Raw genomic sequence first — 57,671 nt, 5'->3', positions numbered from 1 at the left:
ATTGCTCGGCAAGGTTGCCATAATGTATGCGTTTTCGTCAATCGTAACATCAGACAATCCAATTCGTTTCAACTCGTCCACTAACAAATTGGCTAAATCCCATTGTTTCTCTGTGCTTGGTGTTGTTTCTGAAGTTGGATCAGATTCAGTATCAATCGTTACATAACTAATGAATCTATCTATAATATGTTGCATGTGATTTCTTTTTCTTCAAAAATAAGTGTTTCTGAAAAAATAACAGATTCATTCGAAAATCTTTTTCAAAAAAATGATGTAATACGAACTTTTTTTGTTGCTATTCAGCAGAAGTAACTCGGGAATAATTCAATTAGAATATAAAACACAATTCGTTAAAATTACATCGTGAAAATATTTTGACTTCTAAAAATTAGACTATTTTTGCACAAACAATACAACATGTACCAATTCCTCATAAAGCCTATTCTTTTTCAATACGATCCTGAAAAAGTGCATCATTTTACCTTTTCTTTAATTCGAACGCTTTGTAAAATTCCTTTAATGTCAAGTATTTTTAGAGGAATATATGCTGTAAATGATAAACGTTTAGAGCGAACTGTTTTTGGTTTAAAATTCAAAAATCCTGTAGGTTTAGCAGCAGGATTTGATAAAGATGCCAAACTCTACAATGAACTTTCTAACTTTGGTTTTGGCTTTATAGAAATTGGAACCTTAACACCAAAACCACAAGAAGGAAATCCTAAAAAGCGTTTGTTTCGCTTGAAGCAAGACGAAGCGATTATTAACCGAATGGGATTCAATAATGGAGGCGTTCAGGAAGCTGTAGTACGTTTAAAGAAAAATAAAGGCGTACTAATTGGAGGAAATATTGGAAAAAATAAAGTAACGCCAAACGAAAATGCAGTTGAAGATTATAAAATTTGTTTTGAAGCCTTATTTCCATATGTAGATTATTTTGTGGTAAATGTAAGTTCACCAAATACACCAGGTTTGCGAGAACTGCAAGACAAAGAACCGTTGACAAAGTTATTAATGACTTTACAAACGATGAATAATGAAAAGGATGTACCAAAACCAATCTTACTTAAAATAGCGCCCGATTTGACGAATGAGCAATTGGAAGACATCATTCAAATTGTCGCAGATACCAAAATTGCAGGCGTTATTGCGACCAATACCACGATTTCTCGTGAAGGTTTGCAATCGGAAGATAAGGAAGAAATGGGCGGATTGAGTGGAAAACCTTTGACAAACCGTTCAACAGAAGTCATTCGATTTCTAGCAGAAAAAAGTAACAAAGCTTTTCCAATCATTGGAGTAGGAGGAATTCATTCTGCAGAAGATGCTTTAGAAAAACTAAATGCTGGCGCAGATTTGGTTCAATTGTACACTGGATTTATTTATGAAGGTCCAAAACTCATCAAAAACATCAATAAAAAATTACTAAAACAAGCTTAAGGACAATTTGAATATAGAAATACTCATAGGATTTATAGCAGCAACTTTTATGTTGGCAATTACACCTGGACCCGACAATATTTATGTATTAATGCAGAGTATTGTAAATGGCAAAAAGTCTGGAATTGCTACGGTTTTGGGATTAATGTCTGGCTGTTTAATTCATACATCGGTGGTGGCATTTGGAGCTTCAACGGTATTACAGCAAAATCCGAAACTATTCTTTGCTATCAAACTTTTTGGAGCGTTGTATTTAGTGTATTTAGCGTACAAAGTCTTTAAAAGTTCAGGAACTATTGAACTTGGAAACGACGCAGTTCCACAAAAAACGGTTGCTGAATTATTCAAACAAGGGTTCATCATGAATGTTCTGAATCCGAAAGTAACACTATTCTTTTTAGCCCTGTTTCCAGGATTTCTCTTTAGTGAAACCATGAATAAAGTTCTTCAATTTTACGTTTTAGGTTTGCTATTTATTTTGGTTTCTTTCGTGGTTTTTGGTGCTATTGCAGTTTTAGCAGGAACAATTTCCGAATCTATCAAAAGAAATAAAAATATCGGAATTTACATGAAATGGTTGCAAATCATAGTGTTTATCGGAATTGCAATTTTTATCATGCTTACCTAATCAATCTCAATTTTTTTAATTTTATTTGATTGATTGTTAGTTGGTTACTAAAAAATTATCATTCTTACAATTCATAAATAACGAGCGTCTTTCCTTTTGGGCTCACTTCTTCTTAACTACTTTAGTGTAACTAAACATAACACAGAAATTATGAAAAAAAAGAATTTAAAAAGTTTAAAATTGACTAAAAAAACTATCAGTCACTTTCATGAGTTAGCAGGAGGGAAAGATCAATCGGGAGGATTATCATGTTTGCCACCGCCACCGCCACCGCCAACAAGACCATATCTAGGTTGTATTGATACAAAAAATAACTGGTGCGATTCTCGTTTTGGAGGCTGTGATAGCTATTACTGTCCAAACTAAAAAGTTTTAGACATAGACAAAAAAACATATCTTAAATGAAAAAGCAGCTTATCAACATTTGATAAGCTGCTTTCTTTAGCTGTTTTTTGCAATTACATAAATTGGTAAAATTCCATTAATTGCAGAACTGATTTGCAGGTTATTCCTTGTCACAACCTAGTTTTGTAACGCAGATTAGCACGCATGACAAAGTTGTAAAACAAAAAGGAATAATAGTAGCAGATTCGTGTTCGAAATTTCCACCTTTCATTTGATTCAAATCAGAAATAGACTGCTTGTTGAGTTTGAGATTTTTTAAACTTCTTTTCTTCATAATAATTTGGTTTGTAATTGTTAATGTGATTAAATTATGAATAGATTGTAAGAGATCAAAACAATGCTATTCATCATTTATAAATGCTTCATGTATTTTTAACTAAGTATTTTAATTTAAATATTTGATAATCAGAACCTTATAATTCTTTCTAATATTTCTTGGAGTACTTTTTGAATATTCTTTCCAAGCTTTATGATTTCGGTCATTATTGGGACACAAACGCATGAATTAGGTCATATCGCTGTGGCGGAAAGTCTCGGTTACGAAACAACGCTCAGTTATGGAAGCATGTCTCACAATTACGAAGGTTTCTCTAAAGATGCAGCTGTAATTGAATGGCGAAAAATGTTTAAAGAACTGGGTTCTTATGAAAATTTCACAGAAGAAGAATTTGTCATATTTATGATCGTTCCTTTGCGATACCGATTTGCATTTATTCTTACAGGTTTCTTCGGAAGCATCACAGGATTCATACTTTGGTTTAACTATTTTGGGTCTTGGTTGTTTGCTTAAAATTAAGAACAATTTACAAAGTCAGATAGTTTTTAACATGCTGAAAATAAGCCACTTATGTTTTGATGTAAATGTGTGATGTTTTATAAAAACTCAGTGCAAACAATTTTATTTCTTTATAAGTAATTGTTTGTTTGTGTAAACATTTAACACATATATTATGAAGAAAAAAAGCTTAAAAACGTTAAATCTTACAAGAAGTACTGTAAGTAATTTAAAAGAATTATCACTCAACGGAGGCGCAATTTCGGGCGCGTTATCATGTCAAAAACCTGTAGAACCAGTTACATTAGCAAACCAACTAGGATGCAAAGACACAAAGCGTAATTGGTGCGATTCTCGATTTGGAGGATGCGATTCATATTATTGTCCGTGAGACCAAATGATGTAAAAAGCGAGTAATACTCGCTTTTTTTTATAACATTCTCTATCAAAAAATATTTCCTAAAACGTTTTCGTTGATTATCTTTGACAATCTATGGAAAACATTAAAATAATAGAATGCCCACGAGATGCCATGCAAGGCATCAAGATGTTTATTCCAACAGAAAAAAAAGTACAATACATTCAGTCATTGCTACGTGTCGGTTTTGATACGATTGACTTTGGAAGTTTTGTGTCGCCAAAAGCCATTCCGCAAATGGTTGATACTGCCGAAGTATTGTCAAAATTAGATTTATCAACTACCACAAGCAAACTACTAGCCATTGTTGCCAATGTTCGTGGTGCAAACGATGCAAGTACACATCCTGAAATTCAATACTTAGGATATCCGTTTTCGATCTCAGAAAACTTTCAAATGCGTAATACGCACAAAACCATTGCACAATCTATAGAAACATTACAGGAGATTCTAAATATTGCTGATAAAACCAACAAAGAAGTTGTGGCATATCTTTCTATGGGATTTGGAAATCCGTACGGAGATCCTTGGAATGTTGAAATTGTAGGCGAATGGACAGAGAAACTCTCCAATATGGGTGTAAAAATACTTTCACTTTCAGACACGATTGGTTCTTCTACTCCAGAAGTGATTGACTATTTATATGGAAACTTAATCCCAAAATATCCAGCAATTGAATTTGGCGCACATTTACATACAACACCAAGTTCATGGCACGAAAAAATAGATGCGGCGTACAAAGCAGGTTGCAGACGTTTTGATGGTGCAATTCAAGGATTTGGAGGTTGTCCAATGGCAAAAGATGAACTCACAGGAAACATGCCTACAGAAAAAATGGTATCTTATTTTACAGCGGCTAAAGCCAATGCAAACGTTCAGGCAATGAGTTTTGAATCTTCGTATAATGAAGCTTCAAAAATATTCAATGAATATCATTAAAAATTATTTACTTTTTAATGATTCTAGCTTTATCAGCAAATGTTTCAACAGTTAAATCAGGATTTCCATATACATAAATCTTACTATCTCCTTCAGCGGTAATCTTTAAATTTTTTGTTGCGTGTACATATGCGTCTGTGTTTTTTGTGGCAGAAACACTAATTTCAGAAACTTTCATGTGTTCTGCATCAATTTTAGAAGCATCCATAAGTGTAAACTCACCCAAATCAGCTGATCCATCAAGTTTCAATTCTGCATTTTCTTGTGTGGTTACCATCAATGCATCTGTTTTAATATCGGCATTCATATCTGTTCTGCCATTCATAACCAATTCTGTAGTTTCTGCACGAACTTCAAATTTTCCTGTCGCGTTGTGTTGCATCAAAGCAGTAAATTTTGTCGTTTCAACTTCAATATCAGCTTTACTAGAATTGTAAGCATAAATCGCTAACATTTCGGTTTCCAAACGGTTTCTACTACGAATTTCTGCATCATTTTTCAATACAATCTTTTGAAGATCAGTAACGGTAAGTTCAATATCAATTTTCTTACTTCTTGTAATAGTTTGTGAAGTGTAAATTTTTAAAATATTGTTTTGCACTGTAAATTTAATAACACCAATAAGATTTTCATCAGTTTCAAGCGTATAACGATTTTCTTTTCCTTGTCGGAGTGTAACTTCAAGTTCATCATCAATTTCAACAGTCTGAAAAGTTTCATACAAATCGATTGAAATTTTTTTGAGATTTCTATTTCCTTTAATTTCTGATGTATTCTGTGCCCAAACACCAAAATTTAAAAATAATAGTGTAGAGAAAATATATAAATGTTTCATGTCATGTAAATTAGTATTTTACAAAAGTCTCCATAAAAAGTAACATAGGTTAACGCTTTCAATTTAGTAATTGTCCTAAAAAAAATAGACTTTATGACTGATCTTTATTAATATATCGTTATCTGTATCTCTTTTCACTATAAATTACACAAAAAGTAGTATATTCGCATGCAATTATATCTTAATTGCACAATGACAGCACACAACAACAAAATTCTTGGCGAAGGACTTACGTACGATGATGTATTATTAGTTCCTGCGTTTTCAGAAGTACTTCCAAGAGAAGTCAGCATTCAAACAAAATTTACGAGAAATATCACCATCAATGTTCCGATCATTTCGGCAGCGATGGACACGGTTACCGAATCTGCAATGGCAATAGCAATGGCAAGAGAAGGTGGAATTGGAGTTTTACACAAAAACATGACGATTGAACGTCAGGCACAAAAAGTTAGGAAAGTAAAACGTGCCGAAAGTGGTATGATTATCGATCCTGTGACTTTACCACTTACTGCAATAGTTGCCGATGCCAAAGCAAACATGAAAGAACACAGCATTGGCGGAATTCCTATTGTAGACGAAAATGGGAAGTTGAAAGGAATTGTAACGAATCGTGATTTGCGTTTTGAGCATAACAATCAGCGCCCAATTGTAGAGGTAATGACAAGCGAAAACTTAGTCACTTCATCAGAAGGAACTTCGTTAAAAGATGCAGAGGCAATTCTTCAAAAAAATAAAATAGAAAAACTCTTAATTGTTGATGATAACTATAAACTAAAAGGGCTTATTACCTTTAGAGATATCACAAAAGTAACTCAAAAACCAATTGCTAATAAAGACTCTTACGGACGTTTGCGCGTTGCAGCAGCGTTAGGAGTTACGGCAGATGCAGTTGATAGAGCAGCAGCGTTGGTAAATGCAGGAGTGGATGCAGTTGTAATTGATACCGCGCACGGACATACAAAAGGTGTTGTAGAAGTATTAAAAGCTGTCAAAGCACAATTTCCAGATTTAGATGTTATTGTTGGAAATATCGCCACAGGAGCAGCCGCTAAATACTTAGTTGACGCTGGAGCGGATGCAGTAAAAGTAGGAATTGGTCCAGGATCAATCTGTACCACCAGAGTAGTCGCTGGAGTTGGTTTTCCACAATTTTCGGCAGTATTGGAAGTTGCTGCGGCAATCAAAGGTAGTGGCGTTCCTGTCATTGCTGATGGAGGAATTCGCTATACAGGAGACATTCCAAAAGCCATTGCAGCTGGAGCCGATTCTGTGATGTTAGGTTCGTTACTTGCAGGAACAAAAGAATCGCCAGGGGAAACAATCATCTACGAAGGAAGAAAATTTAAATCGTATCGTGGAATGGGTTCTGTGGAAGCTATGAAACAAGGCTCAAAAGATAGGTATTTCCAAGATGTAGAAGCTGATATCAAAAAATTAGTTCCAGAAGGAATTGTAGGTCGTGTGCCATACAAAGGGAATTTAGACGAAAGCATTCACCAATTCATTGGCGGATTGCGCGCAGGAATGGGATATTGTGGCGCAAAAGACATTGAAACGCTTAAAGAAACAGGACAATTTGTGCGTATTACGGCAAGTGGAATCAACGAAAGTCATCCGCATGACGTTGCTATTACCAAAGAAGCACCAAACTATTCAAGACGTTAATACGACACTATAAACAATCAAAAAGGCTGTCTATTTTTGAATATCTTCAAAAAAAGAACAGCCTTTTCTTTATAACCTAAGTTTTCTTCTAAGGTTCAGTTGTAGTTGGCGCGCACTGAATAGCACAAACTCCTTGATAGCTTGTTTGCACACCAAAACATAGATCAACAAAACGACTCGTATAAATATCTGATAATGTTCCTCCTTTTAAGGATTTTTCAGAAAATGATGAAATCGTAGTTTTCTTAAGTTTTAACGATTGTTGTAAATCTCTTTTTTTCATAATTATATAGTTTTGATTTCGAAAACAAGATATCAAATCATCTGCCTGAAAAGAAAGAAATAACGTTAAGAAACCAAAAGTTGTAACTCAAATTTATGAATTTGAGATCGTGTAAAGACATAAAAAAACCTTGTATTATTATGAATACAAGGCTTTTACATTATTTTAAAAATACTTATTTCTTAGTTTCAATAGTAAGTCCAAGTTTTGCGGCTGTTTTCAAAGTAAGATCATATTGCGGATCTACGTACGCCAACTCATTTCCATCAAGTGTAAAAACTTGTGTGTAACCTTCTGCTTTTGAAACTACGGCTACAGCGTCACTTACCTTTTTGTATAACGGGCGCATTAATTCATCTTGGCGTAACTGAACCAATTGCACAGCATTTTGTCTAAACTTTTGAATATCAGCTTCCAAATCGAAAATTTCTTGTTGTTTCTTCTTTTTATTTTCTTCTGACATCGTTGCAAAAGCTTTATTTGCTTCTTCAACTTCCTTTCCGTAAGCGTCTAACTTTAATTTTAAATCGCCTTGTAACTCTTTCTCGTAAGCTTCCATTCCTTGTTTTACTTGCGTAATTTCAGGCAATTTAGACACAAGGATATTAATGTTTACAGTTCCTACTTTCGTTTGAGCACTAACTGTGTACGAACAAAATACGAAAGCAAATGCGTAAAGTAAATGTTTAATTTTCATCGAATTAAATTTTATATTTTTCAAAGTTGGCTAAAGTAATGAAAACATCATACCAAAAAAACGATATCACATAAAATTAACGTTTTTATCGTTGTTAATTTACGCGTTGTCCTCTATGCGGTTTCAATTTTTCTCGCATAAAAGGCACATCATTTTCATGGATAATCATGGTGGCGCAAACGTGCATTTCTGAAAATTCTTCTACTTTAATCGATTCGCTTTCAATGTTTTCCATTTTTGTAAAATCGTTCAAGTGAATGCAATGATGTTCAGCAGTACGTTTTGCTGCGGGACCTCTAAAATCCCAAATCAATTTTACCTTCGCCATTTTAAATAAATTTTTGCAAAAGTAATTATCTTCTTCAAAAACAACAGCCAAAAGCATAAAAAAAGCGAATGAAATTCATTCGCTCAATAACGATATCTTTCTAAATTACTTCGCAACAATCTTAAATGTTTTTGAAAAATCTGATGAAGATATTTTTACGATATAAATATTATTTCGTGGCAAATCTAAAAACTTATGAAAAGTTCCGCGAATATTCACATTTTTGAGATATACCACTTTTTTTCCTAATAAATTATAGATTTCAATCTGTACGGTTTTTTCCAAACCAACTATTGACAATTTGCCGTTGTGATAACTTGTGGATACTTTTTTTAAATTTTCATTAGAAAAATCTTGTGCAAGCGAATAGTTTACAGCATAAAAATCAACGGATTTCTTGCGTTCTTGTGTATGTGCAAAAAGTGTCAATGTCATCATAAATACAGTGATAAAAAGGTAAATTTTCTTCATAAGAATATGTTTTATACTGTTTGTAATTCATTTTAACCAAAAAAAGAAAACGTTCTTTTTATGTTAAAACTTCAAAAATTAAGCCAAAAAATCAAAAGACAATCAGAATCAACTTCCTTATTAGTTGTGAAATATTGCTGAATTCTTATTTTTGTCTTTCTCAAAAAATATACAGCGAAATACGTCGAGGCAATTTATTATATGTAAATCTTCGACGAAAAGTATCTGAAAGTATAAAAAAAACAAAAATTAATAGATGAAAAATAGCATTCAATTATTTCTTATTCTTTTGGTATCGTTTACCACTTTTGGGCAGTCCAAAAAAGATAAAGTACTATTTACTATTGAAGGTGAGCCAACGTATGTTTCTGAATTTTCAAGAGTTTATAAAAAGAATCTTGACATTATAGACGAGAAAGATCAGAAGGAAATTGAAGAATATTTCGATTTATTCGTAGAATATAAGCTAAAGCTAAAAGAAGCAAAAAACTTAAAACTTGACGAAAAAGACTCTTATGTAAAGGAATTGGCAGGATACCGTAAGCAATTATCTAGAAACTACATGACAGATAATAACGCTACTGAAAAGCTAACTAAAGAAGCCTACGATCGTTTGCAAAAAGAGGTAAAAGCAAGTCACATACTCATCAATGTTTCGCTAGATGCTGCTCCAAAAGACACGTTGGCTGCGTACAACAAAATCATGGACATCAGAAAATCGATTCTTGAAGGTGCAGATTTTGGAGAAATGGCAGTCAAGCATTCTGATGATCCATCTGCGAAAGGAAATCAAAAAGTAGCAGCAAACAAAGGAAATCTTGGGTATTTCTCAGCTTTTAGAATGGTGTATCCGTTTGAATCGGCAGCATTCAACACCCAAAAAGGCGAAGTTTCAATGCCAGTTCGTACACAGTTTGGATATCATATTGTAAAAGTAGAAGATATACGTGACAATGCAGGCGAAATTACGGTTGCACATATTTTATTACTAGATAAAAAGGAAGGTGAAAACAAAGAAGATCCTGAGCAAAAAATAAAAGATATTTATTCACAAATTCAAGATGGTGGCGATTTTGGTGCGTTGGCAAAACGTTTTTCGGAAGACAGAAGTTCTGGTGTCAACAAAGGAATTTTACCAAAATTTGGTCGCGGGCGTTTGCGCTCAAAAATATTTGAAGACGTAGCATTTTCACTAGACAAAGCGAAAGAAATATCAAAACCTTTCAAATCTGAATTCGGCTGGCACATTGTGCAATTGATCTCAAAACATCCGATGAAAAGTTATGAAGAAGAAAAACCACTTTTAGAGCGTAAAATAAAGAACGACAAAAGGGCAAATGTAATTAATACGTCGATTTTAAAAAAGATCAATCAATTATATAAAATTGAAGAAGGAAAAACAGCACGTGCAGACTTTTACAAGCTTGCAGACGCGAGTTTCTTCAGTAAAAACTGGAAAAAACCAACAGATAAAACGTTTTTAGACAAAACATTATTTCAAATAAATGATACTAGAGTTACGTATGATGAGTTTGCAACATATTTGCTAAAAAATCGTTCTCGTAATATGGTTAAAAATCCTGATGCTAAAGGATTCATCAATCGTAACTACAAGGAATTTATGGACAATAAACTGTTGTCTTTTTATGAAAGCGATTTAGAAAATGTAAATGAAGATTTTGCGGCTATTTATGGAGAATACCGTGATGGATTATTGCTTTTTGATTTAATGGAAAACGAAATCTGGAACAAAGCCAAAACGGATACTTTAGGTTTGGAAAAATTCTTTAACGACAATAAAGAAGACTACAAATGGAAAGAACGTGTGGAAGCTGTTATTGCATCCTGTTCTAAAGAAGCTTCTGCAAAAAAAGTACAAGAATTGCTTGAAGCTGGAAAATCATTAGATGAAATCAAAAAAGCAGTTAACAAAGACAGTAAAGTAAATGTCATTTTCTCGCCAGGCGTATTTGAAAAAGGACACAGAAATCTTCCAGAAGATTTCAAATTTACAAAAGGTGTTTCTAAAATATACAATGATGGAAAAACAGATTTTACCATTGTAAAAGTCGATAAGATCATTCCAGAAAGCTACAAAAAACTCTCTGAAATCAAAGGAAAAGTCATCAGCGACTACCAAGTATATCTCGAAAAAGAATGGGTTACGTCCCTAAAAAAGAACTACGAAGTAAAAATAAACAAACGAGTATATCGCAAACTAGAAAAACTGGTAAAATAATCATATTGAGAAAATTAGCTGTAATCATAACTATCTTATTATGTACTTCATGCGAATACTTTCAATCGCAGCATGAAGGCGAACCTGTAGCAAGAGTTGGCGAAAGTTACCTGTACAAAAGTGACTTGCAGCATTTGCTTTCAGACAATATGACGCAGCAAGACAGCGCCATCATTGTCAACAATTACATCAATCGTTGGGCAACGCAAGAACTATTCATTCAACGTTCTAAAGTAAACTTACCACAAGAAAAACAAGATGCTTTTGAAGAATTGGTAGAAGAATATCGTAAAGACTTATACATAGAAGCGTACAAAGAAGCGATTGTAAAACAAAATATTGATACCACTGTTACAGGTTTTGACGAAGCGGCTTACTACAGTAAAAATAAAGAAAACTTTAAGCTGAATGAAGAATTGCTAAAACTGCGATATATAAATATTGGAAAAGACAACTCGAACATCGAAGAAATTGCAGAAAGATTTCAACGTTTTAATGAAGAAGATAAAATCGTATTAGATTCTTTAGCAATTCAGTTCAATAATTACTCTCTAAACGATTCTATTTGGGTAAAACAGACACAAATTTTTAACAAAATTCCTGTCATAACGAACGAAAACAAAGAGAAATACTTAAAAAAATCACAATTTTATCAAATAGAAGATTCATTAGAACTATATTTGGTGCGAATTGAGGATAAAATAGGTAGAAATGACATTGCGCCACTCGCGTATGTACGTCCCACAGTACGACAAATCATTCTCAATAAGCGCAAGCTTGAATTTATCAGAAAATTAGAAAAAGACATCATAAAAGATGCAGTTAAGCAAAAACAGTTTGAAACTTACAATTAACACAATGAAGCAAAGTATATATGTACTTTTGCTGCTTGTAGCATTTGGAATGCAAGCGCAAGAAACGGAAGATGCAAAAGAAGAAGTAACAATGGTTTCTAAAACCATGACAGAAGCAAAAACGCAAATGAATGACTCAACAAAGTCAACAACGAAGCGTGTGAAAATTGATGGTGTAGCCGCAGTAGTTGGTGATTTTATCATCCTTGATTCTGACATTGACAAAACACTTTTGGATTTACGACAACAAGGAGTTTCTTTAGAAGGATTAACGAAATGTAAGCTACTAGGGAAATTAATGGAAGACAAATTATATGCGCATCAAGCAATACAAGATAGTATTGAAGTTTCTCCCGGAGAAATCAGAGATCGTGTAAACCAATCTATTGAATACTTTAGTCAGCAAATTGGTGGAATGGACAAGTTGTTAAAATTCTACGCTATGGAAGACGAAGCTGCTTTGCGTAAGCGTTTAACGGAAATAACAAAAGTTCAGTTCTTAACACAACGTATGCAATCAAAAGTAGTACGTGATGTAGAAATAACACCAGAAGAAGTACGTCAGTTCTTTGAAAAAATTCCAGCAGATCAACGTCCAAGAATTGGAGTTGAATTGGAAGTATCTCAAATTATCATTGAACCAGAACCATCTAAAGAAGCAGTAGACAAAGTCATTCAAAAACTAAAAGACATCAAAGCAGAAGTAGAAGGCGGCTCAAGTTTTGGAACAAAAGCCATTCTATATTCTAAAGATAGAGCGTCTGGGCGTCAAGGTGGATTAATGCCAATCAACAAAAGACAATCGTTAGCCAAAGAATTTAAAGATGTTGCTTTCTCCTTACAGCAAGGTGAAATTTCAGATCCGTTTGAAACCGATTTTGGATGGCACATAGTTATGGTAGAAAAAGTTCGTGGACAAGAAAGAGATGTACGTCACATTCTACTAATTCCAGAAGTAACTGCAGACAGGCTAGAAGAAGCACGTAAGGAGATTGATACATTACGTACACGAATTGTAGCAGGCGAATTAACGTTTGAAGAAGCGGCACGCTCATTCTCTGACGATAAAGAAACTCGTAACAATGGTGGGAAACTCATAAATCCTGCTACATATGATACACACTTCGAATTGACAAAAATGGATCCTGAACAATATGCGCAAATCGAACCTCTAAAAGGTGATGAAATCTCTATTCCTTTAATAGATGAAACGCGTACAGGTCAAAAACGATTCAAACTACTCAAAGTAACTAACCGTTACGACGAACACATTGCAGATTATTCCAAAGACTACATCAAAATAAAAAATTTAGCGCTCAAAGAAAAACAGCTAAAAGAAGTAGAAAAGTGGATCAAGCAAAAAATTGAAGATACCTATATCAATGTAAACAAAGGAAATCGCGATTGTGAATTTCAAAATAACTGGTTAAAAAAATAAACTAATTCTATGTCAGATGTTGCTGCTATTGAAAACCTTGTAAAAAAGCACAAGGAACTCAAGAACGAAATTTCTAAAATAATTGTTGGTCAAGAAAAAGTAATAGATCAAATATTACTATCCATATTTTCTGGAGGACATGCATTACTGATTGGAGTTCCTGGACTAGCAAAAACTTTAATGGTAAACACCATTGCAACGACTTTAGGGTTAGACTTTAAACGTATTCAGTTTACACCAGATTTAATGCCAAGTGATATCTTGGGAAGTGAAATTTTAGATGAATCTAGAAACTTCAAATTCATTAAAGGACCAATCTTTGCCAACATCATCTTAGCAGATGAAATCAACCGTACACCACCTAAAACGCAAGCCGCTTTACTAGAAGCTATGCAAGAACGCGCGGTGACTGTTGCTGGACATCACTACAAACTCGATTTGCCGTACTTTGTATTGGCTACACAAAACCCAATTGAGCAAGAAGGAACGTATCCTTTACCAGAAGCACAATTAGACCGTTTTATGTTTGCCATTCACTTAACATATCCTACGTTTGACGAAGAAGTAAAAGTAGTTAAGGCTACGACTACTGATGTAGAAACTTCTGTAAAAGCACTATTCAACGCGCAAGAAATTATTACAATTCAAAAACTCATTCGTAAAATTCCTGTGGCGGATAATGTCATTGAATATGCAGTTCGTTTGGTATCGAAAACACGTCCAAAAGAAGCAAGTGCTATTGACATAGTAAAACAATATGTAGATTGGGGAGCAGGACCAAGAGCTTCACAAAATCTAATCTTAGCGGCAAAAGCACATGCGGCGATTAATGGGAAATTTTCTCCAGATATTGAAGATGTTCAGGCGGTTGCTATCGGAATCTTATCTCACAGAGTCATTCGAAATTATAAGGCTGAAGCCGAAGGAATCACGATTGAAAAAATTATTGAAAGTCTATTCTAAAAGAAAACATACTCTAAAATCATATAAAATCACAAGCGGAAGTTTGTGATTTTTTTGTTTAAAAAGAAAAATTAAGTTTTTAAAAAGCTATTGTTCATTGTACCTTACAAAAAAAGTCATCAAATGAAGAAATTGATTTTAATAATACTACTAATTTTCATTTCAAATAGTGTGTTTGCACAAACTATTGAAAATCTGAAAACATTCAAAGAAGTCGCTACATTTCTTGAAAAAGAAATAAACAAAGAATACACTTTTGAAGCAATTTTTGAAGGTGAAGATGAAATCGATACTGAAGACTTTAACGAAGTAGTTCAAAAAATAGATTTAGATAACGATGGGGACACCGATTTAGTTATAGATTATATAGGTGATACGATTTTCATTCTAAACAAAGACAATGATACATTTAAGGAAATAAAAATGCTTGATGTTAGCAGAATTTATAAAAATGAAGATTTAGAATCCATCTCTATGGAACGTATCAAAAATCAAACATTCTTTATTCGAAAAATAAAAATATCAAAATTTGATGTTGAGAAATATAAAAACATCATTGTAGAAAAAAATCAAAAGGATTTCCAATACGATCGAGAAAAAAATAAAGTAGTAGCGGTAATTCGTGATTTTTACTTTCGAAAAGATACTTTGGTAATTAAATATGGAGAATTCGTACAACTAAATAGCAAGTGGACAAAACATACAAACGAAATCAAAGAAATTCATTTTGAAGCAACTCCTTGTTACGGAAGCTGTCCTGCTTTTGAAATGAAAATAACTTCAGATGGAAATTTGGAATATCATGGAAAGCGATTTGTTAATTTTAAAGGTCAAAAAAAACTAAAACTGCGTTCTGAAGAAGTTAAAACGTTGTTCAGACTCATTGAATATACGGACGTGAAAAGCTTAAAAGATCGGTATGCTGTAAATGCAACAGACAATCCTTCAGCAATCCTTAAAGTCACTTTTAAAAACGGAGATGTAAAAGAAATCTACGATTATGGACGTTTCGGGACATACAATCTTCGTGTGATCTACAAAAAACTTTTTGAGATAAATAATAATATAAAGTAACATGTAAAAGGTTGTAGTGCGTATGCTTCATAATAAATGCTGAATTTAATCAATTCTATGCGTAAATTTCTCCGACAAATTCATAGTTGTATATTATTTAGAATGAAAAAAAAGAGCTAAAACTCAGGAAGTTTTGAGAATATCGAAATTTAAAACGCCTGTATTGCTAAATTCGTAATTTAAAGTCTCTTTTGAGAGTTATTTTGAGTTTTATTCAACAAAATCGAATATTAGCTAAAAATAATTTCGATAAAATAATGTTCTACTGTCGATTTTTAAAAATCAAGATAATTTCGTAATTTTGCAAGACTTTCAAAACACTAAAAAAACGAATATATGGCCTTTGATATTGACATGATAAAAAAGGTTTACGAAACAATAGTGGAGCGTGTAGACAAAGCACGCGAAATTACTGGTAAACCATTAACACTTTCAGAAAAAATACTGTACTCGCATTTATGGGATGGAATGGCAGACAAAGCGTTTGTAAGAGGAAAAGACTATGTTGACTTTGCTCCAGATCGTATTGCTTGTCAAGATGCAACTGCACAAATGGCATTATTGCAATTTATGCAAGCTGGAAAAAGCAAAGTAGCAGTTCCTACAACCGTTCACTGTGACCACTTAATCCAAGCAAAAGTTGGAGCAAGTACCGATTTACAATCTGCCATGAACAACAGTAGCGAAGTATTCAATTTCTTAGAGTCAGTATCAAACAAATACGGAATCGGATTCTGGAAACCAGGCGCAGGAATTATTCACCAAGTAGTATTAGAAAACTATGCTTTTCCAGGTGGAATGATGATTGGAACGGATTCGCATACGGTAAATGCAGGTGGATTAGGAATGGTTGCCATCGGAGTTGGTGGTGCAGATGCCGTTGATGTTATGGCAGGAATGCCTTGGGAATTAAAATTTCCAAAACTAATCGGTGTAAAACTTACAGGAAAAATTTCAGGTTGGGCAGCACCAAAAGACGTAATATTAAAAGTAGCTGGAATTGTTTCTGCAAAAGGAGGAACAGGCGCTATCGTTGAATATTTTGGACCTGGAGCCATCTCAATGTCTTGTACAGGAAAAGGAACTATCTGTAACATGGGAGCTGAAATTGGAGCAACAACTTCAACATTTGGTTACGATGAATCCATGGAACGTTATTTACGTGCCACAGATAGAAGTGATGTAGCTGACGCAGCAAATGAAGTAAAAGACTATCTTACGGGAGATGCAGAAGTATATGAAAACCCAGAACAATATTTCGATCAAGTGATTGAAATCAACTTGTCTGAACTTGGACCATTACTAAACGGACCATTTACGCCAGACTTATCTACAACGGTTGGAAAAGAAATGACAGAAAGAGCACAGGAAAATGACTGGCCAATGCAAGTAGAATGGGGATTAATTGGTTCTTGTACCAACTCATCTTACGAAGATTTATCAAGAGCAGCTTCTATTGCACAACAAGCGTTAGACAAAGGCTTAAAAACAAAAGCAGAGTTTGGAATCAATCCAGGATCTGAGCAAGTACGCTACACAGCTGAACGTGACGGAATTCTAGATGTTTTTGAAAAGCTAGACGCAAAAATATTTACAAACGCCTGCGGACCATGTATTGGACAATGGGCACGTTACAATGATCCGAAAAATGCACCAAAAAACAGTATTGTTCACTCGTTCAACAGAAACTTTGCAAAACGTGCAGACGGAAACCCAAATACACACGCATTCGTAGCCTCACCAGAAATTACAGCGGCAATCGCAATCGCTGGACGTTTGGATTTTAATCCGATGACAGATACGTTAATCAACGAAAACGGAGAAGAAGTAATGCTAGACGAGCCAACAGGCTGGGAATTACCTCCAAAAGGATTTGACGTAAAAGACAACGGTTACTTAGCTCCAGAAGAAGATGGAAGCAATGTGGTAATCTCAGTAAAAGAAGATTCTGAGCGTTTACAATTATTAACTCCATTTGAACCACTTGGAGATTCTATTACAGGAGCAAAACTATTAATCAAAGCACACGGAAAATGTACAACAGACCATATTTCTATGGCAGGACCATGGTTGCGTTTCCGCGGACATTTAGATAATATTGCAAACAATACCTTAATTGGAGCCGTAAACGCATTCAACATGAAAACCAATTTCGTGAAGAATCAACTAAATGGAGAATATGATGCAGTTCCAAAAACGCAAAGAGCTTACAAGGCAGCTGGAATCAAAACCATTGTAGTTGGAGATCACAACTACGGTGAAGGTTCTTCTCGTGAGCATGCAGCAATGCAACCAAGACATCTTGGAGTTGCAGCAGTATTGGTAAAATCATTTGCACGTATACACGAAACAAACTTGAAAAAACAAGGAATGTTAGGATTAACGTTTGCCAATGAAAATGATTACGATTTAATTCAAGAAGATGATACTTTCAACTTCTTAGACTTAAACGAATTTGCACCAAACAAACCATTAACTATCGAAGTAGTTCATGCAGATGGAAGCAAAGACACAATTGTAGCAAATCATACATACAACCAAAGTCAGATTGACTGGTATAATGAAGGTTCTGCATTAAACTTAATTAAAAAAGAAAACAACGCTTAGTCACTCAAAACTAGCAAGTTTATCATACAAAGACTCTGAATGAAAATTCAGGGTCTTTTTTTGTTAATAATTGAAAGACTAGAAATGTTGAAGAAAAATACAGATGTAATTATAATAAATAACTTACTTTTGACGTTACAATGTCATAGTATTGCTGCTATTCCATTTTAAGAAGCCTTAAGTAAAAATTTAAGGCTTTTTTCTTTTTTAATTGAAGAATTAAAATTTTGAATCATAAATAAATCCACAGAACAAAGACAAACCTATAAACATTTGGCAAAACGCTGATTAATTAAGAAATTTGCAATCTAAACTTGAATTCTTGAGAGTCACGTTACAATTTTCCCTAGAAAACCCTACTGTCGTAAAGCAACAATTGTTGTTGTGGAGTCAGCAATATCATGAAGTAGTTTGGCTCGATTCAAATAATTATCACGCACAAAATAGTGAATTTGACGCAATACTAGCAGTAGATGCGTTGACACTTCTACAAACCGATTACATACAAGCTTTTCAGAAACTAAACGAATATCAACAAACGACAAACGATTGGATTTTTGGCTATTTATCCTACGATTTAAAAAATGATGTAGAGCATTTAATTTCTCAAAACTACGATGGTTTACACTTTCCAGAATTGTATTTTTTTCAACCTAAAAAAGTATTCTTACTCAAAGGAAATATTCTTGAAGTCCAGTATTTAAAAGTGATTGATGATGAATTGGAAGCAGACATTCAGGAGATATTTAATACAAAAATAGACGCTGAATTATTCACGCATAAAGATTCTAACAAAGAATATCGTCCCAAAATAAAACTCCGCATTCACAAAGACGAGTACCACGAAAAAGTCACGAAATTGCTTGAACATATTCATCGTGGCGATATTTACGAAGCAAACTTTTGTCAAGAATTCTATGCTGAAAATGCAGAAATTGATCCGCTTTCAACCTATACGCACTTAAACGCGATTTCAAAACCGCCTTTTGCAACCTATATGCGATTGAGTGACAAATACATTCTTTCGGCTTCACCTGAACGTTACATCAAGAAAAAAGGGACGAAAATCACGTCGCAACCTATCAAAGGAACAGCAAAACGTTCTACGGATATTTTAGAAGATCAACAACTGATAGAAAATCTGCAAAATGACGAAAAAGAACGTGCCGAAAATATTATGATTGTCGATTTAGTCCGTAATGATCTCGCAAAAACAGCCGTCAAAGGAAGCGTGCAAGTTGAAGAACTATGCAAAATTTACACATTTGACCAAGTACATCAAATGATTTCCACAGTCGTTTCAGAAGTAACAGAAAACCAAAATCCTGTAGCAATTCTACAAACAACCTTTCCTATGGGAAGTATGACTGGCGCACCAAAAATTTCTGCGATGCAAATCATAGAAAATTTAGAAGAAACCAAACGCGGAATCTATTCGGGTGCGATTGGTTATTTTACACCAAACAATGATTTTGATTTCAACGTCGTTATTCGTTCCATTCTCTACAATAGCAGTAAAAAATACGTTTCCTATTCGGTTGGTGGCGCTATTACGGCAAAATCCATTCCTGAAAAAGAATACGAAGAATGTTTAATTAAGGCAAAAGCGATGCGAGAAGTGTTGGAAAACTAACATTTCTAAGCCGTTTTTATTGATAATTCGTCTAATTAATTATCTTTGGGAATACTAAGTATAATAAGGGATTTACTCTGTTTAATCTATTCGTTTGCTAGGAAATGTAGAAAAACATATTGCTGAAAATTTACCATTTTTAAAGCAGTCAAAACTATTGATCGCTATCAGTGGCGGATTAGACAGCGTAGTGTTGGCAAATTTGCTATACAAACTAGATTTTTCAATAGCTTTTGCACACTGTAATTTTCAATTGCGAGGCGAAGAAAGTAACGAAGATGAAGTTTTTGTAAAAACATTAGGTAATTCATTAAAAGCGGGAGTTTTTACAAAGAAATTTAATACAGAAACATATGCAAACGAACAAAAGTTGTCCATTCAAATGGCAGCAAGAGCCTTGCGCTACGAGTGGTTTCAAGAGATTGCAGACAAATTTCAATATGATTATATCTTAACAGCGCACCATCAAGATGATATGTTGGAAACGTTCTTAATCAATCTGTCACGCGGCACAGGAATCGATGGTTTAACAGGAATTCCTCAGCAAAACGGAAACATTGTGCGTCCATTATTGCCGTTTACACAAGTAGATATTCTAGCGTATGCGAAAAATAACAATTTGCTATGGCGAGAAGATAGCAGTAATGCTTCTACAAAATATGTTCGGAATAAAATACGACACGATATTGTACCGTTATTAAAGGAATTGCATCCTACGTTTATGAAAAACTTTCAGGCAACACAGCAACACTTGCAAGAAAGTAACAGTATTATAAAAGACGCTATTCAAAAGCTTCAAGCAGAAATTATCACAGAAGTTTCAGATGGGAATTATTCAATTGAAATTGAAGCAATTCAACAACAAAAATTTCCAAAAGCATATTTATTTGAGTTGCTTCGCGATTTTGGTTTCCATGAATGGCAAGATGTAAAAGATTTGCTAAACGCACAAAGTGGAAAACAAGTATTTTCTGCTAAATATCGATTGATTAAAGATAGAACGCAACTATTCATCCAAAAGCGCAATCAAAAAGAAGAAGTTTCTGAGTTTTTAATACAAGATTCAGAATCTATCATAAAAACACCTATTCGGTTGCAAATCGAAGAAGTAACACGCATAACTGACAAAGGGAAAAACGTCTTATATATTGATAAAGACTTGTTAAAATTTCCCTTAACCGTAAGAAAATGGCAAAACGGAGACTACTTTTATCCTGTTGGGATGAAGGGAAAAAAAAAGGTAAGCAAATACTTTAAAGATGAAAAGTACTCATTGATAGACAAAGAAAATCAATGGTTGCTATGCAACGAAAACGACATTATATGGATTATTGGAAAACGTTCCGACAATCGATATAAATTAACTAAACTAACTAAAACTATTATTAAGCTAACATTGCAATGAAATGCGTCATGAAAAATTGTGAAACCCTACAACATTTAGATTGACAAATTCCATCTGACAATTGAAAACAACAACTAACACCAGATGAAAAAATTATTCACGCTCTTACTATTATGCCTGTCCAGTTTTGCTGTACATGCACAAATGGATGATCCTGTACAATGGACGACGGAAATTGAAAAAATTTCAGATACAGAATTCAATCTAATTTACAAAGCTGAAATTAAAACAAAATGGCGCTTATATTCTCAGTATTTGACTGAAAATAGCGGATATCCAACAGAATTCATGTACGATTCTGTACAACAAATCAACGATTTTAAACTTGTTGGAAAAAATAAAGAAAGCAAGGGAATTACAAAATTTGATAAAGTATTTCAGGCGGAACTCACTTATTTTACTGGAACAACAACATTTACGCAAAAAGTAAAAGTCATCAATCCTAATTTGACGACAATTACTTCAGAAGTAACTTATCAAAGCTGTGATGATGAAAAATGTGTGTTGGGCGATGAAAAATTCACTTTTCAACTTCCTGGTCGTGAAGCTGTTGCTGAAAATGCTTTCCAAAACGAACAACCTAAAGTATTTGATCCTGTACAGTGGAAAGGTTCTGTCATACAATATTCAGACGAAGAATACGAATTGGTCATGACAGCTTCCATAGAAGACAAATGGCACTTGTACTCGCAACGCAGTTATGGTGACGACGGACCATTTCCAACAGAATTTACATTTTTGGAAGAAGGAATCGGTTACGAAGCCATCGGAAAAGTAACAGAATCAGACACCAAGGAAGTATTTGATAAAGTATTTCAAAAAAATATCTCCTTTTACGAAAAAGAAGCAGTATTTAGACAGCAAATCATTGTAAAAGATACACTTACAAAGAAAATCACAGCAGAAGTATTATTCATGGTTTGTGATGACGAAAAATGCTTGCCACCAACGGTAAAAACGATCAAATTTGATTTAGAAAAAGCAATAGTAAAAAGTGAAAAGAAAAAGCCAAAAAGAAGTTTGTGGGCAACATTTTTTATAGCTTTCGGACTTGGGTTTGGAGTATTATTGACACCTTGTGTATTTCCAATGATTCCCATGACGGTAAGTTTCTTTACAAAACAAAGTAAAACCAGAGCCGAAGGAATTAGAAATGCCTTATTGTATGGTTTATTCATCATCATCATTTACACAGGATTAGGAACAGCAATGTCTGCCTTATTCGGATCTAATTTTATGTATGATCTTTCTACGGGCGTACCTTTTAACTTAATCATGTTTTTTGTACTGCTCATATTTGCTTTCTCATTTATGGGCGCATTTGAAATCATGCTGCCAAATTCTTGGATGAATAAAGTAGATCAACAATCCAATAGAGGTGGAATTATAGGAATCTTCTTTATGGCATTGGCCTTGGCGGTAGTTTCTTTCTCATGTACATTTCCAATCGCAGGAACGGCATTATTAGAAGCTGCAACCATTGGTGGAATCACGCCAATTATTAGTATGTTAGGATTCTCGTTTGCAATTGCAATTCCATTTGCACTATTTGCCATTTTCCCAGGTTGGATGAATTCACTTCCAAAATCTGGAGGTTGGTTAAATACCGTAAAAGTTGTTCTAGGATTTTTAGAATTAGCCTTTGCATTTAAGTTTTTATCGATGGTAGACATCGTTTTAGACTTGCATATTTTAGACAGAGAAGTTTTCTTAGCCATATGGGTTGCAATCTTCGGAACATTGGCAATGTATCTCTTTGGGAAAATTCAGTTGCCGCATGACAGTCCGTTGCAAAAAATATCTGTTGGTAGAGCATGTTTAGGAATGTTAACCTTAGCATTTACCATATACATGTTGCCAGGATTGTGGGGCGCACCGTTAAAACTAATCAGTGGTTTTCCGCCACCAATGAATGGAAATAGCGAATCGCCTTATGGTGTTGGATATACAAAGAAAACGCAGGCTAGTGTTAACTATTCTGATGTAAGCAAAGATGCGCCAATATTGGAAGAAGAAGTTTCGCATGAAGGACCACATGGTATTATTGCTTTCTTAGATTATGAAAAAGGATTGGAATACGCTAAAAAAGTGAACAAACCAGTTATGATTGATTTTACAGGGAAAACATGCGTCAACTGTCGTAAAATGGAAGAACAAGTTTGGACAGAAGGCAACATTCTCAGCATGATAAAAAATGATGTGGTGTTAATTTCACTATATGCAGACAACAGAAAAAAGCTTCCAAAAGCTGAGCAATACGAATCAAAAATTACAGGAAATAGCATTCGTACCATAGGAGATAAGTGGAAAGAATTCCAGCAAGTAAATTACAACACCAATGCACAACCTTTATATGTAATTCAAGACGTAAACGGTAACGATATTTCAGAAGCTGTTGCGTACACGCCAGATCCGATAGCATACGAAAAGTGGCTTAGCGATGGAATCAAAGCTTTCAAAGAAAAAAGTAACTAACCAATATACCAAATGAAAAAAATAACGAAAAGTTTATTCATACTCTTGCTTGTCGCAGTTTTTATAGCTTGTGAAGGCGATAAAAAAGAAACTGCAAAAAATTATACAGAAGCAGAAGTTGCTGAACATTCAAAACGTTTAAATAATTGGTTTCAAGAACAATTTAAGCAAGACTTAAAAAATTCGCCACAAATGCAAACACGTATTGGCGACAAAACTGATTATGACAAGTGGGATGATATTTCGCCTGCGGCAGAAGAAGAAAGACTTCAGATAGCAAAAGATCGTTTAAAATGGTTAAATGAAAACGTAGATGAAACAGCTTTAGACGCTTCTGCGGCGTTGAGTTACAAATTGTACAAACAACAAATGAGCAATCATATTGAAGATTACAAATACCGATTGTACAATTACCCACTAAATCAAATGCATGGAATGCAAGCAGAAATTCCTGCTTTCCTCATAAACATGCATCAAATCAAAGATAAAAAAGATGCAAAGGCATACATTTCGCGTTTAAATGGTTTAAACAACCTTTTCACACAAGTGGAAGCAAATCTAAAAGAGCGTGAAAAAGCAGGAATCATGCCTCCAAAATTTGTATTCGATCATGTTATTAACGATGCTGCAAACATCATCAAAGGAAAACCATTTGACAACAGTGCTAAAAACAGTACGCTTTGGGAAGATTTCACTACAAAAATTGCCAATCTCGATTTGCTCGATGAAGATCGTAAAAAGCTGGAAAAACTTGCAGAAGAAGCATTATTAAAATCGGTTCGTCCAGCATTTGGTTCACTAATTCTATTACTAGAAGAACAACGAAAACGTGCTACTGACAAAGATGGCGCTTGGAAATTCCCTGATGGCGATGCATTCTATAACAACGCTTTAGCAAGAACGACAACGACGAATATGACTGCTGATGAAATTCACGAACTTGGTTTGCGCGAAGTAGATCGTATTCAATTTGAAATGAAAAAAATCAAAACGCAGGTTGGTTTCAAAGGTTCTTTACAAGAATTCTTCGTCTTCATGAAAAATGACAAACAATTTTACTATCCTGCAACTGATGAAGGGCGCAAAGCGTATATGGACAAAGCAACGGAAATCATCAACACAATGAAATCACGCTTAGATGAACTATTCATCACCAAACCAAAAGCAGACATTCAAGTAAAAGCTGTAGAAGCATTCCGTGAAAAATCTGCTGGAAAAGCATTCTACCAACAACCGGCTTTAGATGGTTCGCGACCAGGAACATACTATGCAAACATGTACCGAATGGAAGCCATGCCAAACTATCAAATGGAAGCGTTGGCGTATCACGAAGGTATTCCAGGGCATCACATGCAAATTGCCATTGCACAAGAACTCAAAGAAGTACCAATGTTTCGAAAATTTGGTCGTTACACGGCATACGTAGAAGGTTGGGGATTGTACTCAGAATTCATTCCAAAAGAAATGGGCTTCTATAGCGATCCGTATTCAGACTTCGGACGCTTGGCAATGGAATTATGGCGTGCCTGCCGATTGGTGGTTGATACGGGAATTCATTCTCGCAAATGGACGCGACAAGAAGGAATCAATTACTATGTGACAAATACGCCGAATGCGGAATCGGATGCCATCAAAATGGTAGAACGTCATATTGTAATGCCAAGTCAGGCAACGGCTTACAAAGTTGGAATGAACAAAATCATTGAACTCCGAAAAAACGCCAAAGAAAAACTAGGAGCGAAGTTTGACATTCGAGAATTTCACGAAGTTGTATTAAGCAACGGAGCTGTTCCGCTAAACGTTTTGAGCGATTTAGTAGACGAGTGGATTGCGAGTAAGCAATAATCAATATCACATAAAAATAATAAAACGAGTACTGAATGGTGCTCGTTTTTTATTTACCCAAAACCTAAAACCTAAAACCCCAACACCTCTTTCATCACTTCCGTGAGATTTGTTCAAGTTTCAATTGAAAATTTGTATCTACTGAAGTGATTTAAACTTTTCGGGTTTAAGCGAAAATTAGAAGTTTTAAGTACTGTTGAAGGCTTTTTTGAGTTTCATAGCAGTGTTACGGAACGAAAAAAAGACGAAAACAGGGCTGAAAAACAGTAATTTTTTAGCAAATCAAAAAAGTTTAAATCACTTCACTATAAAAAATATGAAAACAACAACCATTCTCTTTGTTTTCGTAAGGTTTGAAACTTCTTTGTAGCAGAACTCCTTTAGTATACTTTAGATCGTTCTCTGAGCGCCAAACATTACATTAAACGTATAATTAGAATGAAAACATTAGACATAAAAAAAAACGGATACAATTTGCATCCGCTTTTAAATCATATAATAAAATCAATAATTACTTGATAATTAATTTCTTAGTTGTAGAAGCATCGTCTGATGTTAAGGTAACAAAGTAGATTCCAGTTTTTAAATTTAAGCTTAAATCTTGGCTACTTCTAGATCCACTCATTTCAATAACCTCCAAAGTACGACCATTGATATCAGTAATGGTTATTTCTTGTATAGCAATTCCTCTATTTCTGATAGTAAATTTTCCGTTTGATGGATTCGGGTAAATTGAAAAGTCACTACCTGTAAAATCAAACACATCTGTTGAAAGTGTAGTACAAGACATTTCACCACATGCAGGTTGGTCAAACGGGGTAGTATTGTTAGTATTCCAATTAGCCGGATCATGTATAGTAGCTCTTAAAACAGCTACATCATCATCTTCTAAATCAGTACAGTTATACACAGCATTATCTACTTCAGGAGAAATAGCAACAGATGTTCCAGGGTTTGAAGCAAAAACAGCTGGTTGTGCAGAAGTAGTAGAACTTGAAGCATCTGCATCCCAACCACCATTCATTTGAATAGCTGCAATAAAACCAGATTCGTCAGTAGAACTAGGTGTATTTGCAGGATCATAAGCAAAGATTTGATCTCCGCTGGTTGCTAAACTTAATCCACTACCAGTTAGAGTTCCAGCACTCATTCCATTACCATCTTCAATAGCAGCAAATGGAACTGCCGTAATCGAAACTTGCGTTCCACAGGTTAAAGGCATTGTAAATTCTAGTGTACAAGTATTTTCTCCTGTACGGAATCCGCCAGCAGCTAACCAACCATTTTCAGTAAAACTAATCTGTTCTCCAGCAGTCACATCACGTAGCAATACAAACGTAAATTCGTCTTGTGAACCATCAGGGTTTCCACCATTATCACCTTGATAACCTGTAAAGGCAATATCTCCTAATGACCACTGTCCGTAAGAAATTTGAGTGAAAAAGGCTGTAAATAAAGCTATAATAAGTAATTTTTTTGTCATAATTAATTTGTTTATTTTCGTGCAAATTACAAAAAAAAATCGCATTAAGACACTGTTTACAATATCTTAATGCAATTTAAAGTTAGCTTCTTGAAGGGAAAGTTCCTTGTAAAGCAATGATATAATTAATACCCAAAAATGGATTTCTAATGCTAAAAGATTGTCCGTTTCCTGTTGCTAGTGAGTTAACGCTACCACTTAAGGCAGAACTAGAAGGAGCAAGGCTAGCATCTGCAGAACTTGGAGCTGCATATAAATTTTCAATACCACTTGCTAAAATATTACCTTCGGCTTCATCAGTAGTACCTTCATCGTTAAAGGCAGGTAAACTTACTGCTGCATTTACTGAACTTCCTGTAAAAGATACCGTATGAAAGTGATTTGGTAATTCCATTAGAGTAAGAGTTTTTGTTTCTTGACCGCCTCTTTGACCTAATTTAATATCTGAGAGTCCTGGTCCTCGACCTTGTTGAATAGGACTTCTTCCTCGTAGATCAGGTAAAGCAAATGTAGTTCTTCCGTCACCACCATAAGTTGTCCCTAAAAGAGAAAATAATGCTTGGTTTTGATTTATAGGCAATAATTGTCCTTCGCACAATGCCCAACCTCTTGGAGCAAAGTTTCCTGCAAACATTACGATTTGCGCTAAAAATGGATTCATAATATATTTTTTTAATTAATTAATTAATTTTGATTTATAAGAGCCATTACTTAGCTTCTTGATGGATATACACCAACCATTGCAATAATAAAGTTGATTCCTTCAAAAGGATTTCTAATATAGAAAGATTGGTTTCCTCCTGTAGGTAATGAATTAACACTACCGCTAAGTGCAGCATTAGAAGGTGCTAAATTGGCATCGGCAGAACTTGGAGCCGCGTATAATTTATCAATACCACTTGCCAAGATATTTCCTTCAGCTTCGTCAGTAGTACCTTCATCATTAAAAGCTGGTAAGCTTACTGCCGCATTTACATTATTACCTGTAAAATTAACTGTATGACTGTGGTTTGGCATTTCTAGAACATTAAGTGTGTGGTACTCAGCACCACCTCTTTGCCCAAGTTTAATGTTTGACAAACCTGGACCAGTTCCTGGTTGAATGGCAGTTCTACCTCTTAAATCAGGTAAAGCAAATGTGGTTCTACCATCACCTCCGTAAGTTGTCCCTAAAATAGAAAACAACGCTGAGTGCGATGAGATAGCTAATAATTGTCCTTGGCAAAATGCCCAACCTCTTGGTGCAAAATTTCCTCCGAACATAACAATTTCTCCGATAAATGGATCCATAATAATATAGTTTATAAGGTTAAAAGAATAAAGATAGCATTTTTTGTTTAATACTATCATTTTCAAAAATATAAGTATTCTATCATTATTGTAATGGTCAAATCACTCAAAAATAAAAACAGGTAGAAGTACGTAATTCTATGTGTAAAATATTTTTTTAAGTAAGAATTGTAGAAAATAGAATCAGATATTTTAGTATTTTTAAGCCATACTAACTACAAAACTTAAATTATTATGGCAGTAAACACTATTTGTTTAAAAACAGCTGAAGCTTGGACAAAAGCTTGGAGAGGTCAAGATGGAACTTTTGACGATCACAAAGACTTAAAAGCATTTTTAATTCCACTTGAAGATTTGCAAGAAGTTATAAAAGAACCAAATGTAGCAAATGTAAGAGCTTATATTGGTGTTGATACTACAGATGATAACAAACCGCATCTAATTATTGTAGGTGTGAATGCAGCAGGAGAAGATATTATTTATAAAGCGGCAAAAGAAGGTTGCGACGATAGTGATGGAACTGTAAACACAGGATTGTATGATTTCTCAGATCCTTGTCCTAACACTTGCGATAAAACCAGTCCTTTATATGGACCTCAATAATTAAGACTTTTATTATTTAGTCTTACAAAAACATGGGCATTGCAGACTATCAAATTATAGTTTCAAATATTGGCAAAATTGTATTAGGTATTAATACAATTTTATTTCTTATAGTTTTTTTCAGAAATGAAAAAGCCTATAAGATTTTTACAGGATATCTATTTTTGATGTCTATAGTTCAATTTTTTACATATTACCTATGGAAAGAAGGCGTATATAATTTACATTTAGCACATTATTATTTGACAACTCAATTCATTATTTTGAGTTTGTTTTATTACACTCTTTTTAAAAATAAAACTCAAAAATGGTTAGTTATTTCAGTCTTGATAATTATAGTCATTATATTAATAATACAATCTTATATTTTACCTGAATTATTATATAGATTTAATTTGCTAGAAATTGTTTTAACCTCTTTGCCAATTGTATTTTTTAGTGTAATTCAATTTTATAATTCATTAAGTGAAAAAAGAAAATTCATGTATGTTAATTCAGGTATTTTTATATATATACTAACAAGTACTTTAATTTTTTGCTCAGGAAATATTGTAAACGATATTACTACTGAATTTAGAACATTGCTTTGGTTTATGAATGTTATACTATATTTGGTATATCAACTATTAATCTCGGCTGAATGGTTTCTTAATTTTAGAAAAAAAGACAAAGAAGTTTCTACATAATGACAATTTTATGTCAAAAACTAAAAAACATATATGAACGAACTTTTTTCAGGAGATAATAAAATAATAACCATTGTTATTCTAGGAGCAATATTAATGTTAGTGATGGCGCTGACGTTAATATTGTTTTTCTATTTATCGCGAAAAAAAATCATTCAAAAAGAATTAGAAAAGAAAACGTTAGAGCTCAACCATCAAAAAGAAATGCTCAAAGCTACCATTGTAGCACAAGAAGCAGAACGAAACCGAATTGCGCAAGATTTACACGATGCCATTAGTGCCAAACTAAATGTGGTCTCGCTAAGTGCAAATTTTTTGTTGGAGGAAGAAAATGTTACTCCACAAGAAACAGAAGAAATTATCAATCACATGTTAAAAGTCACTAATAAAACGATTGAAAGTTCTCGAAAAATAGCACATAACTTATTGCCGCCAATTCTTGAAAAATTTGGTTTAGGAGCAGCTTTAGAAGAATTATGTGACGAATTCAGTAACAGCAAAAAAGTGAGTGTTTCTTCAAGAATTGATTACAAAGTAGGCAAATTATCAGAAAATGACGAATTACATGTTTTCAGAATCGTACAAGAATTAATAAACAATTCCATGCGTCACGGAAAAGCCAAAGAAATAGCATTAAATTTTAAACCCGAAAAAGAAAACTTATGCTTATATTACCGAGACGACGGATTAGGGTTTGATACCAACAAAATAGGCGTTCAAAAAGGATTAGGATTACGAAATATTGAAAGTAGAGTATCATTATTAAATGGAGAAATAGTCTTTCGTAGTGAAAAATTAAAAGGAGTTGAAGTAGAAATTACCATATAAATTACACCACCATGGAAACACCAATGATAAAAATAGCTATTGCCGATGACGAAGCGCTTTTTAGAGCAGGAATGTCATTTATACTCACGCGTGTTAAAAATTTTGAAATAGTCTTTGAGGCAGAAAATGGTTCTGATTTACTTGACAAATTAAAAAACTCCAAAGAAAAACCTGATGTAGTACTTATGGACCTAAAAATGCCCTTACTCAATGGTGTAGAAAGTACCAAAATACTTCAAAAAGAATACCCTGAAATCAAAGTTATCGCTGTAACGAGTTACGACGGTAAATCGTTCATTACAAATATGATAGATGTCGGAGCTTCCTCTTATTTGCTCAAAAACACATCGCCAAAAATTGTAGTGCATACCATCAATGAAGTGCATGCAAAAGGTTTCTATTATGACGAACGCGTTTTAAAAATCATTCATGAAAACTTACTGTCTGCCAAAAGCAAACGTATCAAAAGTGATTTAGACAACAATCTTCTCACAAAAAGAGAAAAAGAAATATTAGAACTCATTTGTAACCAATACACTACCAATGAAATAGCCGAAAAACTATTCATAAGTCCACGAACGGTAGAAGGTCACAGAAACAACTTACTTCTAAAAACAGAATCCAAAAATGTTGCCGGTTTGGTCATTTACGGAATCCAGAAAAAACTCATAGAACTCTCTCCAGATTTCTAAAAAAACTTTCGTACACTCTCAATAATTTCTACACTTCCGTAGAATACCTCTGCGTACGCAAAAATCAACTTTTATTATAAATTAAAAAATATTGGGTAACATAATCTTGTTAGCTGAACTCTATCATTGAATCACGTGATTAACGGTGGCATCCGAAAAACCAACTAACAATAGAGTAGGAACCAAAATAATTTTTTAATTATGAAAAAAAAAGTAAACCAAAAATTCGCTTTAAAACTTAACAAAAAAGCAGTAGCAAGCATCAAAGGTGGCGCAGCTAGCGCAGGAGCAAACGGTCATGCAGCAGCAGCATCAGGACAAGCTAAAGATACTTGCCAATGGTCTTCATGTAACAACTGTCACTCATTAAAATGTAAAGTAAGTTAAATTACACTTTCCTAAAAAATTACAAATAACAAAACTTAATAGTATGAAAAAAAATAAAAAACTAAAATTAAATAAAATCAACTTAGTAAAATTTGAAAACATTGAAGAATTAAAAGGTGGAGCAGATTCAGCATATTGCTGGACAAAACCTATAAAATTTTGTATTCTTTCAAAAAAAGATATTGATTGCACACCACCAGAACCAATTGATATTACATTACCATCGCCTATTGGTAACTAAAAAACTATAATTTGTGAGCCTAGAATTAAATTTCTAGGCTTTCTAATTATCAGGAATATTATTTTTACTTTTGACGGCAAGAAGCAACATACATGAAGAAAAATATATTCATTGCCATAGAAGGAATAGACGGAAGTGGAAAAAGTACACAAGCAAAAAACATTGCAAAACGCTTAGAAGCCGAAGGTCACAAAGTATATCTCACTTTTGAGCCAACAGACATGCGTATAGGAAAAATGATTCGTAGCATTCTTGGCGGACAAGAAAAAGCCGATGAAAAAGTAATCGCAGCTTTATTTGTCGCAGACAGATTAGATCATATTCTTCATGAAACCAACGGAATTCTCAAAAAACTTGCAGAAGGTTACACCGTAATCACCGATCGTTACTACTTTTCTTCGTATGCCTATCACGGTGCACATATGGACATGGATTGGGTCATTCAATCCAACAAAATGGCGGCAGATATCCTAAAACCTACCGTAAATATATTTGTAGATGTTTCTCCAGAAGTTGCCATGAAACGTATCAATGCAAATCGTGAAACAGTTGAAATCTACGAAACGCTAGACAATCTCAAAGCAGTACAATCACAATACTTACAAGCATTTAAAAAACTACAACACGAAGAAAATATTGTCAAAGTAAATGGCGATGAAACTCCAGAAAATGTCACAGAAGCACTCTGGAACATTATCCAACAAGAATTATAACTTCCAAACAACACACTACAAATAAAAAAAATATCTTCAACCGAAGATATTTTTTCATTTTACCAAAACCCAAAACCCAAAACCCAAAACCCAAAACCCAAAACCCAAAACCCAAAACCCAAAACCCAAAACCCAAAACCCAAAACCCAAAACCCAAAACCCAAAACCCAAAACCCAAAACCCAAAACCCAAAACCCAATAACCGTGTTTTCCCTAAAAATAAAAGTATTTTCTCCCTAAAAAATAACCGTGTTTTTCCTGTATCAAATTAGAGAATAGACTCTATAAAATCATATTTACTATAGATAGCTTTGTTTCACAATCAAAAGCAGCGCAATCAAGTAAAAAAATATGATTAACAAATTTGTCGATAAACTAAATGCTGATGGACTAGCAACTTACATCAATACCTTACAAGGAATTACGGTTAAGTTGGGAGCTCAAAATGTCGCAGAAATTCAATCTGACGAAAACAATATTGACAGTGACAATCTATTAGTAACCATTGTAAGAATAGAAGAAGAAAGTACGCTAAAAAACTTTCCAAACAAACGACTCATAGAAGACGCTGGAGTGTTTAAAGTAGACAAACGTTTTCCAAAAATTCACCTAAACTATTACTTATTATTCTCTTGTACGCTACAATATGACAAAGCTGTGGCGGTGATATACAAAACGATAAAATACTTTCAAAATCAACGAAAATTTGCCTTTACGGCGGATGAAGACGATATCGAACTCAATATGGAACTATGTTCACCGAGTTTTGAACAACTCAACAACATTTGGGGAATGTTGGGAGGAAAACAAATACCGAGCATACTATACAAAGCTAGAGTTTCTGCATTAGAAAGAGACATTGCCAAACCAACGCCAGTAATTACAACCATAGGATCTGAGTCCAAACACTATGAGTAGATTCAAATACATATATGCACCAATAGCTATTATAAAGCTAACTCATGCAGATGAACTTGCAACAGAAAGTAATGTGAAAATTTACCCTAATGCAACAACTGAAAAGCTCTTTGACAAACACAAGCTTCTTGTAAAAATGACGCCAGAAGGATTTGTAGTACTCTACAAAAAACAAGAAGAATTTGTTGCGGAAACTGTAGACAATGTATTGATAATTGATGGTGAAGAAGTAATAGACAAAAAAATAGTGGGTTACACATCCACAATGCCCGATCCTACTTACGCAAACTGGCTACCAGAAGTAATTGATTTAGATTTAGAATTTTACGCAATAGCCAATCAAAAATACAGAAACGACACCAACTGGAACAACTTACCACTCAATGACTTTGTAGTATACAGTTCCACAGACCTTACAGGAACTATCACATCAAAAACTACGATCAATGAAAAAATTCAGCCAGATGCCATCTTACAACTCAACATAACAGCAGCAAACATAGCTACACCAGCGGAGCTAACTTTTGAAATAAATAAAACATAAAAAAACACTTTAAATCATAAATATTATGCCTAGTACATTAAAAACACCAGGAGTTTATATTGAGGAAATTGTAAAATTTCCACCTTCTGTCGCACAAGTAGAAACAGCGATCCCTGCATTCATAGGTTATACAGAGAAAGCTACGAAAAAAATCAGTGGAGATTTACACATGATTCCAACACGTATTACATCACTGTTGCAATACGAAACATACTTTGGTTCTGCAAAACCAGAAACTTCTATCAATGTAACGGTTACTGACGATATCAATGGCGATCAAACCATAGAAGTAACACAACCAACAAGCAAGCAACCGTTTATCATGTATTATGCAATGCAACTATACTTTGCAAATGGTGGTGGACCATGCTACATAACTTCTGTGGCACAATATGGAGATGGTTCTTTAACAACAATTCTAGATACCAGTGCATTAAAAGCTGGATTAGATGAAGTTGCAAAAGTAGACGAACCAACACTCATCGTATTTCCTGACGTAAGCAGAGCAGACTCTGATGCTAAAGCATTTTATGGTTTATACAACGATGCATTAACACAATGTAACAAACTACAAGATCGTTTTACTATAATTGACACACATGGAAGCGATCCATCTTCTGATCCAGATCCGTATGTAGAAAGCTTACGCGACGAAATCAACGGAAGCAAAGACTTTGCAAAATATGGAGCAGCATACTATCCGTATCTAGAAACAATTCTTGATTACAAAATTGATCCAGATGCAATCATTATCAATCATATTGACAACTTCGGAACTGCAAATGCAGCCGAAAAAATCAAAGGAAACTTAGCAAAAGTAAACACTGATGCGGTAACAGTTTTAGACAATATAATCACAACAATAGGTTCATTTAACACTACAGGATTTGCAGGTAAACTTGCAGATGTAGTTACCTATTTATACAATGATAATGCGCCAGACGAAGGTTTTGATATTAGTGGAACAAAAAACTTTGACAGTCCTAGACCAGCAAATTTACATGTTGATTTAGAAGAATTACTCACAGAAATAGCGGCGTTAATAGCACTCAAAGACAAAGCAAAAGTTGAAACTGATGCAACAGTATTAGCACTAGAAGAAGAACTTCCGCTTGCAAGTATTGATGCGATAAAAGCCAAGCTAAAAGAACTGACAGACTTATTTGATGCAACTGACACCATTGAAAAGCAATATGACGAATTAGTAAAACTGACAAACTCTCTAAAAAAACACATTCTTAAAGCAGATACTGCAAAAATAGAAAGTACAATAGACTCAGGAGCTAAAAACATTGTAGCAGTTATTGGAGCAATGACAACGGCAACTTCGCCAGCTCCAGCAGATGATACAGACACCACACTATTTGATGGAGTTGCAACAAAATTTGACGAACTAAACACGCTAGTTGCTACAGAAATTGACAAAGACACAAACAACGGCGCAATGCACGGAAGAACTCTAAGTACGTTAGAAACTGACGACAATGCAACATACAACAAAATAAAAGCAGCAATCAACAATCTTCCAATGGAATTGCCACCAAGTTCTGCCATTGCTGGAATTTACGCAAGAGTAGACAGTACAAGAGGAGTTTGGAAAGCACCTGCAAATGTAAGTCTAAACTATGTAGTAAAACCTACAGTAAGAGTTACCAATGACATTCAAGATAGACTAAATGTCGATACAAAGGCAGGAAAATCAGTCAATGCCATTCGTTCTTTCACAGGAAAAGGTGTCATGGTTTGGGGCGCAAGAACCTTGGCAGGAAACGACAATGAATGGCGCTACATTTCAGTAAGACGCTTCTTCAATATGGTAGAAGAATCAGTGAAAAAAGCGAGTGACCAATTTGTATTTGAAGCAAACGACGCGAACACTTGGGTACGTATCCGATCGATGATTGAAAACTTCTTAACCAATCAATGGAAAGCTGGAGCATTAGCAGGAGCTACCACAGACGAAGCATATTATGTAAAAGTTGGACTCAACCAAACAATGACCGCAGATGATATTCTTAACGGAATCATGAATGTAGAAATTGGAATGGCAGTAGTACGTCCAGCAGAATTCATCGTACTGAAGTTCTCTCACAAAATGCAAGAATCATAAAAAATTCTCAAAAAAACAAAGCAAAATAAATCATTTAAAAATATAAAATTATGGCAGCATATCCATTACCAAAGTTTCATTTTCAAGTAGATTGGGGAGGAACTAAAATCGGTTTTCAAGAAGTTACAGGACTCGATGTTGAATTCGAAAAACTAGAATACCGAGAAGGATCTAGTCCAGAATACAGCAAAATAAACATGCCTGGAATGATAAAATACACAGATGTCGTTCTAAAAAGAGGTGTATTTAAAGGCGATAACGAATTCTACGATTGGATGAAATCCAACAAACTAAACAAAGCAGAACGTCGCGATATTACCATTAGTCTACTTGATGAAGAACATGCGCCAGTAGTAGTTTGGAAACTACTCAATGCGTGGCCAATGAAAATTCAATCAACTGACCTAAAAGGCGAAGCTAGTGAAGTTGCTGTAGAATCAATCACGGTAGTACACGAAGGTTTACAAATCTTAAATGAAGGATAATCCTTATGGCGCTTTTTGACAGTTTTAAATATCCGGTTTCTGGTTTTCACTTTGTAGTTTACTTCAACGGACTGCTTCCAAATCCTGTAGACATCAGTTTTCAGTCTGTATCAGGCTTAAGCGTTACTGTTGAAACAGAAAGCTACGCAGAAGGCGGAGAAAATAGATTTGTTCATGAAATACCAAAAGGACTAAAATTCAGTACGCTTACGCTAAAAAGAGGACTCAAAAGTGTGCCTTCATCAGTGGCAAAATGGTGCGAAGATGCTTATGAAAACTTTTCTTTCAAACGATTAAATCTCATCATTGTATTACTCAGTGAAAATCATATTCCAATCAAAACATGGAATGTAGTAGGCGCATATCCAATCAAATATGAATTAGGAGAATTCAATGCAGAAACACAAAGTGTACTCATAGAAACCTTAGAACTCAAGTACGATTATTTCAAACTTTTATCAATAGGAGACTTAATTCCAACATAATGGGAATAGAAATCAAAAACTTACGTATCAAAGTCAATATCAATGCTCAAAAGGAAGAAGAAGTTTCATTGGTAAAAGAAATGCGAAGCAATTGGACTTCCAATGAAATAATGACAACTATTTCAAAAATGATGACTAACAAAAAAGAACGCTAATCATGTCTGTACTCGGAGAATTAGAAAAAATGGTCATCCAGAAGCTTGACAAACAGGGAAATCCTTCTGGTGATGCCATAACAGTAGCGGTCAATCCTGAAAATTATAAAGAAACATTCGTCGTTGACTATAATTTAGATCAAGAAGCAAACTCAGCAGGGAAAAAACCAAAATTTGCCAAGGTAAAACCTGGTGACATGACCTTCAAATTGCTATTTGATTCCACAGGAATCTTTAAAACTGTAGGCTTAAATCAGGAAGAAACCATAGCAAGTATCAAAGAAGACATTGCAGGCTTCAATCCGTTTAAAGATGATGAAGAAGATCTAAGTAATATTGTCGAAGAAATTAAAGAACTCAAAAAATTAGTAGAAGTTCAAGGAGATATGCACATGCCATTTGAACTACATATCGTTTGGGGTTCGTTAGATATTAAATGTTTCCTAATAAAACTAGACATTGATTACAAGCTATTCAATTCCAAAGGATATCCGATTCGCGCTGTTGCCACACTTACGTGTAAAGATAGCAAAGCAGACAAATTACGAGCAGCAGAATTAAAACTATCATCACCAGATTTAACACACATACGACAAGTAAAAGAAGGTGATACACTGCCACTAATGGCATACAGAATTTATGGCGATTCAAAATACTATCTCGAAGTAGCAAGAGCAAACAACCTGCTCAACTTTAGAAACTTAGAGCCAGGAACCGAATTAATTTTTCCACCAATAAATAAAACGCAAAGCGCATGAGTTTAGTCGGCGACATATCGACAGAACAGCAAAGTCTAGTAACCTTTACAGTACTCATCGGTGACGCCGAAGACGATGTAAGTGCTACGTATGGTGTAAAAACCATCACGGTAGAACGTACTTGCAATCGAATACCAACGGCAACAGTAGTCATTGTAGATGGTGACAGTGTTGAGCAAGAATTTGAAGCGAGTAATGCACCATCATTTGCGCCAGGAGAAAAAATTCACATCAAAGGTGGTTATGACTTTGAAGAAAAAACACTCTTTAAAGGCATCATCACAAAACACGCCATCAAAGCAAACAATAACACCAACTATCTTATCATTGAATGTAAAGATGAAGCATTTAAAATGACGCAAGCGCGAAAAAATAAAATCTTTTACGAAGTAACAGAAAGTGATGTCGTAGGAGAAATTATAAGTGATAACGGATTATCAGGTTCCATGACAGCGACATCGCACACACATCATGAAATTGTGCAATACCAAGCAACCGATTGGGATTTCATTCAATGCAGAGCGCAAATCAATAACATGTTGTGTTTTGTAGAAGATGGAGAAATAAACATCAAAGCGCCAGAATTTGCACCAAGCGTGCTCACGGCAGAATTTGGAAACAACATATTCTCTTTTGATGCCGAAATTGACACACGAAACCAATACGAAGCCTTTGAAGCTTCTGCTTGGAACTATTCCAATCAGGAACTCATTACCAAAACGGCGGCAAACAAAAACATCAATACCGCTGGAAACTTAGATGAAGCAACTTTAGCAGGCGCGGCAGGAGGAAACAGTGTGACGCTTTCGCATACAGGAGATATTCCTGATGAAATACTAACCACTTGGGCAGAATCTAAAAGTCTGTACCAACAATTGGCTAAAATATGCGGAACAGTAAAAATACAAGGTAGTGAAGTCGTATTGCCAGGCGCTATGATAACACTTTCAGGAATGAGTGATCGTTTCAATGGAGACGTATTTGTAAGTGGCGTGCATCATACCATAACCAACGGAAACTGGCTGACAACCATTCAATTTGGATTAAATCCTGAGTGGTTCGCAGAAACCTACGAGGTCAGTCAATTACCAGCTTCTGGAATGTTACCAGCCATCAGCGGACTGCAAATTGGAGTCGTTTCTGCCTTAGAAGGCGATCCAAAAGAAGAACACAGAATACAAGTAAAATTGCCCATCATTAGTCCTGACGAAGAAGGTGTTTGGGCGCGCGTACTCAGTATGCATGCAGGTGAAGAATTTGGTGTACACTTCTTGCCAGAAATTGGGAATGAAGTATTGGTAGGATTTCTAAATGACGATCCAAACCAAGCCATCGTATTAGGTTCATTATTTAGCAACACAAATGTTTCTCCTGTAGAATATACGGATGACAACTTTGAAAAAGTCATTATGACGAAAAGTGAAATCAAAATCACGATGAATGATGAACTAAAAAGTATCACGCTAGAAACACCCACAGAAAAAATCATCACGATAGACGATGACGAAGGTGTCATTACTCTAAAAGATGAAAACAGCAATATACTGACTTTAAATGCTGATGGAATCACGATAGAATCTGGAAAAGACATCATCATGACAGCAACGGGCGATATTAAAATGGAAGCCATCAATATAGAAGCGATCGCTTCCGCAGAATTTACAGCAGAAGGTGTTTCGGCAACAGTAGAAGGTTCTGCCACAACAACCATAAAAGGAGGAATAGTTCAAATAAATTAAAATACACACACAATGCCAGCAGCAGCAAGAATCACAGACATGCATGTTTGTCCAATGTCAACAGGTCCAGTACCACATGTTGGCGGACCCATATTGCCACCAGGAGCACCAACCGTACTCATTGGCGGATTGCCAGCCGCAAAAGTAGGTGACATGTGTGTATGTACAGGACCGCCAGACAGTATTGTAGCAGGTTCAGGAACAGTGATGATAGAAGGAATGCCAGCCGCAAGAATGGGAGATTCTACAGCACACGGCGGAAGCATTGTATTAGGAGAACCAACAGTAATAATAGGAGGATAACAATGGACTATAAATCAGCAACATACTTAGGAAAAGGTTGGGATTTTCCACCAACATTCCTTGAAAAACGAGGTGAAGTAAAACTCATATCAGACATAGAAGATATTGAAAAAAGTTTGCAAACCATTGTCACAACCAGACAAGGAGAACGGTTAATGCGTCCAAAATTTGGTTGCGATCTCACAGATCAAATATTTGAAAACCTGAGTGCGACGCAAACAACAATTATGAAAAATCGGATCAAAGAAGCTATCGTTTTCTATGAACCGCGAATTGATGTCATCAGAATAGCACTTGACACACAAAATTTCTTAGAAGGAAAATTTTTAATCAAAGTTGAATACCTCATCAGAGCAACAAACACGAGAAGAAACATAGTATTCCCGTATTACATAACTGAAGCAACAGACATATAATCATGCAAAACGATTGTACAGAAAATACATTAATAAAGTTACGCGAAGGCACCACACAGCAAGAGCGTTACCGTGCTTTGCTCGATCCTGAGAATGTAAAACTCATGGGATTTGAAGTAAAGGATTGGATGAACTTTGCAGAAGAATTTTCAAAGCATGTACAATTATTCACCGACAAAAATTACAAATTTACCAATGGAACTTGGGAACCGTTTCACAATGCTTCCGCAGAAATAAAAGAAGTCATTGAAAACTACGCAGAAGGAGACATTACGCCACAATTGGCATTATTTATAGCGTTCTTAAAACTACTAAATCTCAGCAAAGAACGATTTAACAATATCACCAAACGCCATCTTGATTTTTATTACAAAGAAGTATTACAACTCAACAAAAAAGATGAAAAAGCAGATCATGCATACGTAATTTTTGAACTGGCAAAAACAGCAAACGAACAATTTTTAGAAGAAGACACACGTGTAAAAGCTGGAAAAGACAGTGAAGGGAAAGCAATTCACTATCAACTAGAAGAAGAAGTAGTAATCAACAAAGCTAAAGTTTCAGCCTTGCGCAATACGTATGCACAATCAGGCGCTTCAAATTGGTATGCATCTTCCATTGCAAATTCCGCAGACGGAGAAGGAGCTGAAGCCGAAAATGGAGCAACATCATGGTTGCCTTTTGGCAATACTCAACGCAATCTTGCCAAAAAAGGTTTCTCACTCACAGCACCATCACTATTGCTTACAGAAGGACGAAGAATCATCACTATTCATGCTGAATTTGCATTACTAACCAGTGAAGAAGATTTACTATCAATCCTTACCATTGAGCATACAGGTGAAAAAGGATGGGTTTCGCTTCCAACATCAGCGGTCAAAGTAGCAAGTACCGCAGAAAAAACATTAACAATAAAGCTGCAATTGAGCGAAGAAGATGAAAAAATAACAAACTACGATGCTGCAATTCACGAAGGAAAATACAATACTACACATCCTATACTACGCGTTTTATTTACTCCTGAAGACAAATCTGTAGAGACATATAATCTCTATTTAAAAATCGCTACAGCGGAATTAGCTTACGTAAATATTACGACAACGGGAGAATATAAAAATAATCTTACGGTAAAAAATGACCTAGGAAAAGTAAAAACGGAAAATCCATTTTATCCATTCGGTCCGCAAGCCAAAAAACAGGCAAAGTTGAAAATATCTTCGGATGAGTGGATTGGAAAAAATATCAAGGAGGTTCAAGTTTCATTAAACTGGAAAGACTATCCAGAAAATTTCAAAGAACATTACCAGCATTACATCAAGCAATATTTAAACATCAAACCGCCCAATACGTTCAAATCATTATACGAAGGATCGGGAACTAAAACAGCATTAGTAAGCAATGCAAATGGCAGTAATCGTTTTCGTGTAACAGCAAGTTACATTGAAGAAATCAAAAATATTGGCGGCTTAACAGACGATGATGCCGATAGCTACGAAGTAGACGAAGCACAAGCGGAAGAATTAGGTGTAGACCATTCTGCCGCAGGTTTAGACGGTGAAGAAGCTGAAACACTAAGCGAAGAAGATTTACAAGCATTAAAAAGTCAGCAAATGTTTTCTGGAGTGTCAGCAGCAACATTCAAAAACTTTTTGCCGCCAAACGTAACGTACATTCCAAAAGAAACGGACGATCATTTTATTCAATTAGCTTTAGAAAATGATTTCTTGCACAGTGCTTTCGCGAAACTATATACGTACCACGCACTAAACGAATTGGCATTGCCAAACAACGCATACACACCATTTGCTGAAAACTTAAGTGTAAAAGTCACAACGATAGAAACGATACGAAACAGCATTCAGCATGTAGGATTGTATCACGAATTACCTTTTGGAATACAAGAAGTATCTGCATCAAATTTAACACTAATGCCAGCACCACAAAATGGCGGGCAATTATATATCGGATTTGAAAATGCAATTGCCGATCAAAACATACAATTCCTATGTCAAATAGAAGAAGGTTCTGAAAACCCTGATGCAATTGATCCGAACGACAAAGCGGTTGTAACATGGCAATATTTACATAACAACACTTGGATAAACCTAAAACCAACATATTTACTCAAAGACCAAACCGACAACTTTTTAAAAGCAGGATTGGTAGCCTTTACGGTTCCAAAGCAATTTGGAAACAACACAATTTTTGCAGAAGAATATCTATGGATTCGAGCTACAATCTCCAAAACATACGATACGGTTTCTAAGTTCACAAACATTCACGCGCAAGCTGTAGAAGTCAGTTTTTTAAACAATGACAATACCTTAGAACATCTTGAAAAAGGAATGCCCGCAGAAACCATTTCCAAACTCGAAGAACGTTTGGCAACCGTAAAAAAAGTAACGCAACCATATGCTTCTTTTGATGGTTTACCAAAAGAAAGTGACTTGGATTTTTACAGACGAGTTAGCGAACGATTACGTCATAAAAACAGAGCCATAACACTGTGGGATTATGAACATCTCGTGCTTCAGGAGTTTAATTATTTACATAAAATCAAATGTCTAAATCACAGTACAAGCACAAGTTTTAAAGCTCCAGGAGAAGTATTATTGGTTGCTATTCCAAACATTATCGATCAAAATGTATACGACATTTACAAACCAAGACTCAGTCAAAGCAAACTAAACGCCATTGAAAACTACATCAATGAACTCAACACATTACATGTAGAAGCTACAGTAGTTTCGCCTGTGTACGAGCCTGTTGCCATTTCGTTACATGCTAAATTCTATGAAGGACTAGATGCCAACTATTACGAAAAACAATTGCGAAACGATCTTACACAATACTTGTCTCCTTGGGCATTTGACAAACAACAACCCATTCCGTTTGGAAATGCATTATATGCTAGTGAAGTCATCTTCTACATAGAAAATTTAGACTATGTAGATTACATAAAAGACTTCAAAATGTTGCATGATGGAGCCGAAAAAGATGAAATCATTCCAACCGATCAAAAAAGCATATTAACCTCAGTAATACCAGACGCACACACTGTAAACGCCATAACCGAAGCACAATGTTAAACGTAGATGAACATATCACCATACCGAGCAATGTAAGCCATCAAGACGATCTGGATTTTCAATATCTAAGAGACGCAGGACAGCAATACATTGAACAACTCAGTCGAAAAATTTGGACAGATTACAACATCACCGATCCAGGAATTACCATTATGGAATTGTTGTGCTATGCCATTACGGACTTAGGTTTGCGTATGGATCAGCCAATGGAAAACTTGGTAGCATCACCAGAAAAAAACTTCGAAAAGATGCACGAACAGTTCAAATCGGCAAAAAATATACTAACGTGCAGACCTGTAACAGCAATCGATTACAGAAAACTATTCATAGACATTAAAGGTGTCAAAAACTGTTGGTTAGCCATTCACGCACTTCCTTTACATGCAGAGTGTAATATAGAACATCCAAAAGTAAGTTTTCAACCATTTGTAAATTCTCCATACAGAACGGAAACCTTCAACATAAAAGGATTATACACCATTTTAGTTGATTTTGATGACGATGAAGATTACGTTGAAGAAGACATCATAGCAGAAATATTTACCAAATATCACGAAAACAGAAACCTCTGTGAAGACTTGGTTGAGGTTATAAAAATAAAAAAGCAATGCATTCGTGTCTGTGCAGAAGTTCAGCTAGAAAATGGTGCCAACGAAGAAAAAGTACATGCAACTATTCAATGGGCAGTATCGCAATACCTATCGCCAAGTGTACGAGCAAATTCGTTAACTGAAATGTTAGATTTAGGACTTACGTCAGATGAAATATTTGAAGGTCCAATCTTAGAAAACGGATTCTTAACATCAGAAGCATTACAAAAATCAGAGCTTCGCAAGCAAGTACGTCTGTCAGACATTATGAACATTATCATGAAAATTGAGGGTGTAAAACTGATTGAAGATATCAGTATTGACAACTGTCCGCCAAAAAATGATGATGATTGTGATTGCAACCAAAACATCAACGCAAAAAGTGATCCTTGGTTAATTTGTATAGAAGAAAATCACTTGCCTGTTTTGTGCGATCAAAGTACGTTTAAATATAAAAAAGGCTTCTTGCCAGTTGGCTTAAACAAAGAAATGGTAGCGCAATACACGGAAGCATTAGAAGCTGCCGACAAAGCAAGTCAGGAAAAAACCTTTGACGATTTACCAATGCCTTTAGGTGTGTACAGTCAAATAAAATACAACACCATACAACATCACTTACCAGAAAACTACGGAATTTCTAAATACGGACTTTCCAGTACCGTTTCTGACGAACGCAAAGTAAAAGCAAAACAATTACAAGGCTACTTGCTCTTTTTCGATCAAGTATTAAGCACCTATTTTTCACATTTAGAGCACATCAAAACACTCTTATCGGCAGATGAAAACTTACAACAAACCTATTTCTTTAAAGCTGTAGATGGCATTAGCGGTATAGAAACGCTCATTGACGATTATCCAAACTACAAAGACAATGTAGAAAATATCATTGACAAACTAGAAGATTTTAACGAACGCAGAAACGAACTCTTAGATCATTTAATTGCACGTTTTGCGGAAGTGTTTGAAGACTATACCAACACGATGTACAAACTATTTGGCAAAGATAAAGACGGTGTAGAAGCAAACATCATCAATACCAAAAACAAATTCATCAAAGAATACGATAAAATAAGTTCAGATCGCGGATTGGCATTCAACTACAGGAAACCAAAACAATGGAACACCAACAATGTATCAGGTTTTCAAAAGCGAATTGCACTCTTATCTGGTTTAGATGATTATTCACGACGTGACTTATTTAACGATGCCATCAGTATAGAAACGCTAAAACGAGAAACAGTATCAGAAGGCGTTCACTTTGAATATCGCTGGAAAATACAAAGCGACAGCAAAGTATTTCTATCTTCACAAAAAGACTTCCGATCTAAACAACAAGCAATCAATGAATTGCTAGAAGTTTTAAAACTGGCGACCAATCAGGAGCACTTTGTATTACGCCAAACGGAAACAAAATCAAAACGGTATTACGTAGCATTACTAAATGACGAAGGAGTTTTAGTAGGTAGACAGTACAATCATTACTATGCTACCAAAGACAAAGCAGAATTAGCGCGTAAAAAAGCAATTGAATACATCAACAACTTACTATTTGATGAAGGTTTCTACATGATAGAAAACATTCTTACACTACCATATCACACGCAAAACATAGACGATTTAAACGACTGTTTGCCACTTTGTATTGATGATGGATGTAATACGTGTATAAAAATTGATCCATTCTCATATCAGGTAACAATCATATTTCCAGGCTATACGTCACGATTCTCTAACATTGATTTCCGCATTTTCATGGAAGATTTAATCCGTAGAGAATTGCCAGCACACATTCAACCACGAATTTGTTGGGTAGGACACATTGATGGCGCATTGACGCGAATAGAAAAAGAAGAAATAGTCAATGTCGGAATCTCAGATATGGTCATTTCAGAACCTGTAGATGCAGTCAGTATAAAAGAAAAAGAAATTACGGAAAGTGAAGAAGATAAAGTAGTAAATGAAAAAAATGACAGCATCAAATACACCATTATTGATGATGATGAAGCCTACGACATGAAACACATACAAAAAGCTTGGCGAAAATTTTTAGAATCTAAAAAAAGCAAAGCAAATGGTTACATGGCAACGCACAAAATAACTAAAGAATTACTCTGTGCAATTAACAGAATGAACACCATTTACGCAACAGGAACATTGCACGACTGTAATGATGACGATGGCGAAAATAAAAACAGAATTATACTAAACAGAAGTGCGCTTGGCTCACTCTAATTAGTAATACCTAAAAAGTGATGAAGTAAAAAAACGGAAAGAAAAATGAAAAATTAGAAATAACGCTAAATATTGGCTAATAAGTCTTAAAAAGTGACTAAAACCTTCTAAAGAAATCTCAGAGCGTAGCGATCTAAAAGCGCAGCAGTCTAAATTCTAAAAGCGTAGCAATCTAATTCAATCATTCAAAAAATACAACACAGATGAAAACAATAGAGAAAAAAGACCCGTATTTAAATATCTTAAACACAGAAGGCAATATCTATGAAGAATTTTTGCCAGATCAGGTATTAACGCACAAAAATCTAAATAAAGTTGTAAATTACTTCGAAGATCAAGACCGTGTGAGTCGCGTGTACTTAATCGGAGTTGGGATTGGATGCGGAATGAATATTGTTTCATATTCTGAAGATGAAATTATTATAGGTCAAGGAGTCGGAATTACGACTGATGGCGACATTATAAAAACAGAGACACGTAGGTTTCAATACTATTCGAACTTGACAGACAGAGCGGCTTACGCTTTATTTGAAGGGACACAGGTATATGAAATCTATGAACAAGAGGGAGCGGGTCGTCCACTGGATGAGCATCCGCTTTCCTCTTTTACAACTAACGTACAAGGAACACTCAAAGATTACATAGTATTAGCATATGTTGAAAACTATACAGAAGATGAAGGTTTGTGTGGCGGTTCTGGTTGTGACGAAACGGGAAACAAAGTATATAGTAATATAAAGTTTTTACTCACCCACAAAAGCAATTACGCCAAACTCATTGCAGGAGATACCATTTACAGAAGTCATGATGTATTGGCATACTACGATTCACTTCCAGAGTTGTGTGTGCCACGTTTGTTATTAAATAGCGGAAATGTAAACTCTGGACTTTCAATTCACAATCAATTCAAAGAAACTTTTTATCTCAAAGAAGAATTAAAAACTGCGATTAAAACCATTATTGAACGTTTCAATCATCGCATTAACTTTTTGCATTATGGAGTAAATATCAACGAAATCACTAATTACATAGACACTATTTTTACAGTTGGGCAACAAAATTACATTCAGTATAAATATGATCTACTCAAAGATTTAGTTGATACCTATCGTGAAATTCGCGAACTTATCTTACATACAAAATTTGAATGTGTTGCCAACATTAAAGCATTTCCAAAACACCTTTTGCTAGGAACCTTAGATGAAAACTTACGTATGCACAGACGTCACAGTTTCTATCCGTCGCCTACGGTTTCTCAAAATGATAAAAACTTATTGGCAATAAGAGCATTATGCATTCGGTTTTACAATCAACTAAAAGAATACAAAATACCAAATCCGAAAACGGCGACAATAAAAGCAACTCCTTCCAAAAGTTACGAATACAAGTTGAGTGAGCGCAGCATTCCATATTACTATCAGACTAGAAATGCATTAGTGTCAAATTGGAATCCTGTATCAATTCAGCAACGAAAACCCAAAAATCAATTGGGCTATCATGTATTAAAACTTAAAAACATTCCGTGTGTACAAGAACCGTTAAAATTCAGTCATTTAGACAAAGATTTTTACCGAATAGAAGGACATTTAGGAAAAGACTATCGCACAGCTCTCAAAAGAATAAGAACCTTAAAAAAACAGTACAACCTCGCTTTTGATGTAAAAGCTGTCAGTATCGGATTTCCTGTAAAAAAAGTTTCTATTGAAGATGACAAATGTGACACCAAAGACTATTCAATCTTACTAAATACTTGGGAACAAGAATTTTGTTGTACGGCAGAAAGCGCCATAGAATTCTTTGAAAATTACCAATACAAAAACTTAGGAGACAATGGCACGAGCACTACTAAATTTCCGTTGCTAACAGCTCAATTGTCTGGACAAACATTTGAATTATTCAACAAATCAGCAACAACAGGGAAAATAAATCTTGAAAAAACCTCAGAAAAAACGATCAATGTAAACTCAAGTACACAAAATCCAAAAAATGATTCACAGGCGCAATATCAAAACTCTATCAGTTACGCCATAGATCAAGCGTATTCATATGCAGGTACACAAAATGTTTCTGCGGTATATCTATCAAATATTGCTTTACAAATCATCGATCAGCTTTCAAATGGTGATGATGTTGTTCCTGATGATTACTTCTTTTACACGGAATCTGCTGTAAAAATCATTGCCAGTCTCAGAGAAATCAAAAGACTGTTCATAAAATCATTAGATGAAATATACAATACAGAAAAATGGAAAGCACTCAATGATGCTATTGAATTACTATGCTCAAACGTAGATCAAGTACTATTCAAAATATCAAAAGCAGGAGAAAACTCAAGTTTTGGAAGCAATACACACGATAAAATGTATGAATATTACATTTACGATCTATCAAAACTATGTTGTCTAAAAGAACGTTTCTCATGGTTAAAAACTCAAATTGACGACATTCGATACAGCATTTACAACAAACTCATACTTTCACATCTCATAGCAAAACATCCTGGTTTAGAACACATGGGAGGCGTACCAAAAGGAGGAACATTCCTTATGGTATACATCGGAAGTGTTGAAGAAGACCTAGATGGCACAACCGTATTAAAACCATACAATGGAGAAGTACTATACGACTTTGCCCTACCATACATGTGTTGTTCAGACTGTCCGCCAGAAACAATCGTATACAGTGAAGAACCAGAAACGACACTTGCCATCTCTAAAACAAAATTTTGCTTGCCAGCAGATGAAGGGCAAGTAGATTTCATTATAAGTCCATCAGATGGTGTAGTTACTTCTTTAGAAGGAGAAGGTTTTATTGTAGAAACAGAAAATGGTTATGCGTTTGATCCTACTTTAGTACCAGACAACCTCATAGGAACAACCTTAACTTTCTTAGTAGATGGAAAAACACCAAAAACACCTGTGGAAATCTGTGTATTCAAATTTCCAACAGACATTACAGCAAACTACAACTCACCAGAATGGAGTGATGCAGGCATCTCAGTAAACCTATCGGTAACTCATGAATCAGTTCCATATGCATACAACTACACATATATGTGGAAACGCGCCAACGGATCTGAAATAGGAACAGGAACGGATCTTTCGGCAATTTCTTTTGAAAATGTAGGAACAACATTTGAAGAAACGCTGATTGTAACTATTGGAATAGAAAACGAACCTGGAGTTTGTGAAATAGATGTTGAAGTTCCCGTGAACGAATCAAGACCAGTTCCAGAAGATATTGAAGTTATAAACACCATTTGCTATAGGCTAACGGAAACGTCTCCAACTTGGGTTCCAATAACAGTCATGCCATTTGGAGCTTTCCTAACATCACCACAAGAACCATCTGATGGACCAAGTTTTATAGAAATAACGGATGAAGGAAACTATTTTATCAATCCAGCAAAAGTTCCACCAACATTAGCCGGAGAAGACATTAAATTTCGCGTCAACGGGACGCTTATAGAAAACAAAAGTACGGTAGTTGCCATGCTTCCGGCTTTCGTCAACAGAGATGAAGAAGGAAATGCACTATTGCCATACGAAATTGTGGAATGGACTTCTGAAAGTGTCATCATCAATCTATTGGTCAGACATCAATTTGAATCAGAAACGTACATAGAATACAGGTGGATTGATTTAAATAATAACAATAGCGAAATAGGAGACTCAAGAATTGTTGAAAATATAGAAATTCCAGCTGATGGCGATATGGCAGGCGGCATGTACAGAGTAGAAATGCGCGTTAGCGGCTTAGAAGATTCTTGCTTTGTTTTCTTTGATATAGATATTTCTCTAAATCGTCCTACATTAGACATTCCAAGAGGAATTTGTTTCCCTGAATCTATAGAACTCAGTGTCGGTCTTGACGATAATGTAACAACGTCTGCAGCAACCAATCTTATTCAGCGAATTTCTAGTGTAGTTACCTTTGAATCAGGAAACATTACCAATGCCGAAATAGGACAACCTATACAAGTCTTTCTAAACGATTCCCTTGTTGCAACCACAACAATTTACAAAGTTCCTTCACAAGAAAATGTAAGAGCTAATGAAGAATTTGTTCGTTGGGATGGCGAAAGTGTGATCGTCGATTTAACAGCAAATCCAAGAGTGCCAGGAGTTGCAAATCCGCAAAACTATCTTGAAATAAAATGGTTTGACGATCAAGGAAATCCTATAGCAGATGAAGACCTTTTAGGCTTTAGAGTTCCTGCACCAAATGGAGAAGTGAATGTTACATTTAAAGTGTTGGTATGTGTAAAACCAGGTTTAGGACTTATACATGCTTGTGAAGTAGAAGTGCCTATAACTATCAATTACACACGACCAACTTTTGAGCTAGAGCGAGGATATTGTTTTGATGATCTCAATCCGATTCCAGAAATTACCATTCCTGTTTCACCAGAAGATGCCGAAATTACCTCTCCATTTGGTAGTGATTTAATAACTCCTAGCAATGATGGAAACTCGTATGTTTTCAATCCGTCGCAAATTGGAGATGGCAGAATAGGAGAATTGCTAACCTTTGAAATTGGAGGTGTTGAAATAACTTCAACCACAGTATACAGAATACCAAACGAAAACGAAATCTTTGCAGAAGATGTATTGTTACGTTGGGAAGATAATGATGTTGTTTTAAATCTTACTACAACGTTGAATATGCCTAGCGTACACAATCCAGAAGCATATTTAGACATAAAATGGTTTGACAATAATGGAAACCTCATAGAAAACACTGCCGAACATACCATTGCAACAAATGGAAGTGTCATTACAACGTATACCGTAAAAGTTTGTGTAAAACCAGAATTAATGGATACTGACCCTTGTGAAACGGACTCAATACCTGTAGAAATAAGACATTCTGCACCAACACCAGATACACCAGAAAATTTAGGATTAATAGACAAATACTGTTGGAAAAATGGCACGACGCCATTATCAGTAATAATCACGGTAGATCCTAATGATTTTGACATCACATCGCCACAAGAAGAATCTCCAGAACAATTCCTAATCAGAGAAAACGGCAATTACAGATTTGTACCTGCACAAATTCCGGATAGCGAAATTGGAAATCCAATTGAGTTTATGATAGACGATCAAATAGTCGATACTACTTGTGTATTCAAAATGCCAGCAGATGAATCTCTAGTGCATGATACCAACAATTCAGCGGTGAATAACGGACAATACCTCTTTAGATTTATTCACGATTACGGACAAAGAGACTATATGAACTACAGATTAGTAGACATTATTAGCGGACAAACCTTAACGCCAGTTTTACCAAATCCATTAACATATAGAGTACAAGCAGAAGGTGGCGCAAGAAGCATTCGATACAATCTACAAATAAGAGTAGACAATTTAGAATGTGTTTCTTCAAAAACGGTAACGGTAACAGTGCCAAGCAACGATGGACCAACAATTCCGACAGATCCGATCGATCCAACAGGACCAACAGGACCAACAAATCCAGGAACAGGTACCACAAATCCTTTAGGACGATTGGTATGTTCAACTCCGTACGAAGAACGTCTCAACATATTAAGAGTTCCAGATGATATTGTAGCACTCAAAGGTTTATTTGAAAATCGAGGAATATCTGATACGGTAGTAGAAGACATTCTCAATCCTTTACAGGCTACTTATGAAAAAATAAAACGTTCTAAAAACTTAAACAACGATCGTATTTCAGAAATCAACAACTTAAATAGATTGCGATTAGATTTAGATGAAAAATACATTACAGATATACGTTTTGCCAATTCTAAAGATGTCTTTTTAAAACTTGATGAAGTATTAGAACTATCATCATTAGAACTATTGCGTTGCGTAGATAATGACAATGCGGCTTCGCTGATGACAGGAATCATAAGTTTGTCAAATCTCAGAAATGCAGATTATGGTGACAACTCACGATCAAGAATAAATGATGATTACCTAAATACATTCGATAATAAAGGTGATAACATTAAAAACAATCTAAACAACACATATTCAATTACAAAGGGTATCTAATCCATGCATACAATCCACGACATAGCGTTTGATGTAAACATTAATTACAACGACAAATCCGTGTCTTGGGAGCAATACTATGTCAATTTCTTTAAAGAAAAACTCTTACCAAGAGTAGCACATGTTTGTGACAATTGGGACAAAAAACATCCCAATACCAAATGCACGATTGATAGCATTGAAATCAATGTTGAGGTAAATGATATTGACCTGCAAAGTTTAACGAAAGAAATCATGCAGCAAATCAATCAGCAACTCATGTCTATAAACGCTGATGGAAGTTCTCGTGATGGTAAGCTTATTGCAAAAACCACACGAGAAGCTTCTGCCTTTGACGCATTGGTTACGTATCTCTCTAGCGGAATATTGCCTGCGCATATTTCTGTAAAAGCCTTTAAAGATTGGCTGAACGCTATTGTGGAGTTCACTTCCGTAGAAAGAACAAAACTAAGAACAATATTTGCCACAAACTCAGAAACCATTGCGCGTATGTTGTCGCTACTGCGGAATGATTACGAAAAGCTATTGAGCATCATAGAAAGCAAACAGCAAATAACCTCAAATTACGTAACGCTTGAAGCTACATTCTTTCAAGAATTTCTAAAAGCAATCACCAAAAGTTTTACGCTAAACTATGCAACTTCAGAAGCTAAAATTTGGCATCAAACACTCGGTTTTAGTACTTCAGTAACGCAATTCTCAAAAACCTTGTTGCAACTCTTACAACCCAAAGCCAAAGCCGAAGGAAAACAATTGAAAAACTGTAACGAAAAACAGCTATCTATAGCATTAATACAAGCCATTACACAGTATGAAGCAGGAAAGGAAATCACAATCAACGCTTCTACCATTGCTAAAGTGACCAAAGATATTACTGTTAAAACAGAAACTTCAACAACTAATACAATTTCGGAAAATAAAACGCGTAAAGAAGCAACGCAAAAAACAACTGACAAAACAGTAAAAACAACTGAAAAGTCATCAACTACCAACACAGAAGAAGCAAATCGTAAAAAACGCAATCTAAAACTAGCAGACGAACAGAAGCAAGTGCAAACAAAGAATTCGGTAGAAAATTCGGAAACAAAAAATGCCTCAGCGAAGGATCAATCAATTACAGAAGCAACTGGCAAATCAGCGAACGATCTACAAAACAGTAACGAAAAAAATGGAACAACCAACAACAAAGGTACTGACAAAGAGGAACACAAATCGCGAAAAGAAGCAAGAACAAATCTCGCGGAAGCGGACAAACAAAAAAGAGTTACAGACGACATCGGATTAACCACAGAAAAATCGGGATTAATACTCTTAAATCCTTTCATTAAAAGGTTTCTCAGTGGTGTCGAATTGCTCACAGAAAATAACGAAATCAACGATTTTGGTAGAGCTTGTATGTTGCTACATTACTTGGCTACAGAAACTGAAAATGGCACTGATGTAGAATTTACGTTGGAAAAAATACTCCTAGGAATTCCGCAAGAAACCATTGTAGATTATGAAACACCGTTAACAGAAAGTGACAAAAATGCTTGCGAAGAATTACTGCGAGCCATTTTAGAACATTGGACACCATTAAAAAGAAGTACGATCAACACATTGCGTGACATGTTCCTAAAACGCGACGGAGTACTAAAAATAACGGAAGAAGACATCAAACTCACTGTTGAAGGCGCTGCGCAAGACATTTTGCTAAAACAAGTTCCGTGGAACATCAGCTTAATTCGTTTAAAATGGATGGAGAAAATGCTACACATTGAATGGTAAACAAAACAAACAACAATACATAAAATAAGATGAATACAGCTAGGGCGCAAAAAAAATCTACGGACAAATCGAAGGGGAAATCTTCTCAGTCGAACATGTTCATTGCGCCCCAAAAAGCAAAAAAGAAACAGCAAAAAGCTACTGACGATAAAAAGGCAGAATTGTTCATAGTTCCCAAAACGGAAAACGTACCAAGCAAAATAAACGAAACCAAAAATACGCAAGGAAACAATACTACCAAAAGTAAAAAAACATCAGGAGCAAACATTCAAGAAAAAACACCAAAAACAGGTTTGGCAGTAGCAAAAGCAGGCAAAGCTGATGCTGCAATTGGCAAGAAAAAAGGTGATAAAAAGCAAACTACAAAAGATGGTGGCGCACCAAAAGGTAAAGAAGCAAAAAAGAAGGAATACAAAGTTATCAAAACACCTTCAAAACCTGAAAATGACAAAGCTTTTCAAGACACATTACAACATGTAAAAGGTGTCAAAGAAGAACAAGAAGTACATCCAAAATCAGAAACCAAAGCCGCAGAAGTACAAGCAGCTGCTGTATTGCCGACACAAGATCAGCAAAAAGTAAATGATCGTGCAGCACATTATGGAAGTATGGAAGCGACTTCAAAAGAAGCGACCAAAAAGAAATTTACCAAAGAAACCTTCAAAGCATCGCTTGAAAAAGAGCTAAAAACCTTAGAAGACAACTTACCAACAGATGAAGATAGCGCAAAACAATTTGAAAAAGACAAACCGTTAGACAAAGTAAAAGGCAACGTAAACAGTAATGTTACGGAAGAAAAAGACAAACTAGCAGGTCCGTTAGCGAGCAATGCTAAAGATCCAAATCCGCCAAAAAGTACAGCACAAACGGTAGAAGCAAAAGCGCTTCCAATTGATGATGTTGGAAAAGCTCCGAAACCAATCAACAAAAAATCGGCAACGGTAAAACCAAAGCATAAAACTGAAATTTCCATGGAAAAGGAGAGTGATTCTTTGGATGATTTCATGGAAGAAAATAAAATTACCGATTCGCAACTTGCCAATGCCAACGAGCCAAAATTTACCGAAGCACTCGATTCCAAAAACAAAGCTAAAGAAGAAGCGAAAAAAGCCCCAAAAACCTATCGTAAAAAGGAAAATGCGATACTTGGCGATGCAAAAACTGTTGCTGGACATGCCGGACAAGACAAATTGGGAGCTATGTTTTCGCAACGTGCAGGCGACTTTAAAGAAGTTGCAGGCGCACAAAGTACCAATGAAAGTCAGGATAAACTCGAACAAAAACGCATCAACAAAGAATTTACACGTATTTACAACAAAACCAAAGAAGCTGTTGGAAAACGTTTGGATAAAATTTCTACTGATGTCGATGCTTACTTTGCAGAAGGTGGTGCTGTAGAAAACGCTAAAAAATCTTTTGAAAGTCGTGTAGAGAAAAAGCTAAGCGATATTTATGGTTGGACAACCATTGACGATAGTATTGCAAGTTTCTTTGCGGGTGAAGATGTAAACGCTGGTGCTGTGGAAGGTGTATTCCAAACAGAAAAAAGAGTTTTCATCAACAAGCTTGATAAAATATTTGACAAAATTGCGGGTGTCATTGCAAAAGGTCTCAATGAATCTATGACGTTAATTGAAACAGGAAGAACGGAAATGGATACCTTTTACCAAGGATTGGATAAAAAGCAAAAAGAACTCGCGAAAGATTCTCTAGACACCTTTAATGATAAATATTCAGACTTAGAAGAAACCGTAGCTTCTAAAGAACAAGAATTGGCGCAAGACTTAGCCAAACAATACAAAGAAAATGTAGACAGTCTACGCGCTACCTTTGACGAAATCAAAGAACGCGTAAGCTCATCGTGGTTAGAAGCGGCGTTTAACTTCTTAAAAGGAATTGTAGAAACAATTCTGAAAATAAAAGACATGTTATTCACGCTCATTGCGGCGTTGGTAGATGCCATTACGGCAATCATTACCGATCCGATAGGTTTCTTAAAAAATCTTTTCTTGGGAATAAAACTTGGGTTTGAATACTTCTTTGCAAACATCAAAACACACCTAATCACTGGATTGATAGAATGGTTAACAGGTTCGTTAGGTGGCGTAGGAATCACCATTCCGGATAATCTATTCAGTCTCAAAGGAATCTTTAACCTAGTCATGCAAATCTTAGGATTAACGTGGGATTACTTTAGAAGCAAAGCTGTAAAACTCTTAGGAGAACCTGTTGTAGAAGGCATGGAAAAAGCGGTAGAAGTCTTTACCATCATCAAAGAAAAAGGTGTAGAAGGACTTTGGGAATATATCAAAGATCAATTCAATGACTTAAAAGAAACGGTCATGGACGCCATTCGCGACATGATTATTACGAAAGTCGTAGAAGCAGGAATCAAATGGATTATGGGATTACTCAGTCCAGCAGGAGCTTTTGTAAAAGCGGCAATGCTCATTATAGATGTCGTTCGCTTCTCATAGAACGCGCCGCACAAATATTTGAACTCGTTACGGCGTTCATAGAAGGAATCAAAGCCTTGGCTTCTGGTGGTGTAGAAACTTTTGGCAAAATCGATAGAAAAAGCCTTGGCAAAAACACTTCCAATACTCATTGGTTTTCTTGGCGGCATTTAGTTTGGTGTGACAGGATTAACGGCAAAAGTTGCAGAAAATCATCAAGCGTGTTTCGCAAGCGTATTGACAAAGCCATCAATAAAGTGATTAAAAAAGCTAGAAAGGCTTTCAAAGGTTTGGTAAAAAAGGGGAAAGCGAAGGTAAAAGATATCGCTACGAAATTGATTGGTTGGTTAAAGTTCAAAAACAAATTCAAATCAAAAGATGGCGGAAATCATACATTATTCATTAAGAAAAAAGGGAAAAAACAAGTTTTCTATGTTGCTAGTGATCCGACTCCGGTTGAAAAATTCTTAAAAGACAAAAAAAACAAAGAGAAAGATAAAACAAAAAAAGGAAATATTGGAAAGGCTTTAAGCTACTATGAAACTACAGTTATCACAGAAGAAAATGATGTTTTAAATAAAGAAAAAGAATACAAAGCAGAACCAGATAAGAAAAAGAAAAGGTCTAAACGATATGAATATCAAAAAGCAACTGAAAAATTGAGAAAAACAATGCAAACTTTTGCTAATAAATTATCTGCCCTTGAATTTGGTAATGAAAATGATGAAACGGTTAGAACCAAAATAACAAGTAAGAAAAAAGGAGGTAGAGCGGGAAATGTAAAAGCTTGGCCATTGACATATTTACCTGGAGAATTTACAGGCTCTACGCCTAAAGAAAAACCACCAGGATGGACAGGTTACGCACAAGATGCAACGGATCAATGGGTAAGAGGACACTTCCTAAGTGAACAATTACATGGACCTGGAGTGAATTGGAATATGGCACCAATAAGTCAATCGGCGAACTCACAAATGGAAACCGTTGAGCATAAAATGATTCCTAAAATAAAAGAACAAGGTAAATTTTATTATTATATTACTGATGCTACTTATGATGATTCAAGAACAGGTGATGATAAAAATATACCAACTAAAATAAGAATAGCTTCTGGAGAACTAAAACGGAAAGAAGGTACGACAGATAAATTTATACCAAAGACAAAAGGACCATCTGTACCTATTTCCGTAGGATTACCTAACTTAGGTGGACCACCAAATTTAAACGTAGCTGGAAGACCAATACTAGAAAGTAA

50 protein-coding genes (2 of these 50 cut by a window edge) are annotated in these 57,671 nt (G+C 35.2%); 40 read left to right on the top strand and 10 right to left on the bottom strand.

Going from position 1 to position 57,671, the window contains the following annotated elements:
• Positions 1-195, bottom strand: the beginning of a protein-coding gene (gene pepT / locus KAOT1_RS07130) for a peptidase T (protein ID WP_007094085.1). The gene continues 1,041 nt to the left of window position 1, outside the view; 195 of the gene's 1,236 nt are visible here — the first part of the coding sequence; its start codon is at positions 193-195; its stop codon lies off the left edge, out of view.
• A 222-nt stretch (positions 196-417) separates the two neighbouring features.
• Between pepT and KAOT1_RS07125 the strand changes: the two genes are divergently transcribed.
• From KAOT1_RS07125 to KAOT1_RS07115, 3 genes are all read left to right on the top strand, one after another.
• Complete coding sequence (locus KAOT1_RS07125) at positions 418-1,437, top strand: quinone-dependent dihydroorotate dehydrogenase (RefSeq protein ID WP_007094084.1); 1,020 nt, start codon at positions 418-420, stop codon at positions 1,435-1,437.
• A 7-nt stretch (positions 1,438-1,444) separates the two neighbouring features.
• Positions 1,445-2,065 (top strand): LysE family translocator, encoded by a 621-nt coding sequence (locus KAOT1_RS07120; RefSeq protein WP_040559397.1) that lies wholly within the window; start codon positions 1,445-1,447, stop codon positions 2,063-2,065.
• Between the two features lie 150 nt (positions 2,066-2,215).
• Positions 2,216-2,431, top strand: coding sequence for a hypothetical protein (locus KAOT1_RS07115; protein WP_007094082.1), 216 nt, complete (start codon positions 2,216-2,218; stop codon positions 2,429-2,431).
• A 139-nt stretch (positions 2,432-2,570) separates the two neighbouring features.
• Here the strand turns inward: KAOT1_RS07115 and KAOT1_RS23530 are convergent, their stop codons facing one another.
• Positions 2,571-2,744 carry a hypothetical protein gene (locus tag KAOT1_RS23530; protein ID WP_007094081.1) on the bottom strand — a complete coding sequence of 58 codons (174 nt, stop codon included), beginning with the start codon at positions 2,742-2,744 and terminating at the stop codon, positions 2,571-2,573.
• 195 nt (positions 2,745-2,939) lie between these two features.
• On the opposite strand from KAOT1_RS23530, the gene KAOT1_RS07110 reads away from it, so the two are divergent.
• The 3 genes from KAOT1_RS07110 to KAOT1_RS07100 all read left to right on the top strand — a co-directional run bounded on the left by KAOT1_RS07110 (position 2,940) and on the right by KAOT1_RS07100 (position 4,602).
• Positions 2,940-3,260 (top strand): hypothetical protein, encoded by a 321-nt coding sequence (locus tag KAOT1_RS07110; protein WP_007094080.1) that lies wholly within the window; start codon positions 2,940-2,942, stop codon positions 3,258-3,260.
• A gap of 160 nt (positions 3,261-3,420) precedes the next feature.
• Entirely contained in the window at positions 3,421-3,636 is a 216-nt protein-coding gene (locus KAOT1_RS07105; protein WP_007094079.1) for a hypothetical protein, read from the top strand.
• Between the two features lie 102 nt (positions 3,637-3,738).
• Entirely contained in the window at positions 3,739-4,602 is an 864-nt protein-coding gene (locus KAOT1_RS07100) for a hydroxymethylglutaryl-CoA lyase (protein ID WP_040559395.1), read from the top strand.
• A 7-nt stretch (positions 4,603-4,609) separates the two neighbouring features.
• Here the strand turns inward: KAOT1_RS07100 and KAOT1_RS07095 are convergent, their stop codons facing one another.
• Positions 4,610-5,437 carry a head GIN domain-containing protein gene (locus KAOT1_RS07095; protein WP_007094077.1) on the bottom strand — a complete coding sequence of 276 codons (828 nt, stop codon included), beginning with the start codon at positions 5,435-5,437 and terminating at the stop codon, positions 4,610-4,612.
• A 192-nt stretch (positions 5,438-5,629) separates the two neighbouring features.
• Between KAOT1_RS07095 and guaB the strand changes: the two genes are divergently transcribed.
• Positions 5,630-7,105, top strand: a complete 1,476-nt coding sequence (gene guaB, locus KAOT1_RS07090; protein ID WP_007094076.1) for an IMP dehydrogenase — start codon at positions 5,630-5,632, stop codon at positions 7,103-7,105.
• Positions 7,106-7,193: 88 nt separating this feature from the next.
• On the opposite strand, the gene KAOT1_RS07085 is transcribed toward guaB, so the two are convergent.
• The 4 genes from KAOT1_RS07085 to KAOT1_RS07070 form a co-directional block, all read right to left on the bottom strand.
• On the bottom strand, positions 7,194-7,388 hold the full coding sequence (locus KAOT1_RS07085) for a hypothetical protein (protein WP_007094075.1): 195 nt from the start codon (positions 7,386-7,388) through the stop codon (positions 7,194-7,196).
• Between the two features lie 175 nt (positions 7,389-7,563).
• Positions 7,564-8,085, bottom strand: coding sequence for an OmpH family outer membrane protein (locus KAOT1_RS07080; RefSeq protein ID WP_007094074.1), 522 nt, complete (start codon positions 8,083-8,085; stop codon positions 7,564-7,566).
• A 94-nt stretch (positions 8,086-8,179) separates the two neighbouring features.
• Complete coding sequence (locus KAOT1_RS07075; protein WP_040559931.1) at positions 8,180-8,413, bottom strand: hypothetical protein; 234 nt, start codon at positions 8,411-8,413, stop codon at positions 8,180-8,182.
• 105 nt (positions 8,414-8,518) lie between these two features.
• Positions 8,519-8,884: a T9SS type A sorting domain-containing protein gene (locus tag KAOT1_RS07070; protein ID WP_007094072.1), complete on the bottom strand. Its 366-nt coding sequence runs from the start codon at positions 8,882-8,884 to the stop codon at positions 8,519-8,521.
• Between the two features lie 256 nt (positions 8,885-9,140).
• Here KAOT1_RS07070 and KAOT1_RS07065 point away from each other — a divergent pair, with 256 nt between their 5' ends.
• The 10 genes from KAOT1_RS07065 (at position 9,141) to KAOT1_RS07020 (ending at position 25,417) form a co-directional block, all read left to right on the top strand.
• Positions 9,141-11,123, top strand: a complete 1,983-nt coding sequence (locus KAOT1_RS07065) for a peptidylprolyl isomerase (protein WP_007094071.1) — start codon at positions 9,141-9,143, stop codon at positions 11,121-11,123.
• Between the two features lie 5 nt (positions 11,124-11,128).
• Entirely contained in the window at positions 11,129-11,977 is an 849-nt protein-coding gene (locus tag KAOT1_RS07060) for a hypothetical protein (RefSeq protein ID WP_007094070.1), read from the top strand.
• Positions 11,978-11,981: 4 nt separating this feature from the next.
• On the top strand, positions 11,982-13,415 hold the full coding sequence (locus tag KAOT1_RS07055) for a peptidylprolyl isomerase (RefSeq protein ID WP_238528692.1): 1,434 nt from the start codon (positions 11,982-11,984) through the stop codon (positions 13,413-13,415).
• Positions 13,416-13,424: 9 nt separating this feature from the next.
• Positions 13,425-14,378, top strand: coding sequence for an AAA family ATPase (locus tag KAOT1_RS07050; protein ID WP_007094068.1), 954 nt, complete (start codon positions 13,425-13,427; stop codon positions 14,376-14,378).
• Positions 14,379-14,501: 123 nt separating this feature from the next.
• A complete protein-coding gene (locus tag KAOT1_RS07045) occupies positions 14,502-15,452 on the top strand; it encodes a DUF6438 domain-containing protein (protein WP_007094067.1) in 951 nt (316 codons plus the stop codon).
• Positions 15,453-15,788: 336 nt separating this feature from the next.
• Positions 15,789-18,059, top strand: a complete 2,271-nt coding sequence (locus tag KAOT1_RS07040) for an aconitate hydratase (protein ID WP_007094066.1) — start codon at positions 15,789-15,791, stop codon at positions 18,057-18,059.
• A gap of 322 nt (positions 18,060-18,381) precedes the next feature.
• On the top strand, positions 18,382-19,692 hold the full coding sequence (gene pabB, locus KAOT1_RS07035) for an aminodeoxychorismate synthase component I (RefSeq protein WP_040559389.1): 1,311 nt from the start codon (positions 18,382-18,384) through the stop codon (positions 19,690-19,692).
• A 94-nt stretch (positions 19,693-19,786) separates the two neighbouring features.
• A complete protein-coding gene (tilS, locus tag KAOT1_RS07030) occupies positions 19,787-21,097 on the top strand; it encodes a tRNA lysidine(34) synthetase TilS (RefSeq protein ID WP_007094064.1) in 1,311 nt (436 codons plus the stop codon).
• A gap of 84 nt (positions 21,098-21,181) precedes the next feature.
• Entirely contained in the window at positions 21,182-23,572 is a 2,391-nt protein-coding gene (locus KAOT1_RS07025) for a protein-disulfide reductase DsbD family protein (RefSeq protein ID WP_007094063.1), read from the top strand.
• A 12-nt stretch (positions 23,573-23,584) separates the two neighbouring features.
• Positions 23,585-25,417: a DUF885 domain-containing protein gene (locus tag KAOT1_RS07020; RefSeq protein WP_007094062.1), complete on the top strand. Its 1,833-nt coding sequence runs from the start codon at positions 23,585-23,587 to the stop codon at positions 25,415-25,417.
• Positions 25,418-25,928: 511 nt separating this feature from the next.
• Here the strand turns inward: KAOT1_RS07020 and KAOT1_RS07015 are convergent.
• The 3 genes from KAOT1_RS07015 to KAOT1_RS07005 form a co-directional block, all read right to left on the bottom strand.
• Positions 25,929-26,900 carry a T9SS type A sorting domain-containing protein gene (locus KAOT1_RS07015; protein ID WP_007094061.1) on the bottom strand — a complete coding sequence of 324 codons (972 nt, stop codon included), beginning with the start codon at positions 26,898-26,900 and terminating at the stop codon, positions 25,929-25,931.
• A gap of 82 nt (positions 26,901-26,982) precedes the next feature.
• Positions 26,983-27,561: a phage tail protein gene (locus KAOT1_RS07010; RefSeq protein ID WP_007094060.1), complete on the bottom strand. Its 579-nt coding sequence runs from the start codon at positions 27,559-27,561 to the stop codon at positions 26,983-26,985.
• A gap of 50 nt (positions 27,562-27,611) precedes the next feature.
• The gene (locus tag KAOT1_RS07005) at positions 27,612-28,190 is read right to left on the bottom strand and encodes a phage tail protein (RefSeq protein ID WP_007094059.1); all 579 of its coding nucleotides are present in this window, start codon (positions 28,188-28,190) and stop codon (positions 27,612-27,614) included.
• A gap of 234 nt (positions 28,191-28,424) precedes the next feature.
• Between KAOT1_RS07005 and KAOT1_RS07000 the strand changes: the two genes are divergently transcribed.
• The 23 genes from KAOT1_RS07000 to KAOT1_RS06890 all read left to right on the top strand — a co-directional run.
• Positions 28,425-28,793, top strand: a complete 369-nt coding sequence (locus tag KAOT1_RS07000; protein WP_007094058.1) for a hypothetical protein — start codon at positions 28,425-28,427, stop codon at positions 28,791-28,793.
• Positions 28,794-28,825: 32 nt separating this feature from the next.
• Positions 28,826-29,479 carry a hypothetical protein gene (locus tag KAOT1_RS06995; protein ID WP_007094057.1) on the top strand — a complete coding sequence of 218 codons (654 nt, stop codon included), beginning with the start codon at positions 28,826-28,828 and terminating at the stop codon, positions 29,477-29,479.
• A 33-nt stretch (positions 29,480-29,512) separates the two neighbouring features.
• Complete coding sequence (locus KAOT1_RS06990; protein ID WP_007094056.1) at positions 29,513-30,307, top strand: sensor histidine kinase; 795 nt, start codon at positions 29,513-29,515, stop codon at positions 30,305-30,307.
• 11 nt (positions 30,308-30,318) lie between these two features.
• Complete coding sequence (locus KAOT1_RS06985; protein ID WP_007094055.1) at positions 30,319-30,999, top strand: response regulator transcription factor; 681 nt, start codon at positions 30,319-30,321, stop codon at positions 30,997-30,999.
• 201 nt (positions 31,000-31,200) lie between these two features.
• Positions 31,201-31,386, top strand: a complete 186-nt coding sequence (locus tag KAOT1_RS06980; protein ID WP_007094054.1) for a hypothetical protein — start codon at positions 31,201-31,203, stop codon at positions 31,384-31,386.
• Positions 31,387-31,429: 43 nt separating this feature from the next.
• Positions 31,430-31,627 carry a hypothetical protein gene (locus KAOT1_RS06975; RefSeq protein WP_007094053.1) on the top strand — a complete coding sequence of 66 codons (198 nt, stop codon included), beginning with the start codon at positions 31,430-31,432 and terminating at the stop codon, positions 31,625-31,627.
• A gap of 92 nt (positions 31,628-31,719) precedes the next feature.
• The gene (tmk, locus tag KAOT1_RS06970; protein ID WP_007094052.1) at positions 31,720-32,340 is read left to right on the top strand and encodes a dTMP kinase; all 621 of its coding nucleotides are present in this window, start codon (positions 31,720-31,722) and stop codon (positions 32,338-32,340) included.
• A gap of 351 nt (positions 32,341-32,691) precedes the next feature.
• Entirely contained in the window at positions 32,692-33,258 is a 567-nt protein-coding gene (locus KAOT1_RS06960) for a DUF4255 domain-containing protein (RefSeq protein ID WP_007094050.1), read from the top strand.
• The gene (locus tag KAOT1_RS06955; protein ID WP_007094049.1) at positions 33,251-33,802 is read left to right on the top strand and encodes a hypothetical protein; all 552 of its coding nucleotides are present in this window, start codon (positions 33,251-33,253) and stop codon (positions 33,800-33,802) included. Before KAOT1_RS06960 ends, KAOT1_RS06955 begins: the two co-directional genes overlap by 8 nt.
• Positions 33,803-33,827: 25 nt before the next feature.
• Positions 33,828-35,912, top strand: a complete 2,085-nt coding sequence (locus KAOT1_RS06950) for a phage tail sheath C-terminal domain-containing protein (protein WP_007094048.1) — start codon at positions 33,828-33,830, stop codon at positions 35,910-35,912.
• A 50-nt stretch (positions 35,913-35,962) separates the two neighbouring features.
• On the top strand, positions 35,963-36,397 hold the full coding sequence (locus tag KAOT1_RS06945) for a phage tail protein (protein WP_007094047.1): 435 nt from the start codon (positions 35,963-35,965) through the stop codon (positions 36,395-36,397).
• Between the two features lie 5 nt (positions 36,398-36,402).
• Complete coding sequence (locus KAOT1_RS06940) at positions 36,403-36,882, top strand: phage tail protein (protein ID WP_007094046.1); 480 nt, start codon at positions 36,403-36,405, stop codon at positions 36,880-36,882.
• Positions 36,882-37,037: a hypothetical protein gene (locus tag KAOT1_RS22810; protein WP_007094045.1), complete on the top strand. Its 156-nt coding sequence runs from the start codon at positions 36,882-36,884 to the stop codon at positions 37,035-37,037. Before KAOT1_RS06940 ends, KAOT1_RS22810 begins: the two co-directional genes overlap by 1 nt.
• Before the next feature lie 2 nt (positions 37,038-37,039).
• A complete protein-coding gene (locus KAOT1_RS06935; protein WP_007094044.1) occupies positions 37,040-37,795 on the top strand; it encodes a CIS tube protein in 756 nt (251 codons plus the stop codon).
• The gene (gene vgrG, locus KAOT1_RS06930; RefSeq protein WP_007094043.1) at positions 37,792-39,534 is read left to right on the top strand and encodes a type VI secretion system tip protein VgrG; all 1,743 of its coding nucleotides are present in this window, start codon (positions 37,792-37,794) and stop codon (positions 39,532-39,534) included. Before KAOT1_RS06935 ends, vgrG begins: the two co-directional genes overlap by 4 nt.
• Before the next feature lie 12 nt (positions 39,535-39,546).
• The gene (locus KAOT1_RS06925; protein ID WP_007094042.1) at positions 39,547-39,837 is read left to right on the top strand and encodes a PAAR domain-containing protein; all 291 of its coding nucleotides are present in this window, start codon (positions 39,547-39,549) and stop codon (positions 39,835-39,837) included.
• Between the two features lie 2 nt (positions 39,838-39,839).
• A complete protein-coding gene (locus KAOT1_RS06920) occupies positions 39,840-40,253 on the top strand; it encodes a GPW/gp25 family protein (RefSeq protein ID WP_007094041.1) in 414 nt (137 codons plus the stop codon).
• Between the two features lie 2 nt (positions 40,254-40,255).
• Positions 40,256-43,342: a baseplate J/gp47 family protein gene (locus tag KAOT1_RS21940; protein WP_007094040.1), complete on the top strand. Its 3,087-nt coding sequence runs from the start codon at positions 40,256-40,258 to the stop codon at positions 43,340-43,342.
• Complete coding sequence (locus KAOT1_RS06910) at positions 43,336-46,164, top strand: hypothetical protein (protein ID WP_007094039.1); 2,829 nt, start codon at positions 43,336-43,338, stop codon at positions 46,162-46,164. The genes KAOT1_RS21940 and KAOT1_RS06910 overlap by 7 nt, the downstream gene beginning before the upstream one ends.
• Before the next feature lie 203 nt (positions 46,165-46,367).
• Complete coding sequence (locus tag KAOT1_RS06905; protein WP_007094038.1) at positions 46,368-52,193, top strand: hypothetical protein; 5,826 nt, start codon at positions 46,368-46,370, stop codon at positions 52,191-52,193.
• Between the two features lie 3 nt (positions 52,194-52,196).
• Positions 52,197-53,960, top strand: a complete 1,764-nt coding sequence (locus KAOT1_RS06900) for a contractile injection system tape measure protein (protein WP_007094037.1) — start codon at positions 52,197-52,199, stop codon at positions 53,958-53,960.
• A 29-nt stretch (positions 53,961-53,989) separates the two neighbouring features.
• Entirely contained in the window at positions 53,990-56,437 is a 2,448-nt protein-coding gene (locus tag KAOT1_RS06895) for a phage tail protein (RefSeq protein ID WP_007094036.1), read from the top strand.
• Positions 56,356-57,671 carry the 5' portion of a hypothetical protein gene (locus KAOT1_RS06890; RefSeq protein ID WP_157560078.1) on the top strand. 238 nt of this gene lie beyond the right edge of the window, so 1,316 of the gene's 1,554 nt are visible here — the first part of the coding sequence; it begins with the start codon at positions 56,356-56,358; its stop codon lies off the right edge, out of view. The genes KAOT1_RS06895 and KAOT1_RS06890 overlap by 82 nt, the downstream gene beginning before the upstream one ends.

Source organism: Kordia algicida OT-1, assembly GCF_000154725.1.
Taxonomy (GTDB): Bacteria; Bacteroidota; Bacteroidia; order Flavobacteriales; family Flavobacteriaceae; genus Kordia; species Kordia algicida.
This window is presented reverse-complemented; position numbering and strand designations above follow the sequence as displayed.

Excerpts from the sequence above, each read along its gene's own strand:
- KAOT1_RS06975 (WP_007094053.1), top strand. The coding sequence starts at position 31,430 with ATGAAAAAAAATAAAAAACTAAAATTAAATAAAATCAACTTAGTAAAA.
- KAOT1_RS06960 (WP_007094050.1), top strand. The coding sequence starts at position 32,692 with ATGATTAACAAATTTGTCGATAAACTAAATGCTGATGGACTAGCAACT.
- KAOT1_RS06945 (WP_007094047.1), top strand. The coding sequence starts at position 35,963 with ATGGCAGCATATCCATTACCAAAGTTTCATTTTCAAGTAGATTGGGGA.
- KAOT1_RS07105 (WP_007094079.1), top strand. The coding sequence starts at position 3,421 with ATGAAGAAAAAAAGCTTAAAAACGTTAAATCTTACAAGAAGTACTGTA.
- KAOT1_RS07045 (WP_007094067.1), top strand. The coding sequence starts at position 14,502 with ATGAAGAAATTGATTTTAATAATACTACTAATTTTCATTTCAAATAGT.
- KAOT1_RS07000 (WP_007094058.1), top strand. The coding sequence starts at position 28,425 with ATGGCAGTAAACACTATTTGTTTAAAAACAGCTGAAGCTTGGACAAAA.
- KAOT1_RS06920 (WP_007094041.1), top strand. The coding sequence starts at position 39,840 with ATGGACTATAAATCAGCAACATACTTAGGAAAAGGTTGGGATTTTCCA.
- KAOT1_RS07050 (WP_007094068.1), top strand. The coding sequence starts at position 13,425 with ATGTCAGATGTTGCTGCTATTGAAAACCTTGTAAAAAAGCACAAGGAA.
- KAOT1_RS06905 (WP_007094038.1), top strand. The coding sequence starts at position 46,368 with ATGAAAACAATAGAGAAAAAAGACCCGTATTTAAATATCTTAAACACA.
- KAOT1_RS06900 (WP_007094037.1), top strand. The coding sequence starts at position 52,197 with ATGCATACAATCCACGACATAGCGTTTGATGTAAACATTAATTACAAC.
- KAOT1_RS07040 (WP_007094066.1), top strand. The coding sequence starts at position 15,789 with ATGGCCTTTGATATTGACATGATAAAAAAGGTTTACGAAACAATAGTG.
- KAOT1_RS07055 (WP_238528692.1), top strand. The coding sequence starts at position 11,982 with ATGAAGCAAAGTATATATGTACTTTTGCTGCTTGTAGCATTTGGAATG.
- tmk (WP_007094052.1), top strand. The coding sequence starts at position 31,720 with ATGAAGAAAAATATATTCATTGCCATAGAAGGAATAGACGGAAGTGGA.
- KAOT1_RS07080 (WP_007094074.1), bottom strand. The coding sequence starts at position 8,085 with ATGAAAATTAAACATTTACTTTACGCATTTGCTTTCGTATTTTGTTCG.
- guaB (WP_007094076.1), top strand. The coding sequence starts at position 5,630 with ATGACAGCACACAACAACAAAATTCTTGGCGAAGGACTTACGTACGAT.
- KAOT1_RS06910 (WP_007094039.1), top strand. The coding sequence starts at position 43,336 with ATGTTAAACGTAGATGAACATATCACCATACCGAGCAATGTAAGCCAT.
- KAOT1_RS07025 (WP_007094063.1), top strand. The coding sequence starts at position 21,182 with ATGAAAAAATTATTCACGCTCTTACTATTATGCCTGTCCAGTTTTGCT.
- KAOT1_RS06985 (WP_007094055.1), top strand. The coding sequence starts at position 30,319 with ATGGAAACACCAATGATAAAAATAGCTATTGCCGATGACGAAGCGCTT.
- KAOT1_RS07065 (WP_007094071.1), top strand. The coding sequence starts at position 9,141 with ATGAAAAATAGCATTCAATTATTTCTTATTCTTTTGGTATCGTTTACC.
- KAOT1_RS07070 (WP_007094072.1), bottom strand. The coding sequence starts at position 8,884 with ATGAAGAAAATTTACCTTTTTATCACTGTATTTATGATGACATTGACA.
- KAOT1_RS07015 (WP_007094061.1), bottom strand. The coding sequence starts at position 26,900 with ATGACAAAAAAATTACTTATTATAGCTTTATTTACAGCCTTTTTCACT.
- KAOT1_RS06955 (WP_007094049.1), top strand. The coding sequence starts at position 33,251 with ATGAGTAGATTCAAATACATATATGCACCAATAGCTATTATAAAGCTA.
- KAOT1_RS22810 (WP_007094045.1), top strand. The coding sequence starts at position 36,882 with ATGGGAATAGAAATCAAAAACTTACGTATCAAAGTCAATATCAATGCT.
- KAOT1_RS07100 (WP_040559395.1), top strand. The coding sequence starts at position 3,739 with ATGGAAAACATTAAAATAATAGAATGCCCACGAGATGCCATGCAAGGC.
- KAOT1_RS23530 (WP_007094081.1), bottom strand. The coding sequence starts at position 2,744 with ATGAAGAAAAGAAGTTTAAAAAATCTCAAACTCAACAAGCAGTCTATT.
- KAOT1_RS07005 (WP_007094059.1), bottom strand. The coding sequence starts at position 28,190 with ATGGATCCATTTATCGGAGAAATTGTTATGTTCGGAGGAAATTTTGCA.
- KAOT1_RS06925 (WP_007094042.1), top strand. The coding sequence starts at position 39,547 with ATGCCAGCAGCAGCAAGAATCACAGACATGCATGTTTGTCCAATGTCA.
- KAOT1_RS06950 (WP_007094048.1), top strand. The coding sequence starts at position 33,828 with ATGCCTAGTACATTAAAAACACCAGGAGTTTATATTGAGGAAATTGTA.
- KAOT1_RS07095 (WP_007094077.1), bottom strand. The coding sequence starts at position 5,437 with ATGAAACATTTATATATTTTCTCTACACTATTATTTTTAAATTTTGGT.
- KAOT1_RS06895 (WP_007094036.1), top strand. The coding sequence starts at position 53,990 with ATGAATACAGCTAGGGCGCAAAAAAAATCTACGGACAAATCGAAGGGG.
- KAOT1_RS06995 (WP_007094057.1), top strand. The coding sequence starts at position 28,826 with ATGGGCATTGCAGACTATCAAATTATAGTTTCAAATATTGGCAAAATT.
- KAOT1_RS06980 (WP_007094054.1), top strand. The coding sequence starts at position 31,201 with ATGAAAAAAAAAGTAAACCAAAAATTCGCTTTAAAACTTAACAAAAAA.
- KAOT1_RS07075 (WP_040559931.1), bottom strand. The coding sequence starts at position 8,413 with ATGGCGAAGGTAAAATTGATTTGGGATTTTAGAGGTCCCGCAGCAAAA.
- KAOT1_RS07115 (WP_007094082.1), top strand. The coding sequence starts at position 2,216 with ATGAAAAAAAAGAATTTAAAAAGTTTAAAATTGACTAAAAAAACTATC.
- KAOT1_RS07020 (WP_007094062.1), top strand. The coding sequence starts at position 23,585 with ATGAAAAAAATAACGAAAAGTTTATTCATACTCTTGCTTGTCGCAGTT.
- KAOT1_RS07125 (WP_007094084.1), top strand. The coding sequence starts at position 418 with ATGTACCAATTCCTCATAAAGCCTATTCTTTTTCAATACGATCCTGAA.
- KAOT1_RS06935 (WP_007094044.1), top strand. The coding sequence starts at position 37,040 with ATGTCTGTACTCGGAGAATTAGAAAAAATGGTCATCCAGAAGCTTGAC.
- vgrG (WP_007094043.1), top strand. The coding sequence starts at position 37,792 with ATGAGTTTAGTCGGCGACATATCGACAGAACAGCAAAGTCTAGTAACC.
- KAOT1_RS07110 (WP_007094080.1), top strand. The coding sequence starts at position 2,940 with ATGATTTCGGTCATTATTGGGACACAAACGCATGAATTAGGTCATATC.
- KAOT1_RS07085 (WP_007094075.1), bottom strand. The coding sequence starts at position 7,388 with ATGAAAAAAAGAGATTTACAACAATCGTTAAAACTTAAGAAAACTACG.
- KAOT1_RS06990 (WP_007094056.1), top strand. The coding sequence starts at position 29,513 with ATGAACGAACTTTTTTCAGGAGATAATAAAATAATAACCATTGTTATT.
- KAOT1_RS06940 (WP_007094046.1), top strand. The coding sequence starts at position 36,403 with ATGGCGCTTTTTGACAGTTTTAAATATCCGGTTTCTGGTTTTCACTTT.
- KAOT1_RS07010 (WP_007094060.1), bottom strand. The coding sequence starts at position 27,561 with ATGAATCCATTTTTAGCGCAAATCGTAATGTTTGCAGGAAACTTTGCT.
- KAOT1_RS21940 (WP_007094040.1), top strand. The coding sequence starts at position 40,256 with ATGCAAAACGATTGTACAGAAAATACATTAATAAAGTTACGCGAAGGC.